The sequence below is a fragment of the Sporosarcina sp. P13 genome, assembly GCF_002743055.1.
Classification (GTDB): domain Bacteria; phylum Bacillota; class Bacilli; order Bacillales_A; family Planococcaceae; genus Sporosarcina.
Window position 1 is genome coordinate 1 of record NZ_PDYM01000028.1, and the last position, 42,659, is coordinate 42,659.

Genomic DNA, 42,659 nt, shown 5'->3' on the forward strand with positions numbered 1-42,659 from the left:
TGAGTTAGAACCGCGCCAACCCGTGTTGAGACCGCGCCAAACTGAGTTAGAACCGCGCCAACCCGTGTTGAGACCGCGCCAAACTGAGTTAGAACCGCGCCAACCCGTGTTGAGACCGCGCCAAACTGAGTTAGAACCGCGCGAACCCGTGTTGGAACCGCGCCAAACTGAGTTAGAACCGCGCCAACCCGTGTTGAGACCGCGCCAACCCGTGTTGAGACCGCGCCAAACTGAGTTAGAACCGCGCCAACCCGTGTTGGAACCGCGCCAAACTGAGTTAGAACCGCGCGAACCAGTGTTGAGACCGCGCCAAACTGAGTTAGAACCGCGCGAACCCGTGTTGGAACCGCGCCAAACTGAGTTAGAACCGCGCCAACCCGTGTTGAGACCGCGCCAACCCGAGTTAGAACCGCGCCAACCCGTGTTGAGACCGCGCCAAACTGAGTTAGAACCGCGCCAACCCGAGTTAGAACCGCGCCAACCCGAGTCGTGAACGCACCAAACCGCTTCACAACCGCGCCAATTGTCATCCAGTCATCCTGGTAATGCATCTCAGTCATCAGAATATTCACTACATGGTATATGTGTTAAGATATACGCAATACAATGGGTCTGACTCGAACAAAGGGGGGCATACAGATGAACGTCATTGAGATGAATCAAGTGACAAAAGTATTTGGTAAGCATCATGCACTGGACGGACTCGATCTTGCGGTGAAATCTGGTGAAGTGTTTGGTTTCATTGGACCGAATGGGGCGGGAAAATCGACTACAATTCGGGTGTTGCTTGGGATGCTGCGTGCAACGAACGGTTCGGCGACGATCTTCGGTAAAGATGTATGGCGGGATGCAGTGGAAATTCATCGCCGCATTGCGTATGTGCCGGGGGACGTGAATTTATGGCCGCAGTTGACAGGTGGCGAAGTGATTGATTTATTTGCGAGTCTTCAAGGACAGATGAATGAACGAAAGCGTGATGAATTGCTTGCACGTTTTCAGTTGGATCCGACGAAGAAGTGTCGGACGTATTCAAAGGGGAACCGTCAGAAAGTAGCGCTTGTGGCAGCATTTGCATCGGATGCGGAGCTGTTTTTGTTGGATGAACCGACTTCTGGACTGGATCCTTTGATGGAGAACATCTTCCAGCAATGCGTGGCGGAAGTGAAAGCCGAGGGCAAGACGGTGTTGCTGTCGAGCCATATTTTATCAGAAGTTGAGAAGCTTTGTGATCGTGTCGGCATCATTCGGCAAGGTCGTTTGATTGAATGCGGTACATTAAATGAGCTACGGCATTTGACTCGCATGCGTTTGACGGTGGAGACGCGAGTTCCGATTGAGTCACTTGCTTCGTGGAAAGGTGTTCACAGTGTAGAGCAGACAAATACAGGGTGGGCATTTCAAGCGGATGCGGATGAAATGGAAGCGATTATGCGTAAATTAAGTGAGCATGGCATACAGAAAATTGAAAGTGCATCACCTACACTTGAGGATTTATTCATGCGCCATTATGAAGAAACAGTCGAAAGCAGGAAAGCATGATGAAAGGGAATTTTGCTGGAACTTTACGTCTCTCTCGTTTCATCATGCGGCAAGATCGGTGGCGTTATGTGTGGTGGATCTTCGGAATTGTCGCTATGACGATAGTAGTACCGCCAGCTCTTGATCAATTATATCCAACCGAGCAAGATCGTGAAATGTTGGCGGAGACGATGAAAAATCCCGTCATGACGGCAATGGTCGGACCCGCTGATCTCACGCACTATACGCTTGGTGTGATGGTGTCGCATCAGATGCTTTTAATGACGGGGATTGCAGTCGCCATTATGAACATATTATTGATGGCTCGACATACGCGATCTCAGGAAGAGGAAGGACGAGCGGAATTACTGCATTCATTGCCAATTGCACGGAACTCACAATTGACGGCTTCGATGCTAGTGCTTGTCGGTGTCAATTTGTTGCTGGCGTTACTTATTAGTATCGGATTGTATAGCCTTTCATTCGACAGTATGAATTGGTGGGGGTCGTTTTTATACGGCATGGCACTTGGCGCAATTGGATTATTTTTTGCAGGGGTTACGGCCGTTTGTGCACAACTTGCGGAAAGTTCAAGGGGTGCAGTCGGTTTGTCATTCGCTGTGATGATTAGTACGTATTTACTGCGTGCGGGTGCTGAATCGGTACCTCCATTTGGTTGGCTTACAAAAGTTCAGCCGTATAGCGAGAACAATGGATTGGCAGTCATCGCGTTAGTTGTAGGAAGTCTAGTAATATACTTTCTGTCGATAATCTTGCATGCAAAACGTGATTTAGGCTCAGGTTTTCTACCGTCGAGAAGTGGTCGAGCACATGCTTCCGTTCTTTTGCGTAATCCACTCGGACTTGCGTGGCGTCTTGAGAGAACTGCGTTTATTTCCTGGACGATTGGTATGCTTGTGCTAGCCATGTCTTATGGTTCTGTTCTTGGTGACTTGGAAAATTTTTTCCGAAGTAATGAAATGTTCGCTTCTCTGATTGTGGCGGATGAAAATAGTTCATTAGCTTTGCAGTTTTTGCCTATGCTCATGTCAGTGTTGGCTCTCATCGGTACCATTCCCGCACTTCTAGCAATCCATAAACTTGCAGGAGAAGAGCGGAGGTTAAGGCTAGATATTATCCTAGGTCGGGCGGTTTCAAGAGTGAAATTGTTAGCGGCATTTGTAGCTTTGGCTTTGATCAGCGGGTTATTGATGTTAAGTTTTTCAGCTCTCGGTTTATGGTTAGCAGCTAAGGTTTCCATGGATGAACCATTCGCTTTCCAAACGGTGTTACAAGCAAGTTTGGTTCATTTCCCGGCAGTGGTTGTGATGATTGCGATTAGCACTTGTTTGATTGGTGTCGCTCCACGTGCAACGGGACTCGTCTGGCTCTATCTATTTTACGGTTTCCTAACAGCGTATTTAGGCGGTCTATTTCAATTTCCTGAATGGATGGAGAAACTTTCACCGTATGGTTATGTATCCAAATTGCCTATTGAACAAATGAACTGGCTGTATGTTGGCAGATTGCTAACGATGGCGGCTGTTTTGCTCGTTTCTGGTTTCAATCGCTACAACAATCGAGACATTCAAGGATAGGAATGTAACTCTTTGTTCATATTGACTAACCTTGTACAAACTAATGCGTTATATAGAAGTAATAGAAAATCCGTACGAAATTGATTGATGAAAATAGTTATGGCAGACCCATCCGCAAGCGCTGGAGTGGATTCGGTGAAGGATACATCGTGGGTTCGTATCAAATATGGTTATAACCAACTAGTAATTAAATGGTAGAATGGGAGTGACTAGTAGAAACTAGTCAAACTATTCTAGGAGGGAAATAATGAAGAAAATCATTCGAGTTGTGTTGTTCACTGCATTGTTGCTCGCATTATTTGTTAGCAATATAGGATCTGTCCAAGCGGCAACGAAGGAATTCATAGATGTGCCGAAGAAGCATTCGAACTACGAAGCGATTCAAGCGATCCAAGAAGCTGGCTATATTTCCGGCTATCCAGACGGTACATTTCGTCCGAGTCAAAGCATCAGCCGTAAACACGTAGCGAAGTTATTGGATAAAGCACTGAAACTACCGGCTTACACAGGTGGCAAAGTAATCTACAAAGATGTACCGAAGAATCATGCGTACTATTCATCGATTATGAACTTAACAGAAGCGGGAATTTTTAGTGGTGGACTTGATGGGAAATTCAATCCCGAAGCACCGATCACTCGTATTCAAATGGCGAAAGTATTGGATTTGGCATATGATTTTAATATGACAGTGTACGAGGCATTTGAAGACGTTAACCGCAATCATTGGGGCTATGTCTATGCCAATGCATTAGCTGCAAGTGGAGTAGCAAAAGGGGATCAAGGTCGTTTTTATCCGAATCGCCCCGTGACGCGCGCGCATTATGCGGAGTTTTTAAACCGTGCAATCGAAGCGAAAAAAGCAGATCCTACGATTGGCAAAGTGACGAAAAACAAAGCGATTGATCTATCAAATCGACTGACAAATTTGATTGAATATACGTTAATTGAAGGTAAAAGACAGAAGAAGACCTTTGCACAGATCCGTCCGGAGTTATTGAAGTATGCGACGTTAGAATTTGTGGAGGGTAATCTTCAAGAGTATTATCCATACGTCTGCACAGAATGCGATCAATTTTTATTCCCGTTCCAATTACGAACAGAATTTAAGCTGCGCTTTGATTTCACCCAGCCATCTCCAAATAGAATTAGCGTTCAAACAGTAGAGTTTGCGGATGGTTTGGCACATGGCGGGTTTGTAGGTTACCTATTTAAGCAAGATGCTGGGAAATGGAAAATGGAAGATTACACATATAATTTAGTTGGAAAAAAGAATTTTAAGCTGACGATAGAAGAAGCAGAACAGATTATTAGAAATGATTATTTACTCTATAACGATACGGTCCGGGTTACTTATAAATCCAAGAAGCAAGTGACTGGAAAAGATATTGTATCGAATGAAAAGTACACATACGACGTCTATACATTCATAGTTGTGACAGACTACGGAACCGAAACGGTAGAAGTGGATTCAGATTCAGGGATGTATTATTAACTAGAAGAAGTGATGGAAACGATTGCCGTTCCCATCATTTCTTTTTTATTCTTGCTCCACTTCACGCAACCCAACCGCATCAATAATCCGCTCCACTCCATGCTCGCAATAACCATACGAGCGCCACGAACACGTTTCACAAATCACTTCGATATCAGAAGGCACGACGCCTACCCGAATCCGTCGCTCGACCTCCCGCCACGGTAAAACATCCCCGAATTTCAACCCAAGTCGCTTTAAAATCTCCGAATCTCGCACGTAAATGCCTTGATCTTCACAATGATAGGGCTGATCATCAGGAAACTTCGCACATAAATAATCCGGGCCTTTCATGATTTGTATCAATGTATCGGGTCGTTGCCGTAAAGCGCTGTGGACCGCAGTCATGTTTTCCGCATATTCCTTCGAGTAGCCCATCCCACGATAACCAAGCAAGCAAAATAGATGATGACCACGTAACTTAATCATGTGTTGCCGCCTTTCTAAATTAAACGGATTAAATAATATTACTCGGATTTAGGGTTTTACTAGTTGATGCTTCTTTATATGATACTGCAAGCTCTGCCGTGTAATTCCCAGTTTGCGTGCGGTTGCAGAAATATTCCAATCTGTTTGCTCTAAAGTGGACTCTATAAACCGTCTTTTAGACTGATTTAATAAGTTTTTTATTGGCCTGCTTGATTTAGTTTCCTCTTTACTTTCAAATAAATGTTGCTCAGAAACAATTTTCCCCCGAATATAGGAAGGCAAATGCTGGATTTCAATTGCTTTTGCATCTTCTGTCACCCGAATAACAATGTTTTGGATTAAATGCTCCAACTCTCTAATATTACCTGGCCACGAGTAGCGTAACAAAGCATCCCGTAAAGTGGGGGAGAGAGGAGGTGTTCTTGTCCCCATTTTCTCTTTAAATGTTTCTAAAAAGTAATTAATGAAAAATAAAACGTCTTCTGGCCGATCGCGTAATGGAGGGATAAACAGGCTTGTATTGGCGACTCGATAAAACAAATCTAGCCGCATTCTTTCTTCTTCAATCAATTTCTCCGGGTCTTCATTTGATGCACTGATAACTGTACAGCGAACAGGGGTCACGTCGTTAGATCCTACTCGACGCACTAAACGCTCTTGTAATACACGCATAAGCTTTGACTGCAAGGTCATCGGCATGGAGTTTATTTCATCCATGAAGAGGGTGCCTTCTTTGGCATATTCAAATAACCCGATTTGGTCTGTAGCCCCAGTGAAAGCCCCTTTGACGGTACCGAATAATGTGCTTTCCAATAAGTTTTCCGGAATAGCCGCACAGTTGATCGCCACAAACGGCTTATCCCTGCGCGGGCTGTGATTGTGCATACTTTGCGCGAACAGTTCCTTGCCAGTACCTGTTTCACCGACAATCAGTGTATCGGTATTATGGATGGAAACCGCCTGGGCTTCTCTCAATAGTTCTTTTAATGCTGTACTTTGGCCTTTAATATCTTCAAACGTAAAGAGCGTTCCATTTGAAGAGAAGGATTTTTCCCTTGCTACTTGGTATTTGCTTCGCTTTAATTCAATCGTTTGATAGAGCTGATCTTTTAGTTTGGATTCATTCGTACTGATAGAGAAAACGCCAATAGTTTCCCCGTCTTTCTTAATAGGGAATGTACTATAGCTGACATATTGGGGGACACCGGCCACTTTAGAGTGTGCCCGGTACCGGGAAAAAATAGGTTTGCCCGTATTAAATACATGTCGGTGCTCAGAGAACTGCGGATTGTAATTATATGCATCCCATAAAGGTTTTCCGATAATTTCTTGGGCTCGTAAACCTTCCATCTTTTCTTGGGCTTCATTATAGAGAGTGATTTCTCCATCTGCGTTACTCATCATCACACCTTCATCTATGGTTTTGATGACTTCTTCCAAACAATAGAGACGCGCTTCGTTATTATCCAATTGAAAGGCGAATTCTTTTATACATAATATAATCAGTTGATCAGGTTCTTCCATATGCTTGACAGATACCTGAAGTTTTTTCCCTTGAAGCTCAACGTAAAAAACTTCATGATCGATAAATTGTAAATCGCCTCTTCTAAACAATTCTTTGATATCTGTAGTTGTGTCTACTGAAAGGTTTAAGTTTTCTTGTAATTCAAACCATAAAACTTTGTTTGATGAATCTAGGACGATGACTCCATCGACAAAATTTTTCGCGAATGAACCAAATAGTTTAGCAAACATCTAAAAAACCTCCTATACATAGTACGACTTTTATTATATCACGCAACAATCAGAAAAATCTGCATTTGCATGCAAAATATATCTGCACACTTGAAAACGCCTTCATTTAAAGGTGATTCATGAAAGAAGTAGAGAGAATGACATGTGCAGAGAGAAGATTTATCTGCGGGGGGCGGAGAAATAGTATTGTCATCTTTCATACTAGTAATAGTAGATTTGAATGAAATTTACCGTTGATACAATAAGCTTTTGGTGGAATAGATAAATAAATTACTACAACTTTTTAAAAGTTGGCACGGTACTTGCATTATATAAAGGCGAGAAACAAAAAAACTATTTTATCCAGGGGGAATTCAATATGACTACAAAACCAGAAATCTTATATTCCGTAAAAGCACAAAGAGGACCAGAGCTTCGTTGTAAAGGATGGAGACAAGAAGCAATCCTCCGTATGTTAGAAAACAACATGGAAAATGCAGAAAAGCCAGAAGAGCTTGTTATCTATGGCGGAATAGGTAAAGCTGCGCGTAACTGGGAATCTTACCATGCGATTGTACAATCTCTAAAAGATTTGGAAGATGATGAGACATTGGTTGTTCAATCAGGAATGCCAGTGGCGGTATTTAAAACTCATAAATATGCTCCGACAGTTGTCATGGCTACAACGAACATTATGAAAGCAGATTGGCCTACGTTCTACGACTTACAGGACAAGAACCTTACAATCTATGCAAACTATACAGCAGCACCTTGGGAGTACATCGGAACACAAGGTGTTATCCAAGGAACGTTTGAAACATTATCAGCGATTGCTCGCCTTCATTATAATGACTCCCTTGTGGGCAAGATCCTATTGACTGCAGGAGCAGGTGGTATGGGAGGAAACCAAACACGTGCGATGACGATGCATGGTGGCGTTTGTATCCTTGTTGACTCCAACGTAGAGATCATCAACCGCCGTATCGAAAAAGGTTTCATCGACGAATTGGCACCTTCTTTAGATGAAGCGATCAAAAAAGCGAAAGAATATGCTGCGGCAGGCAAGCCACTTGGAATCGCAGTAGTAGGAAATGCTGCTGACGTATTTGAAGAAATTCTGAAGAGCGACTTCCGTCCGGAAATTGCAACGTCTATGACACCAGGTCATGACCCAATTTCTTATCTTCCGTCTGGCTATACAGTAGAAGAAGCAGAGCATTTGCGTGATACAGATCGTGATTTGTACTTAGAAAAAGGCCGCGAAACAATGATTCGTGAATTGAAAGCGCTTATTCAGTTTATGGATGAAGGAGTTCATGCATTTGAATACGGAACGAGTCACCGTAAAGAGTGTATGGATGCAGGGATGGATAAAGATGAGGCGAAGCGTTTGCCAGGATTCGTAGCAGAATATATACGTCCATTGTTCTGTGAAGGCCGTGGACCTTTCCGTTGGGTATGCCTATCTGGAGATGCAGAAGATCTTCGTAAGATTGATGACATGATTCTTGAGAAGTTTGCGGATGACTACTTAGTCACACGTTGGATCAAATTGGCGAAAGAGCATATTCCAATCGAAGCATTACCTGCACGGATTTGTTATATGGGCTTTGGTCAGCGTAAAAAGTTTGCATTAGAAGTAAACGACATGATTCGCCGTGGCGAGCTATCTGGACCAGTAGCGTTTTCACGTGACAATTTAGATTCGGGATCTATCGTTAACCCAACATTTGAATCAGAAAATATGAAGGACGGCAGTGATTTGATTTCTGACTGGCCGATGCTGAATGGATTATTGAACGCAGTTGGTATGTGTGATCTAATTGCGATTCAGGCAAACTATTCTATGGGGGAAGCAGTACACACAGGTGTCACAATGGTGGCGGATGGTACAGCGGAATCAGATATGCGTCTTGAAGTTGCGATGACAGTTGACTCTGGAATTGGTGTTGTACGCCATGCTCAGGCTGGTTATGAAACTGCGCGTGATGTAGCAAATGGTAAAGGTGAACTGACTGAAGATAGCATTAAAATCCCATTGTGGTGGGAAAGTAAAGCTACATTTGGCCCGAAGGATTTAGAAAAAGCAGTAGCTAAATCATAAGTAATAGAATTAAAGAAAAGTGGGTGGGGAGATCAAACGCCTGTTTGAGCTCCTCACTTCTTGTTTAATGGACTTAAACAACTACCAGGGTAGGTGAAGAGAATGAACGATGTAAAAGAGACGATCGATCAGATTGATACAGCGTATACAGACATACAACCCAATATTTACTCGGCACGTAATATGTTTAGTTTTTTCTTCTTCAGTCTAATTGGTGTGTTCATGTTCTTTGTTCCAATGGAGCTTAATGGGAAAAACTCTATACCCTTAGACCATTTAGTCACTTGGTTGCGTAATGCTTTTCCGACTACTGTTTCATATTACATTTTGATTATCATGATACTTGGTGCTGCCTATCCGTTTTATTCTGGAGGTTGGCGAAGATCCAAAATTGATATGGCGTTGTCGGGCCTGAAGGTACTTGGGGCTCTTGCATCCGTTCTAGTTTTGTTTGAAATCGGCCCTAAGTGGCTGTTGGCAGATGATATGGGGCCTTATTATTATTCAATCGTATTGACGCCTATTGGTGTGTTAGTACCGATTGGTGCGATTTTCTTGGCTTTGTTAGTAGGTTATGGATTGCTAGAGTTCATCGGTATTCTTATGCAACCTATTATGAGACCGGTCTGGAGGACACCCGGAAAATCAGCGATAGATGCCGTTGCTTCTTTCGTTGGTAGTTATTCGATTGGGCTATTGATTACCAACCGCATCTATAAGGAAGGTAAATACTCCCGACGCGAAGCAACTATCATTGCTACAGGCTTTTCTACAGTATCCGCTACGTTTATGGTTGTCGTAGCCAAGACATTGGATTTAATGGAGATTTGGAATTTATACTTTTGGCTGACATTCCTAGTTACATTTTTAGTTACAGCAATTACAGTTAGATTGTGGCCGATTAACAAAATTCCTGACGATTACTACACGGGGGAAGGTGCACCCGAAGTCATCATTCGTGAAAAGAGATTCCAGCATGCCTGGCAAGCATCGATGAAAACTGCTGAAACTGCGCCCAGCCTTTTTAAAAATGTTCTATCGACGCTGAAGGATGGCATTCTCATGGCGATGAGTATACTTCCATCAGTTATGGCAATAGGACTAATCGGTTTAATTTTGGCTAATCATACACCGGTATTTGATTATTTAGCTTATCTTTTATTGCCGTTAACTTGGATTTTGCAAATACCTGAACCGTTCCTAGCTGCAAAAGCTGCGATGATCAACTTAGTGGATATGTTTTTGCCGTCATTGATGGTAATGGATGCCAGTCTGCACACAAGGTTTATTGTAGGTTCGATTTCAATCTCAACTATTCTATTCTTTTCAGCATTGATACCTTGTGTCCTATCTACGGATATCCCGATTAAAATGCGTGAGATTTTGGTACTTTGGTTCATTCGCACAGTTTTATCATTAATTATTGTAACACCGTTAGCATTTTTATTTTTGTGAGAGCGCTTACTATTGAGGGCTATTACATTATTTAACTGGAGGTTTCTATCGTGACTCAAATAAATGGTACTACAAAAGTTGATTTGGTCATTCGTCATGCAGCAGAAGTATTGACCTGCATGGGAGAAGGAATGGCGGGTCTTGGCGTTATTAAAGATGCTTGGATTGCTGTGAAAGACGGACGTATTGCAGGAGTTGGTACAGAAAAAGAAGGAAGTACCACTATTGATCTGGACGATGCACTGCAAGTCGATGCTACGGGGAAGGTGGTTGCGCCAGGGTTTGTAGATTCCCATACGCATCTTGTTTTCAACGGCACACGTGTAGAAGAGTACGCGGCTAAAATAGCTGGTGGAGATTTAAAGAAGCTTGAGGAAATGGGTATTACCGCAGGACCGAATCGAACGATTGAACTTACTCGGCATGCATCTGAGGAAGAACTGTTCCAACAATCGAAAAAACGAATGATGAACATGCTTCAGTACGGCATGACAACGATTGAAAGTAAAAGTGGTTATGGTCTGACAACAGAAAGTGAAATTAAAATCCTAGAAGTTGGACGACGACTCGATAAAGAAACACCGGTTGATGTATATAACACATTTCTAGGGGCTCATGGATTCCCTGAAGGAATGACGAAAGAGGAATATTTACGTGTCATTATTGAGGATATGATTCCGAAAGTCGGCGAGCGAAAACTGGCGGAGTTCTGCGATGCTTGGTGTGATGATGGATATTTCACAGCGGAAGAGTCCGAACAAATTCTTGCAGCTGGCTTGAAATACGGCATGAAACCGAAACTGCATGCAGATGCTTATTCGTATATCGGTGGGTCTGATCTTGCCGTCAAGATGAATATGGTTTCCGTTGATCATTTAAACTATACACCGGTCGAAGTAATGGAGAAACTCGCCAAATCGAATGTAACAGGTGTTTTGATGCCTGCACTAGATTTTGCTGTAGGTCATAAGAAACCGTTTGATGCGCGTAAAATGCTGGATTTGGGAATGAATATCGCCCTTGCAACGGATCTTTGCCCAGCATGCTATACAGAGTCGATGCAGTTTGTTATAAATTTGGCTTGCAGGCTGTATAAGTTCACGGTGGAAGAAGCAATCAAAGCAGCGACTTATGGTGGGGCATGCGCGTTGGATTTGGATGATAGAGGCGTGATTGCTGAAGGTAAAGTAGCTGACCTTCAGATTTGGGCAATTCCTTCATACGTCCATATCGCATATGAACTCGGAACCAATATTGTGGAGACTGTATTGAAAGACGGCAAAGTAGTTGTAGAGCCTATAATGGCACAATGAGAAAAGGAGCGAATTAGAATGACAAACAAACAAGTGAAGAATAACGCAGCACAATGTGTGGATGAGAAACGCTTACTCGACTTATTTCTAGAACTAGCTAAAATTGATGGACCAAGCGGAAAAGAACAAAAGGTAGCAGACTATTTGAAAAAAGCATTGCCTGAACTTGGGTTTACTATTGAATTTGATGAAGCGCATAAAGCATTTGGCGGAGAAGTAGGCAATCTAATTGCTTACAAAGAAGGTACAGATTCATCTGTAGCGCCAGTATTTTTCTCTACACATATGGATACTGTCTTGCCAACGAAAGACTTAAAGCCCGTAATCAAAGATGGCGTAATTTACTCTGACGGAACAACGATCTTAGGAGCAGATGACCGTGCAGCGTTGGCGGCGTACTTAGAAGGCGTTCGCGCAGTAATAGAGAGTGGAATCCCGCACGGTCCGATTGAATTGGTCTTAACAGTCAATGAACAACCAGGTCTTGTAGGTGCCCGTCATCTAGATTACAGCAAACCAAAAAGTAAGTTTGGATACATTTTCGATAGTAGCGGCGACGTGGGTCAAACGATTTTGAAGGGTCCATACAGCAGCAGGATCTGGATGAAGGTAAAAGGAAATGCGGCACATATTGCGCTTAATTCAGAAGAAGGCAATAATGCGTTCATTTTGGCAGCAGCGGGTTTATTGGAAATCAACTTAGGTGAAATTGATGAGGAGACTCTAGCGAATATCGGTATTATCGAAGGCGGAGAGCTAACTTCCATTATTCCGGGTGAAGTGACGGTTGCCGGTGAAGTGCGAAGCTTCTCCAAAGAAAAGTTGGATAAGCAGCTGAAGCATATGGAAGACGCTATGCGTAAAGCGGTGGAAGATCGCGGAGGTAAGGTAGACGTAACGATCGAGAAAAAGTACAGTGGTTTCGCGATTCCAGAAAATCATATCCTAACGAAAACCGTATTGGAGGCGTCGGACAATATTAGCGTCAAGCCGTACCTAACCGAAACGCTTGGCGGAGCTGATACAAATGTATTGAATGAAAATGGCTTGATTTGTCTAACGTTAGGCAATGGTTTTCAAAACATCCATTCATTTAGAGAGTGCATCAGTATAGAGAATCTAACAAATACAGGGAGATTGACTGCAGCATTAATTCAGAAGTGGTATGAAAGCCAGAAGAAATAAGACGTAAGGATTTAACTGGAAGACAATACTGAAAAAAGAAAAGATTCCGGGGGGATGAGAGTAGTGCTAATGAATCCAGTATTCATTTCCGTAGTAGTTCTAACAGTATTAAGTCTAGGTAGAGTACACGTCATATTTGCGATATTAATGGCGGCAATTACAGCAGGTCTTCTTTCCAGTTTGTCATTATCGGACACAACTTCCTTATTTCTAAGTGGAATGGGCGGCCAGTCAGAAACTGCATTGAGCTATATATTACTAGGTATCTTTGCGGCTATGATTGCACATTCGAATATAACCAAAATGCTAATTAATAAATTGTTATCAGTTAAAAAAATGAATAAATATATGATGCTGTTGATGATTGCGGGCTTGACATGTCTGTCAGGAAACCTGATTCCAGTACATATTGCATTCATACCGATTCTAATTCCACCATTGTTGATTTTCTTCAACTATTTGCGTTTAGACCGACGAGCTGCCGCTTGTGCTCTAACGTTTGGATTGAAGATGCCTTATATTTTAATTCCAGCAGGCTACGGGTTGATTTTCCACGGAATCATCGTGCAGGAGATCAGTGCCAATGGGATGCCTGTCACATTATCACAAGTACCGCTAGCAATGGCGTTACCGGCAGTTGGTATGTTTGTCGGTTTGTTTATAGCAATTTTCATCACGTATCGCAAACCACGCGATTATGATTCTGCTGAAGAACGTGCTAGCCAGGAAGAATTATTTTCGTCCGCTGTTCAACTGGCTGCTACTGAAGAACAGGTTAAACACAAATTTGATCTACGAGATATACTTACACTTGTTGCTATTGTCGCGGCACTGGCGGTTCAGATTCTTTTACACTCATTGGTGATCGGTGCGCTTGTCGGGATTATCGTGATGTTTGCTGCAAGAGTTGTCACATTGGGTGAAGGCGAAGTGGTCGTACAAGAGGGTGTCAAACTTATGGGGGCTATTGCATTTGTCATGCTTTTGGCTTCTGGTTATGCAACTGTTTTAAAAGATACAGGTGCTGTAACGGATTTGGTAACTGCTGTGGAAGGATATTTCAGCTATGGTAAAGTAGCTGGCGCTGCACTACTATTATTGATAGGTTTACTAGTGACGATGGGTATCGGGACATCCTTTGGTACAATTCCGATATTAGCCGCCGTATTTGTTCCAATTTGTATGGTTATGGGTTTTAGTCCGCTTGCAACAATTGCGTTGATTGGTACAGCGGGAGCATTGGGTGACGCAGGTTCACCAGCTTCAGATAGTACGCTTGGTCCCACATCAGGATTAAACGCGGATGGTAAGCATCATCATATTTGGGATACTTGTGTACCTACATTTTTGCATTATAATATTCCATTATTTGTATTCGGGATAGTAGCGGCCGTAATTTTATAAATACTACAGTATAAGAGGTGTTTGAATGAGTAAGGAAATGGTAATTTATTTGGATGGTGAATCGCTGGATCGTCAACAGATAGAGAGAATCGTCTACGATAGGGTAGAAGTTGGCATTTCGGAGCATTCGCTTAAGCGGGTTCAAGAGAGCCGTGAGCGTATTGAAAAGCAATTGCGCGACGGAAAGGTAATCTACGGTGTAAATACGGGCTTCGGAAAGCTAAGTGATATTCAGATTGAGGAAGAGGATATTACGAAATTGCAACTCAATTTACTTCGGGCAGATGCTGTTGGTGTTGGAGATCCTTTGCCACAACCCATTGTACGGGCCATGATGATTTTGCGTGCAAATGCATTAGCAAAAGGGTTCTCTGGAATTAAGGAAGATACGTTACAGTTATTGATTCAACTGATCAATAAAGGCGTGCATCCGGTCGTTCCTAGTAAAGGATCTGTAGGTGCAAGCGGTGACTTGGCCCCTTTATCACATGTGGCGATTGTGTTGATTGGAGAAGGGCGTGCAGAGTTTGAGGGAGAGATCTTGCCTGGCGGAGAGGCCCTAAAACGTGCTGGATTACAACCGGTCACATTGCAGGCTAAAGAGGGACTTGCCTTAATTAATGGCACGCAAGCTATGACAGCTGTTGGGGTTATTGGATTGAATGAAGCCGAACGCGTGGGTCTTGCTGCGGATATGGCAGCAAGTCTTACAATGGAAGCATTACAGGGGATCATTACTGCATTTGATAAAGAACTTCTTGCGGTGCGGCCGCATAAAGAAATGGAGGTAGTCGGTTCCCGTATAAGAAATTGGTTGGAAGGTAGTAAGCGCATAACAAGCCAGGGGCAAATTCGTATGCAAGATGCCTATTCTATTCGGTGTATCCCACAAGTACACGGTGCTTCTTGGCAATCGCTACAATATGTAGATGATCGGTTAAGTGTAGAAATGAACTCTGCCACGGATAACCCGATTATCCTTGAAAACGGTGAAATTATTTCAGGTGGTCACTTCCACGGACAGCCGATTGCGCTTGCTATGGACTTTATGAAAGTTGGAGCCGCGGAATGGGCTAATATTTCCGAAAGACGTATTGAGCGATTAGTAAACCCTCAGTTAAGCGGACTATCTCCGTTTCTTGCAACAGATCCAGGCTTGGAATGTGGTCTGATGGTAGCGCAATATGTTGCAGCGGCACTTGTTTCGGAGAATAAGGTGCTTGCTCATCCAGCGAGTGTAGATTCTATTCCGACTTCGGCCAACCAGGAGGACCATGTCAGTATGGGAACAATTGGCTCGCGACAAGCACGTGAAATCATTCATAACAGTTCCCGCGTCATCGCAATTGAACTAATTTGTGCTTCACAGGCTATTCACTTGGAACAGATAGAGAACAAACTGGCTCCTGCCACTAAAGCCTATTTAGAAAAAGTGCGTAAGATTTGTCCGCCATTAGAAGCTGATCGTGATATCTCTGAACAAATTGAAGAGTTATCGAAATTTATCTTGCGCGATGATACATTGACGCAAGATGTTAAGTAATTTAACGAAACATACTTTAAAATCATTTCCGTGTAACGATATGCAGAGTCGTTATGTAGAAGTCATGTTAGGTTTCCATATATATGCTAGGTTAAAGCGCATCACTATTGTGGTGCGCTTTTGAAGTTTGCTACGATTAACTGAATTTCTTCGCTTGGCTCACCTTCTTCAACTAACTCATTCACAATCTCACATCGAATAATATCGTTACGCTTAATAGATTGTAGATCTTTAAATGCCCCTACCCAAAGCCTCTGATTCCCGATAATCTCCAAAAATACTAACGTATGAAAAGGCTTCGTATTCGTCTGATGTCCCTTTAAATTTCTCATTATCACTTTACATAGGAATGAAAAGTTTTACCCATTGAAGTGTACACAACTATTTAATTCCCTTATATATTTAAAATTTTTTAAAAAGTCTTTCATTAGTATGTGGAGTGTGATATATTACTGAATAATAAATGAAGTTAGAAAGTTCGAGGAGGTACAAACGAGATGTCAGCGCTTACAAAAACAGAAATTCTTAATCTACTACAAGACTTGATCAGAATTCCATCCGTCAATCCTGTATTGGCTCCAACTGAAGGGCATAATGAGGTGAAAATTGCAGAGTTTGCGGTGGAGTGGTTACAGCGACACCATGTACATGCGGAAATTGAATATGTTAAACCCGGACGGCCGAATGTCTATGCCGAAGTGGGTGACGGTGACGGACCGACATTATGTTTATGTGCACATTTAGATACAGTAGGAACAGATGGTATGGAAATCGATCCATTTGAACCTACAGTAGAAGGGAATCGAGTGTACGGTCGAGGAAGTTGCGATATGAAAGCAGGAGCTGCTGCGATTATGAGCACTGCTGCAATCTTGGCTGCAGAAGGTACGGTCAAAGGAAAAGTAATTTTAGCATTAGTATGCGATGAGGAATATGCGAGTATCGGCGCTGATCATTTCGTTAAACAACATAAAGCGGATGCTTGTATCTTGACGGAACCAAGTGATTTGAAAATGGTAGTAGCCCATAGAGGGTTTTTATGGGGCAAGATTACAACGATTGGACGAAGCGCACATGGAGCAAGGTGGGATATTGGTGAAAGCGCTATCACGAAAATGGGCTCGGTCATTGTAGGGTTGGATCGATTGGATAAAGAGGTACTACGAGAAAGAACGCATCCATTAGTTGGTCCAGCCTCCATGCATGTAAGCTTGGTTACTGGCGGTATAGGAGTCTCGACATATGCACCAGAATGCCAGATTCAGATTGAACGAAGAACTTTACCGAATGAATCGATCGATGAAATTAAAAAAGAAATTGAACAAGTTGTACAGGCAGCTGCGGAAGGGTCAAAGATTGAGTGGTTTTTCAGAAGAGATCCTTTATTATGCGATGAAAATGAACTCATCATGCAACATGTTTCGAATGCTTATCAGTCTGTAGTAGGAACAGAAGTTGAAAAAGTTGGCTGGGAAGTTTGGACGGATGCCGCAGTTTTCCACGAGGCAGGGATCCCTACATTGAACATCGGTGCTACTGGTTTTGGACTTCATGAGCCAGTGGAGTGGGTAGATTTTGATTCTGTGATGAAGAATACAGACATATTAGTGCAGTCTGCTAGAACATTCTTAAAAGATCCTAGTTTTAACAAGTAACCTAGTAAAACACCATTATGAAAATCAGGGGGTATCCATTTGAAAAAGTCATCGGCAGGTTATTCTACACAGTTAGGGTTAGTTATTACGCTTATTGCAGGTTCAGTAGGGCTCGGAAACATTTGGAGATTTCCGAGAATCGCCGCCGAAAATGGTGGAGGAACATTTATAGTCGCTTGGGCTATTATGATGATACTTGTTTGTTTGCCAATTATGTTGGGGGAACATTCGATGGGACGAGCTACACGACACGGCCTTCCTGGCGCTTTTAAAGACTTTATCGGTAGCAAATATACGTGGATGGGCATCACTGTCACGATTATGATGTTTGCTTTAAATGCCTACTACACCGTATTAACAGGCTGGGTTGTTTACTATTTAGGATTATCTATTACAAATGGATATAAAGGTGAAGATAAAGCCGTACTTTTTGACACGGTATCTGGTGGTAACTATATAACTGTACTAATCTTTGTTGCGCTCATCTCATTAGCTTGTTACATAGCGTATAAAGGAATTAAAGGAATTGAGAAAGTATCGAAAGTATTTTTACCGATTCTATTTATCAGTCTAGCAATCGTCGCGATTTACTCAATTACATTACCAGGTTCGTCAAAAGGGTTGAATTATTTATTCTCTTTTGATCCTACTCTATTATTCAGTTCAAAGATTTGGCTTGAGGCCTTAACGCAAGCAGTTTGGTCGGCTGGAGCGGGCTGGGGATTAGTTATTACGCTTGCTGTTTTTACAAAGTCTAAATCTGATTTGTCATTAACGACTAGTATCCAAGTGGCGGGCGACGGTATGGTAGCGTTACTTGCTGGTATGGCCGTTGTACCTGCGGTGTTCGCAATGGCTCCGACAATTGAAGCTGCAGAAGGTATTTTGACACAAGGCAATTTTGGTTTAACGTTTATTTCATTGACCAATCTATTTGAACAAATGCCAGGGGGCTACTATATTGGAGTTTTGTTCTTCCTAAGCTTAGCATTGGCAGCGTTTTCATCTGTTATCGCAAGTGTGATGATTGTCATTTTGCCACTAGCAGATTCGGGGGTTTCTAAGAAGAAAGCAATTCTCTGGACATACTTAATCTTGATCGTTTGGGGTCTACCTTCTGCTTGGAATCCAACGTTCTTATCGAATCAAGACTGGATTGTTGGTCAAATGATGGTATTCGGTGCGTTTCTATCTTGCTTTGCACTCTATAAATTTGGTGTCTCAAAAGTACGTAAAGAGTTTATTAATAATCCCTATACAGGTATGCCGATTGGTAAGTGGTGGGAGTATTCCATCAAGTATATCGCGCCTGTCATTATCGTGATTATGTTTGTTTGGTGGTCTGTCCAATCGATTGGTTGGGATGATCAGTGGTGGAATCCATTTGCTGCATTAAGCTTAGGTACGTTGATTTTACAGGGAGGACTTATGCTGTTGATCAGTATTATTTTCAATAACCGAGTGAGCGATTCTATTCAGACAAAGCATTATATAGGCAACGGTTTTCCGGAAATTCCGAAAAACGACTACTCCGAGTAATAAAACTACTACGTATAGATGGGATGGGTTTCTATGACTATAAATGCAGTAATTATGATGATTATTATACTAGGTTCATTTTTTGGAGGGTTTGCAATTATGCTAGCTCGCCTTTTGGGAAATGCAAAGAATGTTGAGAATGAATAAGGAGTGACAAAGAATGTCATATATAACATTTACAGAAGAAGATTTCGTTCCAAGAATTGCTACATGTCAAAGGAAATTGGAGCAACAAGGCTTTGATGGCCTGCTTGTAACGGCTGAAAGTAACTTAACGTATTACTGTAACTTCCATACCCATGCACCTTGGTCCACCTTTACAAGATCTGCTTTTCTATTTATTCCGCTAAAGGGTAAGCCGTTGCTTTACGTACATGTCTTCCAAGTGCCAGATGCTGAGAAAATCACAAAAGGTTGCGATGTATTAGGCTTTGAAAGCTTGACAGGACCGACTGCCAAAGAGCTTCGTGACGTCATGGACGCGCGAGGAATGGCAAGTGGAACGATTGGGATGGAAATGGGCCATGAGCAATTAATCGGATTCCAATTAAATTTATATGAATCATTGAAGAAGGAACTCTCAGCAGTTCAATTTAAAGATGCTTCAAATCTCATTTGGAGTCAACGAGTGATTAAATCACCGAAAGAAGTGGCGTGTATTCGTAAAGCATGTGAAGCGACTAGCTTTGCACATGATAAAGTGTTCGCGAATATGAAAGAAGGCATGACGGAGTTGGACATGTCGAGGCTTGTTCAAAGGTACATGCTTGAAGGTGGCGCAGATGCTCCAGGGTTCGTTATCCTCACTTCAGGCGTAGAAAATTACGATCGAATTAGCAAAACAGCAACCGACAGAATGTTAGTAAATGGCGATTATATTTTCTTGGATTTAGGTGCCAGGTACAATGGCTATTGGTCTGACTTTTGCCGGACGGGCGTAATTGGAAAAGCGAGTGAAGAACGCAAGACGTATCAACAGAAAATACATGAAGTGACGATGCGGGCAGCGGAAATTATGCGTCCAGGTGTTCCGGTAGCCGATCTAGCGAGAGCGTGTTTTAAAGAAATGGAGCGCGTGGGTATTGATGCAAACTTCGAGTGTGGTAGATTGGGTCATAGTATGGGACTGATGAGCACAGAGCCGCCATCCATCACAATCTATGATGATGCGATACTAGAAGAAGGCATGATTATTAATCTAGAACCAGGCGTAGTCAATGAATTAGGGATTTTTAATTTAGAAGAAAACTTCGTCATCACAAAAGATGGTGCGGATCTTCTTTCAGGCGGCAGTCGAGAACTTCATTCAATTATGTAAACAAGCCAATATATGAAGAATATAAATAAAAGGGGACAAGAAAAAATGACGGTTCAAGTATTTAATGGATGTAAAGTGAGTAGTGGGAAGAAGCAAGCAATAGAAAAGAGTAATTTCCTGACAGTGAAGAAAGCAGAAGAGATTAAGGACTTTTTTAAAACTGTAGAAGAGTATAAAGAGACCCCTTTAGTATCACTAGATTCTCTAGCAGAAAAGCTTGGCGTTAAAAAAATCTACGTAAAAGACGAATCTACACGGATGGGCCTAAACGCATTTAAAGTCATCGGTGGATTATATGGTATTTCCAAAATACTATGCGAAAAATTGAATGTGGAGCTGCATGAGATTACATTTGATTACCTATTATCTGAAGAAGTCTATGAAGTGATTAAAGATTTTGTTTTCATCTCAGCTACTGACGGTAATCATGGGAAAGGCATTGCCTGGATGGCCAATAAATTGGGATGTAAATGCGTAATCTATATGCCTAAAAACACAGTATCTTCACGTGTCGAAGCGATTGAATCATTGGGCGGTACAGTGCATGTTACAGAGATGAATTATGACGATACGATGCGAGAAGTTGTGAAAATCGCTGAAGAAAATAATTGGTATCATGTGCAGGATCAAGCATGGGGTGAGTATACTACGATACCGAATTGGATTTCAGAAGGTTATATGCTGATTGCACATGAAGCAAACGAGCAAATGATTGCAGATGAAACGCCAGCACCGACGCATATTATGTTGCAAGCAGGAGCGGGTTCATTTGCATTCGGTATCGCGGGTTATTATGCAGATGCGTATGCGAATAATAAACCACATATGACTATTTTAGAGCCCGAAAATGCGGCATGTTACTTTGAATCTATCCAACAAGACCGGTATACTACAGTAAGTGGAGAACTTAAAACAATTATGGCAGGATTATCTGTAGGCGAGCCGAACACAGAAGCGTGGACTACATTAAAGGCTGTAACGGATGCTTTTGTGACGCTACCGGATTATGTGTCCGCACGAGGTATGCGCGTGCTTGCAAGCCCACTTGGTACCGATCAGCGTGTAGTATCTGGAGAATCGGGTTCATCCATCGGTATCGGTTTGCTATCTTTAGTAGATACGAAAGAGGCAGCAGGATTAAAAGAAACATTGCAACTCGACGAACACTCAGTTGTGTTATTATTTAATACAGAAGGCAATACAGATCCAGAAGGGTATGAGAATATTGTCTGGGGTGGCTGCTATCCTACACCGACTATGTCATAAAAGAAAAATTGTACGGGGGTTTCCTAAAGCGTAACCCAGCTGTTAGTAAAGGGAATGAATGGGGGGTGAATGGTTATGGAAGGTAGTGTGAAAATCAAACGCACATTCATGCGAGATGAAGCGTATGACATTCTACAAAACTGGATTATTGCAGGGAAACTAGAACCAGGTGCGCTATTGAGAGACCAGGACTTGTCTGACTTATTGGGGATAAGCCGGACGCCTATTCGAGAAGCGCTGTTACGATTGGAACGAGATGGACTTGTAGTAACGAAGCCAAATAGGTCAACCACAGTCACCCAAGTTCATTTTGAAGAAGCGGCTAATATTTATCTTCTGGTGGAAACACTAGAAAGCTTGGCGATGGATCAAGCATTTCCGAATATTACAGATGATGTGATTCGTGAGATGGAAGAATTAAATGAGCAATTTATCGATCAGTTACATACTGGGGATAAAGTGGCGGCTTTCCAAATAGATAGTGAGTTTCATCAAAAGATTATAGATCTATCCAATAATCCTGAACTAGTAAAGTTACTGGCGAATTTAAAGATAAAAGTACAGCGTATGGAAATCTATTACTTCAGCCTTGCGGATAACGGTGAGAAGTCCATTCATGAACACAAAGTAATTATAGATTCTCTTAAAAAGAAGTGTAAAAAGAGTGCGAAAGAAGCTATCCAATCGAACTGGAGAAATAGTTTGAGTCGGATGATGGATCGTAATCTAGAGTAAGAAAAATAAATTTTAAAATAGATGCATCTTTCATTGATAATAGGGTATAGAACCTTATTAGATCAATGCAAAGATGCTTTTTTGTTATTCTAGCAAACTTATAATAGCGGTAGTCTGAATATTTCTTTAATTGGTAGATGCGAATATAGTGCTAGCAAGTAAAATAGAATGAACAAGTACGTTACATACGACAAATATAATGTGTGGGGAGGAACAGATTATGAAGAAGTTCAGTCGAAGCTTTGTATGCACTCTATTGTTCGTAATGCTTTCATTTACTATTTTTCCAGGAACGAGTCAAGCGGCAGTAAAAGATTTCGAGGATGTGCCAACGACCCATTCGAATTATAAAGCAATCCAGTATATGCAGGAGCAAGGGCTTATTGGAGGATATCCGGATGGAACGTTCCGACCGCAAGATCCTATCAGCCGTAAGCATGTCGCTGCATTATTGGACAAAGCGCTAAAGTTGCCTCAGCCAACGAACAATCAAGTGAAGTTTTCGGATGTACCGAAGACGCATCCGTACTACACTTCCATCATGAAATTATCAGAAGCGGGTATTGTCAGCGGAGGCGTGGATGGAAGATTTAATCCGGAGGCACCGATTACGCGTATCCAGATGGCGAAAGTATTAGATCTAGCATTCGATCTTCATATGACAACACAAAATGCATTTTATGATGTCTATTTGGATCATTGGGGTTATGTTCATGCCAATGCGCTATTTGCTAGCGGTGTAGCGAAAGGGTATCAAGGTGAGTTTTCACCAAATGAGTCCGTCACACGCGCACATTATGCGGAGTTTTTGTACCGCGCGATTCTTGTACGGGATGCTCGTCCGGTTACGGATAAAGTGACCAAAGGAAAAGCATGGGATCTAACGAATCGCCTGACTTATTTTCTTGAACACACGATGAGAAAAGGACAAATGAATGGTCAACCGTTTGACGATATAAAAACAGATTTGTATCCGTATGCTACGAAAGATTTTGTGGACAACAGCTTGAAAACTTATTATCCGAAAGCGTGTGTAGAATGTTATTCAAATGCTCTTCCACAATTGCGTATGGAGCCATATGTCCGTTTCGAATTCACTCAACCAGACACAAACACGCTTCAAGTCCAGACAGTAGAATTCCAAAATGGCATTTCCACTGGTGGCTTTTTGGACTACACATTCAAGAAGCAAGAGGGGAAATGGAAAGTGGCGAACTTCAAGTTTGTCCCAGCTGGAACAAAGAACTTCGAACTGACAGTGGACGAAGCAAAGAAGGTCATCCAAGAAGAATATAAATCGTATAACTATAAGGAAGTCGCAATCAAATACGTAACAAAAACTCAACAAGTTGAACTGGATCCTGTAACAGATGAGCCGTATACATTCGACCAATACGTATTTAATGCAGTGACGGAATATGGTCGATACAAAGTACACTTCAATTCAGCGGATGGTCTGATGCAATAATGTGAAATAAATAGTGAAGCCACATTCCAAGAGCGTTCATGGAGTGTGGTTTGTTTTTTTGGGGGCGCGCTCGTAGAAAGCGTCCTCGCGCTCATAGAAAGTGCTCCCGCGCTCATAGATTGTGGTCACGCGCTCATAGAAAGCGTCTTCACGCTCATAGAAAGTGCTCCCGCGCTCATAGAAAGCGTCCCCGCGCTCATAGACGCCAGTTATCTTGTCCAGCCATATCAGCTATGGTAATCTAAAGCTACCGAAAAAACTCTATGTGCGTGAGGAAGGATGTAACTAAATGAACTTCGAAGAAATTTTGCCACGACTAAAAGCAGGCGAAAAAGTGATCCGCGGGAATTGGGGCGGTGCTGAACTATATGTGAAACTGGTCCCAGCGGAAACACTAGACGGTGAAACGATGAATCCGTATTTCGTGATCAATGTGCGCGGGGAAGGCTACACGATGTTTACGCCGACCGTATGCGATTTGCTGGCGGAAGATTGGAAAATTGTTGAGTAATTAAACGACAACGAGCGCATGGGTAACCATGGGCTTTTTTGATTGGAGGAAATCAAGGTGCAACATGAATTTTCAGGTAAGAACGTATTTATTACAGGGGCGGCTTCAGGAATTGGGCGTGCCCAGGCTGTTGAGTTTCTTAAAAATGGTGCGAATGTTTATGGTTTTGATGTCGATCAAGCGGGTTTAACTTCATTGGCGGAATGTTACGATGGTTTCCGTTTTACAGCGGGTAGTGTGCGCAATCATGCCGATGTTTTGGAGGCAGTGACGCAGGCGGGGGATATTGATATTTTGTGTAATACAGCGGGTGTACTTGACGGTTTCGCGAAAACATTGGAAACGGATGAAGCGTTATGGGATCGCATTATGGATACGAATTGTAAGGGAATGTTTCTTGTGACGAATGCTGTTCTGCCGAAAATGCTTGAGCGGAAATCTGGAGTGGTTGTCAATATGGCATCGATTGCAGGCTTAGTGGCAGGTGGTGGAGGTGCTGCATATACCGCATCAAAGCACGCGGTTATCGGCTATACGAAACAACTATCGATGGACTATTGCAGAGAAGGAATTCGTGCAAATGCGATTGCACCGGGCGCAATTCAGACACCGATGAATGCGGCAGATTTTGCGGGGGATGGTGATATGGCGAAGTGGGTGGCGGATGAAACGCCGGCCGGTCGCTGGGCGCAGCCTGAAGAAGTAGCTAAACTGACACTGTACTTGGCGTCGAACGCAGCTAGCTATATTCACGGTAGCGTGATTCCGATTGATGGAGGGTGGACCGCAAAGTAATAGTTTCCAGTACCCATCATTTCTGCTATACTAGGCAAGCAGTCTTTACGTCTGCACTACGGAACTTCTTGATAGAGCGATAGGCTCTCTCTTCCTTTGTCCGTAGTTATTACTAAAACGGCTTTGATGCTGTTTTATAAAGGAGGAATATATATGACGTTACTCTCAAAAGAGCGACCGGGCATAGCAGTCGGAGAGATTGCGAAGATGGCCATAGTAGCTAGCCTATATGTGGCTGTTACGGTCATGCTTGCTGTCGTCAGCTTCGGTGCCATTCAACTACGTCTATCGGAAATGTTCAACTACTTAGCTTTGTTTAATAAGCGCTATGTGATCGCTGTAACAGCAGGTGTCGTACTAGCAAACTTCTTTTCCCCGACATGGTTCTTGGACGTTCCCGTTGGCGGACTTGCGACGTTTCTTGTGCTGATCATTAGTCGAGCAGCTACGAAAAATATGAAGTCGATGAAGATGAAATTTGTCTGCATGGCTCTCATTGCGGTCTTCTCGATGTTTAGTATTGCTGGTCAGTTGACGTTGCTGTATGGTTTACCATTCTGGTTTACCTGGTTCACAGTCGGCGTTGGCGAGTTATTGTCGATGACTGTTGGCGGCATGATTATGCTAGCTCTTTCGAAAAAAATAGATTTTAGTAAGTGAGTGATGAAAAGCACATCCCTTTTGGGGGATGTGCTTTTTTGTTTTGAAGAAATTGTACCCGCGCTCATAGAAAGCGTCCTCGCGCTCATAGAAGTTGTTCTCGCGCTCATAGAAGTTGTTCGCGCGCTCATAGAAAGCGTCCTCGCGCTCATAGAAGTTGTACCCGCGCTCATAGAAAGCGTCCTCGCGCTCATAGAAGTTGTACCCGCGCTCATAGCAAGTGTACTCGAGCTCATAGAAGCTGCTCCCGCGCTCATAGAAGTTGCTCCCGCGCTCATAGAAGTTGCTCCCGCGCTCATAGAAGTTGTTCTCGCGCTCATAGAAGCTGCTCCCGCGCTCATAGAAAGCGTACTCGCGCTCATAGAAGCTGCTCCCGCGCTCATAGAAGCTGCTCCCGCGCTCATAGAAGCTGCTCCCGCGCTCATAGAAGTTGCTCCCGCGCTCATAGCAAGTGTACTCGCGCTCATAGAAAGCGTCCTCGCGCTCATAGAAGGTGCTCCCACGCTCATAGAATACAATCCACGCCCATAGAAAATCGATCACAAGATAAACTACTAGGTCTATCTGAAACATCACGAATAATAATGCTAGTATATTTTAATTCCCGACAACTTTATATATCCCGAAAACCTATTGACTCTTTATTATCTTTTGTTTATACTAGCTTTTAACTGGTACGGACGTCATGATGTATTGTGCTAGGTTAATGTGATGAGAATTAAGCAACGCGGTTAGTTTGATGACCGCAAGAATGATAAACACAAAGGGAGCAATCATTATTATATGAGGTAAGGATGTGGGGAGTATGCAGCTAGGGGTTGTATTTAATTCAATAACTTTAATTGGTATGATGATAGCAATTGGTGTAGTACTTGCCCGGGTTACACCCATTACGGAAAGTACTAAAAAAACATATACTTTGCTTATTGTGAATGTGGCTATGCCTTGTATTATTCTTTCTAGTATTTTTAAAGTAACAATTGATCAATCAATGTTAAGGAATATGGGAATCGTTTTAGTTCTATCCTTGGTCATTAATACGGTAGGAATTATTATTGGTTGGATATTTGCCTCTTCATTTTCCAAAAGTCGGGGACATCGTCAAGAGATTGCTCTTTTATCTGGATTAGGTAATACGGGTTTTATTGGAATCCCTTTATGCGCTGCGATATTAGGACCAGAAGGCGCGCTGTATGCGGCTATTTTTGATGCAGGAGTAGATATCGTTATTTGGACAGTTGGGGTTATGATATTAAAAAATTCATACGCTTTCTCACTGCAAAATTTAAAATCACTTATTAATATCCCTATAATCGCTATTGTTGTAGGGTTACTATGTGCATTTATCAATTATCGCCCACCTGAGATCTTCATTGATTTATCTAACCAGTTGGCTGCGCTAGCTTCGCCTCTTGCAATGTTCTACATTGGGCTACTGATTATGTATAGGGGTGACAAGGAAGATACAATAAAATCTGCTAATGGAAATATTCTCTGGCCTATTTTTTCCAAGCTGGTTGTATTACCGATGGCCGCACTTTTGATTATTAGTATTTTACCAATACAGATGGATGTTATGACGAATAAAGTGATACTTATCCAAGCGATGATGCCATCACTTACATTAGCCTCCATTTTATTTACAAAGTACTCTAAAGATGATGTCTTTGGAGCATTCGCAACCATTATGTCAACGTTAATTTCGCTAGTGACAATTCCGTCGCTTATCTTGTTATTCATAAAGTTTAAATATATGTGATGGAGAACGAAAAGAAACAAGCTGAAATAAAATTATAATTGAAAAAGAAGACTTCGCATTTACATATGCCAAGTCTTTTTTCATTTTCCAGCTCTTGATGATTTAAAATGAAATGAATACAATTCGGGATTATAATCAGCTATACAGTATTCGACTAAATCACCACTCACATCGTAAACAAAACGTTCGAGGTGAAGTGTATAACAATCTACAGGAAGATTAAGTAATTCTGCATCCTCAGAACCAATCTTTTGGGAAGTAATCCTTTCATCAGCTTCATTGAGCTGAATAGATAATTCATTTTCCATTAGGTCATACAAGGTGCCGTGATTAATATCAAGATTCGCCAGTTGTAGACCGATCGTCACAGGATAGTATTGGGTTTCAATTGCTAGTGGTACCTCATTGGCATAACGAACTCGCTTAATCAAATACGCATTATCCATCTCAATTGCTTCCTTTAATTCGTCAGGAATTGTCTCGATTCCATGCCGAATGAGTTTTGTACCCGGTGTCATTTGCATCCGTTCAATCATTTCAGTTGTACTAATAAAGTTACCTGACCAATAGTGAATAGGATGCTTTGAAATGAACGTTCCCTTACCATGCTTTTTTTCAAGAATACCATCGATGACTAATTGTGAAATGGCTTCTCGAACCGTACTTCTACTAACATCATAAGTTTCCATTAATTCACGTTCACTTGGTATTTTCTCCTTAAATAACCCTAGTTTAATCTTTTTTTCAATGCTTTTTCTAAGTTGTATATGAAGTGGAACAGGGTTGTTAGGATTAAACACACAATTACCTCCTTAGAATTCATAAGGGATATCTATCTAGATAAATGATACCTGTTTTAGAGGTGTGTGTCTAATGTCGTGTGAAGATTGTTTTGTTGGGGGGAGTGGTTGGTCCACTTAAGGTTTTAAAAATGAAATAACTAGGGAGTTCGCATAATTGACTGAGGATAGGAGGAAGAAAAGTGAAACTATTACTAGACGAAACACCTTACTAATCGCTACCCTCATTAGTAATGAAAATCGGAATGAATGAAGCGTTATTTTTGCAACAATTGCATTACCATTCGCTTATGTCCAAAAATATTCAGGGTGGCTATAAGTGGGTGTATTATCTCTGCTGTATACAACCGAATGAAAATTGATAACACCAAATGGTATCGAGTGAATAATGCGCATGAAGAATTGAGAGCACTGCAACTTGCAGTGGTGGAGCGGAAGTCTTGCCTAGGTGATGAGGGGAAAAATACACTGATGGACCTGGCGAATCTGCATAAGCCAATAACCAAAGAATTTAAGATTACTACAAAGAATAAAGAATATGTCGAGAAGAATCTCGACGTCATCGATTCTGTCATTGATTATCTCAATCAAAAAATTAATAAAAAGTTTTGAAGGGTAGCTGTGTGCCAAGTTTTCATGTTTGTTTGAACGTTCAACTTTGTTTCTCACACAGATACCTTTCGTGCGAATGGTAGCCAAGGGGTTAGCTATATTTTTTTCAGAAATATCTCGAGCAGAACCATGAATCGGCTTGAACATAGAAGGATAATATTTTCTGGATTAATATTTGCATCCTCATTGGAAATAAGTGAATTCGAATGAAAGTCGATCATCTTGTGTGGCTACTTTTTTCATTACTTTGATACCTTAATTAACTACATCTAGGCCGATTCCATCCCAGACGACAAACGCCATTAAAAAAGATTGCATATTTCCACTTATTTTCTTTAATAATTGAATTCATTTAATAACCTAACGTCTTCAAATGTGGACATACACTTAGTCTATATCTAAACTTTTTATAATTTCTTTCGTAACTTGAATAAAATGTTCTGTTGCCGCTTTTTTCACACTGTTTTTCGATGTCACCAAGTTTAACTTTGAATGGATAACGGGGTCAGATAACTCCAAAAGCGGGGGAAGACAAAATCCTTCTAATTTTGAGAATGCAACTGGACAAAAGGCTACACCCATTCCTTTCTTTACCATACTGAGCATAGGCAATGTTTCTGTTCCCCAATAAATGACTTCTGGATTAAATCCACGGATATGGCATTCCTCCAAAATATTATCTGAGATTCCGTGACCGAATGTTGTATGTTGCAAAAAGAACTTTTCGTGTTTTAATTCTTCCAGTGTAATGGACTTATTGTTTACTAAAGGATGGGATGGCGGTAGGGCTACCAATAATCGCTCCGATAATAAAGTGGTTGTATGTAAATCTTCCTTGTTAAATACATTTCGCAAAATCCCAATATCCATTTTATGATGACGTATTTGTTCTAGAATATAAGCGGCATTCCCTTCCTTGACATGAATACTAATGGGAATATCATTTTCATTAAAATACTGAACTACTTCAGGGATTATAGTGAGGTTTGCTATGGTTGAACAGCCAATCGTAACATGACCTCGGTTGCCTTTATGGTGTTCGTGAATTTCTTGAATAATTATTTCAGCAGATGCCAATAATTCTTTCCCACGTTTATATAGTAATTTGCCTGTATCGTTGAGATGTATTCTTTTGCCGACTCTGTTGAATAAATCAACATCTAATTCCTCTTCGAAACTTCGGATCGCAGCGCTTAATGGGGGTTGAGACATATTAAGTGCAATAGCGGCTTTTGAAATTGTTCCATGTTCAACGACTGCTATGAAGTACTTTAGTTTTTGAATGTTCAAAGTGGCTAACCTCCTAATATTCTATATACGAAAAAGATTTATAGAATACTCTTAATATATATTTTACATTTATAAGAACTCGATATATTATAACACTACGTTTAATTCTTCTGAAACTTGAATAAATTCAGTTTGAAATAGAAGGGAGTAAACTCAAAATGAAAACAGGGGGAAATAAAATGATTAAAAACAGTAAAAGGTTTACGGTGCTATTCCTAGCGTTAGTACTTGTTATTCTAACTGCTTGTAATAATGATGCAAGCGATGAAAGCGCTTCATCAGGCGGTGCGGATTATCCAAAACGTCCAATTAGCTTGATGATACCATACGGTCCAGGAGGTAGTGCTGACGTACAGGCGCGCTTAATTGGCCAATCTCTTCAAACTCAACTAGGTCAAACAGTTAATGTTATTTCTAAACCAGGCGGTGCGGGTGCAACAGGTATGAACGCTCTAAAGGCGTCAAAACCAGATGGCTATACAATTATTTTGACGGCTGTAGGACCTTCTACATTGACGCCAAATGCAAATAACGTTGGTTTTAATGTAGTGGAAGACTTTTATCCGATTGCACAAATTTCTGAAGCACCATATGGTATAGCCGTCAATTCGGATTCGGGTATTGAATCATTAGATGAATTATTGAACTTTGCTAAAGAAAATCCCGGAAAAGCAACTTTTGGAACTACAGGAGCGGGACTACATCAACATGTCGTCACTACTGATTTCTTAAATCAACTTCCAGATGTGGATATGGAGCATGTTCCATTCGATGGTGGGGCAGAAGCTGTCAGTGCGTTGCTTGGTAATCATATTACTGCTGCCGTAAACACTATTTCTGAGATTATTCCTCATGCGGAAAATAACGCACTCAAAATTCTTGCTGTTACTACAGACGAGCGATTGGAAAGTTTACCAGACGTTCCTACGTTCAAGGAATTAGGATACGAATTGATTGGACAAGGTGCATGGTTTGGTTTCATGGCACCGAAAGATACACCTAAAGAAATTGTAGATACTTTAGATGGCGCAATTAAAAATGCATTGGATGATGACAAAGTGAAAGAACAATTCGAAAATGCGGGTCTTCCAATCAAATATTTAAATGCTGCAGAATTTAAAGAAAAAGTACAAGTTGAAAATGAGAAAAATGGAAAAGTAATTCAGTCGTTGAATTAAAATAACACGACATAGGTGGTATGGGATTTATGAAGAAAGAAATTAGTGATATTTCTACAGGTACAGTTCTATTAATTTTTTCCTTAATAGGATACTTTTACTCAACAAAATTAGCAGTAGATTCAACGATTAAATATGGACCAGACTTCTTCCCAAAATTAGTGTTTTCACTACTGGCTTTTACTTCTGTAATTCTGCTATTGACTGCGATTCTGCGATTTAAGCGCAGTAAAGAATTTGTATCTATGAGCCAAAAGGTGATTTTCGGAGTTGTCTTGTTCATTGTTGTGCTAATTGGATATATAGGTTTGTTCTTTTTAACAGGGTTCATTATATCGACGATTATTTTCCTTCTTATTGGGCAGTGGTTATTTGGAATTCGGAAGATTCCTATCTTGATCGCAACATCGATACTATTACCTTTTGTTTTATACTTTGTGTTTACTTTCCTTTTCAAAATACCATTACCTTAAACATTAAAAAGGAGGCGATTATGTGTCCCCAGAAATTCTTGCAGGTTTATTATTCGCTTTGGCCCCGGCTGCACTTCTTGCTAACTTAGCAGGAGTTGCACTGGGCATTGTATTTGGAGCATTACCTGGACTCACGGCGACAATGGGTCTTGCGTTATTAATACCGCTCACATTCGGCATTCCGCCTATCGTTGCGTTCAGTGCTTTATTAGGAGTGTATGTTGGAGCTGTCTATGCTGGATCGATAACTGCAATCCTTGTTGGAACGCCTGGTACGGCAGCAGCAGCTGCGGCTTTATTGGAAGGACCGGAACTTACAAAAAAAGGTGAAGCGAAAAAAGCACTTACTATGACAACAGTAGCATCTGTTATTGGCGGGATATTCAGTTGTGTTGTACTAATTCTTGTTTCACCGCAATTAGCCAAATTCGCTTTGACATTTGGCCCACCTGAATATTTTGCTTTAGCGATATTTGGTCTTTCCATTGTGGCAGGCGTTTCTGGTAAGTCCTTATTAAAAGGGGTCATTGCCGGTTTAATAGGTCTAATCATTGCTACGATCGGAGTGGATCCGGTGAAGGGAACGGAAAGATTTACGTTTGGAATTGTTGATTTATTAAATGGAATCAATGTTGTTCCTGCGCTAGTCGGATTATTTGCAATTTCGGAAGTTCTAACAAGAATGGAAGGCAAGGGCGAACAATTAAGAAGTAAAATAGGTTCTACTTCTATTGGTCTGAAAGCTTCAGAACTTAAAAGAAACTGGTTTAATATACTTCGATCCTCTGTAATTGGAACGTTTATAGGAATTATTCCCGCAACAGGATCAGGCGTGGCTTCATTTGTTGCTTATAATGAAGCAAAACGTGCTTCGAAAGATAAATCAAAATTTGGTAAAGGAAACGTAGATGGTCTAGCCGCAACTGAATCTGCCAATAGCGCGGTAACAGGCGGAGCGTTAGTACCTTTATTGACATTGGGTATCCCTGGAGATGTTATCACTGCCGTTATGCTCGGTGCATTGATGATTCAAGGGCTAACGCCAGGTCCCATGTTGTTTACGACAAATGCTGATGTAGTCTATGGAATTTTTATGGCGCTAATTGTGGCGAATGTCTTCATGCTTGCACTGGGACTAGGAGCTACCAAAATATTTCCGAAGTTGTTGCGTATACCTGAAGGAATTCTGATGCCAATTATAGTAGTCCTTTGTGTACTAGGCTCATACTCGATCTCAAATTCAATGTTTGATGTGATGATCATGTTGATATTTGGACTGCTAGGATATCTAATGTTGAAAGTCGAATTACCATTAGCACCATTATTATTAGCTATGATTTTAGCACCGATTGCAGAGACGAATTTTAGGAGATCTATGCTTCTCTCCCAAGAAAGCTTGAGTATTTTCTTCACTAGACCAGTGAGCATGGTCATTTTAACTATTACTTTCCTAGTGCTTGGTAAAATTATCCTAAACGAATTAAACAAATACGTACTGGCACGAAAACTAGAAAAGGAAAGTGATTAATTTATGACAAGTCAAGAGAACACTAGAATAAGTGAATATTTAGCGAAAAATGAAGAAGAGGCTTTAGAATTTCTTAAGTCGATTGTGAATACTGATAGCTTTTCTTATGATAAAAAAGGGGTTAATAACGTAGCCGCTAAGATAATGGAGTTGCTTGAGAGCAAAGGGATTTCTTATGTAATAAGAGAAAATGAGGAATTCGGAAATCATATTATCGCAACTATTAAAGGGCCAAAGGATGGAAAGATTTTATTGATGGGTCATATGGATACCGTACATCCAGAAGGAACAACCAAGGAACGCCCATTTACTGTAGAAGGAAATCTTCTTCGTGGGCCTGGAGTATCCGATATGAAAGCAGGGCTTGTTACGATGATCTATGCGGTAACAGCACTTGAGAAATTTGCAAATGAAGACTTATGCGATATAGAAATATTATTTACTCCTGAAGAAGAAATCGGTTCCCCAATCTCAAGAGCAGTCATTGAAGAACGCGCAAAAGATGCATTGGCGGTATTCAATCTTGAGGCAGGACGTCCCGATGGTTCAGTTGTTACCGCAAGGAAAGGGTCAGCCCATCTTAAAATTGAAATAGAGGGAAAAGCCTCGCATTCGGGTGCGTTTATAGAAAACGGGATTAGTGCGAATGATGAACTTGCTTTGAAAATGACTAAGATTAAAGAACTAATGAATAATGATAAGGGCGTAACTGTTAATATCGGAACCATCAAAGGTGGCGTCAGCAATAATATGGTATCGCCACATGCAATGGCAACAGTCCATTCGGGGTTTTGGAAAACGGAAGACTTTGATGAATTGTATAAGGGTATTGAAAAAATCGTAAATACCTCCTATGTTAAAGGAACGAAAAGTAGTTTATCGGGTGGAGTTAGTATTTTACCGATGGAATACAACGATGGTACAGCCCAGCTCTATAAAATCGTACAACAGGCGGCGCAAGATATGTCACTACCAATCACAGAACAGCATACAAAAGGAGCTGCGGATGCAGGATTTGCCTCCTCAATGGGTGTGCCTACCATTTGTGCAATGGGTCCTGTAGGCGGTAACTGGCATGCGCTTGATGAGTATATGGAGTTGGATACATTCCTTCCAAGAATGGAACTGTTGGCACGATCCATCCTATTATTTTCCAAAGATATTAAAAATTAAGTATTCAATAATCACAGCACCAAAAAAAGAGTGTAATCCACAATGGATCATACTCTTTTTTGCCGTTCAAAAAAATAAAAAATAAAAAGTGTATCCTTTTTTTCATCCGTGTCTATATAGAGGGCGAAAGCCAGAACAGGGAGTCCGCACAACAGACTGATGATAGGAGGAAGACAAATGAAATTATTACTAGACGAAACACCTTACCAATCGCTACCCTCATTAGTAATGAAAATCGGAATGAATGAAGCGTTATTTCTGCAGCAATTGCATTACCGTTCGCTTATGTCCAAAAATGTACGGGATGGCTATAAGTGGGTGTATAACAGCTATGAAGGTTGGAGAACGGAATTCCCTTATTGGTCGGCGGATACAATCCGACGAATCATTCGCAAACTGGAGAAAGGTGGGTGGATCATCTCTGCTGTATATAACCGAATGAAAATTGATAACACCAAATGGTATCGAGTGAATTATGCACATGAAGAATTGAGAGCACTGCAACTTGCAGTGGTGGAGCGGAAGTCTTGCATAGGTGATGAGGGGAAAAATACACAGATGGACCTGGCGAATCTGCATAAGCCAATAACCAAAGAATTTAAGATTACTACAAAGAATAAAGAATATGTCGAGAAGAATCTCGACATCATCGCTTCTGTCATTGATTATCTCAACCAAAAAATCAATAAAAAGTACAAAGTCCATTCAAAAACTACAAATAGGTTGCTTAATGAACGGATCAGTGAAGGCTATACAGTGGATGATTTCAAAGCAGTTATTAACATTAAAACTGCACAATGGCTGAATGATCCAACGTTCTGTATGTATTTACGACCTTCCACGTTATTCAGTTCAACGAAATTTGAAAGCTATTTGAATGAAGTAACGCTGGAAGTGCCAGTAAATGAGATAAGGAAAGTCGGCGGCTATCGTGCACCAAAACTTGACTATGGGGAAGGGGGACCAGTAAATGGGCTATGAATATGCGGAAAGAAGTTTACTTGGAACGATGATGCAGGAGAATTATTTAATACTCGACAGCGGTTTACAATCTGATCATTTCACCACAACTGTTCATAAACAAATCTACAACGTAATGCGTGAATTAGTCCTACGAGAAAAATCGGTGGATTATATAACGATGCTGCTAGTCGGTGAAGCGAAAGAGCTTGGAGGTGCGAACTATTTAGCGGAACTTCGTCGATTCGCCAATCCTGCACGTTTTGATGAATATAAAGAATTTCTCATCGAACAATGGAAAGAGCAGGAAAAGCATGTTTTGCTCCAACAAGCGAGTCAAAATAACTGGAGCATCGAAGAAATACAGCAATCGTTCGATAAACTGCAAGCATGTGAAACAACGAGCCAGACTTTGTCTATAACGGATCATTTGATTAGACAACACGAAAGACCCTTTCAACCATTGACCAAAAAGAAAGGGACTCCGACTGGATTGATTGATTTAGATGACGTATTAGACGGTTTTCAAGATAGTGAATACATCGTCATCGCGGGTCGTCCGTCCATGGGTAAAACAGACGTGCTCAATCATTTTGCCTTACATGCAGGGAATAGTGGGCATTTACCGATCATCTTTTCACTGGAAATGAGTAGAGATACGATGATTGACCGGTTGCTTGCGGCAACGGGGGAATATAATCGTTTGCGAATGCGCAATCCTTATCAATATTTTAGCGAACAGCAAAAAAACTCTTGGCTTACAGCGATTGGTCAGCTGGACAATGCCAAAATTCATATTGATGACCGAAGTGGGTTGAAAGTAAGAGAAATCAAAGCAACGGCTAGAAAGTTAATTAAAGAAAATCCAACGAAGCGGCCAATCATTTTCATCGACTATTTACAAATCATTTGTCCCGAAGGCTCCATGGAGAATCAAACACAAGCGATTGGCAAAATCAGCAGCGAGTTAAAAACGATGGCAAAAGAATTCAACTGTCCCGTCCTCGTACTGTCGCAGTTATCGAGAGCAGTTGAAATGCGATTGGACAAGCATCCGATCATGAGTGATTTACGCGATTCAGGAAATATTGAACAAGATGCCGACGTCGTGATGTTCCTGTACCGTGAAGATTATTACAACACAAAAGATGAACCTACACATATTTTAGAAATTCAAATTGCCAAAAATCGTAATGGCCCAACCGAAACATTAACAGCACACTATGATAAAAGAACCGGCAAATTACATGATTTAGGTAAGAGAAAATGACAAGGGGGAATAGGAAATGGTTACTGTCCAAGATTTATTCAACTATGCTGTAGAATTCGACTTATCTCATTTAGCCCACAGCATCTTCTGGGCTCTCAGTCATAAAAAAGTGCGTGTAGAAGAGGACCATGAACAATTAAAAAAAGTGAATTTCGATGAAGTAGCGATTAAGCAACTCATGGAAGATAATTTGCTAGGGATCGGAAAGGTGAAACTATTTGTGATGGAAACGCAGGAAAAAGATTGGTTCGCATTTTATTTGGCAGAACATTCATTGGATGCATATCGATTACATGAAGACTTATTTCGGGGACCGCAACGAAAAATCACGCGAGCGGATCGTTTGATGGTTCGTTTCATGGCCTTTGCGAAGACGGGTGAGGAAATGACTGTCTATGCGTATAAGAAGGAAGTCGTGGCATTTCCTGCGTATGTCGGGCATGTGAGGGCGGGGGAGCGGGTGGTGTATCGGATGGAGGGAGTTGGCTAATCAATAGACGCGACAAAATAAAGTACGCATCCTTTATGGAAGGGGCTACTTATCTGGTTACGAAAAATAGAAGGATTTACTAGATTGGTGTAGAAAGGAGTTAATGTAGGAGGAGATAGAATTGTTTAGAAAAATACTTTTAAGCATAATGACAATTGTAGTAGTTTTTACTTTACTGCCACAAGTGGAAGCACAAGCGGCTGGGTTTTCGGATGTTAAAAACTATAAAGAAGAAATTAACTTCTTATCAGGAAAAGGTATTATTACTGGGTATGAAGATGGTAGTTTTAAACCCGCTTCAAACGTAACACGTCTTCAAGCAGTGACAATGATACTTCGAGAAAAAGGTATCACAGATTTTACTGCTGCTGATCCTGGATTTACAGATTTGAAAATAGGAAACCATGGATATGACAAAGTTGCGAAAGCAGTAGAGCTAGGAATTATTTCAGGTAAAACAAATAAAAATGGTACTAAATATTTTGATGCTAGTGCTCCATTAACGAGAGGACAAATGGCTAAGATTTTAGTTGAAGGATACAATCTACAGAAAACTGTAAGTGTTAGATTTAAAGATGTCCCAGAGAGCAGTGGATTTAAAAGATACATTAGTATACTAGCAACTGAAAATATAACTACGGGCTATTTGGACGATACATTCAGACCAAATAACAAACTTACACGTGAGCACTTTGCTGTGTTTATGGCTAGACTGTTGAATGATGATTTTAAAATAGAAAAGATCCCAAATCCGCAACCGAAACCAGAACCAACACCGGAACCAACGCCGGAAGAACCATATAATGACAATGTCTCAGTAACGGAGCAAGCCGTTTTGGACTTTACGAATGCCGAGCGTGTGAAAGCGGGATTGAAGCCGCTACAATTCGACGCAGCATTACAGAACTCTGCGAAACAAAAATCAGCAGATATGGCGACGAATAATTATTTCTCCCATACGAGCCCTACATATGGTTCCCCTTTTGATCAAATGAGAGCACATGGTGTTACATACCGAAGCGCAGGAGAGAACATCGCAAAAGGTTATCGAAACGCAGAAGCAGTCGTCACGGCATGGATGAATTCTCCAGGTCATAGACGAAATATTTTAAATGATAGCTTTACACATATTGGGATTGGTTATGACGGGAATGGGCATTATTGGACGCAGCAGTTTATTGGGAAGTGAAGAAAACGGACGATGGCTTATGGGCTGTCGTTTGTTTAAAAAGCCGGATATAGTGAAGGGTAACTGTGCACCAAACCTTCGTGTTCGTTTGAACATTCACGTTTGTTTTTTTACACATAATAGGTACCTTTTGTATTGCTAAGGGAGTTTGGAAGTGAGGGTGGGGTGTAGGGTTAGGGTTTTTGAGGTTGTAAGTGAGTAACCAAATTCTTAATTGTCTTTATTCTTACTTGTAATCATTAAAAGCATTGGACTGTCCTAAATCATTTTCCACATGTTTAATGGATAAAATTATTTCAAGTAACAAACGCCATCAATAATTGAATGAAGTACTTTTAGCGGATGGACAGATAATGTCTATACGATTATTCCACTAATAATTCAGAATGAGTACAATCGTTATTTCTTGATTATACTCATTCTGCTAAATAACTAGGAAGTAATGATAAATTATACGAAAGTTTAAGGAACAGAAATTTCTTATTGGGGCAAGTAGAATATAGTACTATTAAATAAGGCCGTGAAAGTAATTCATCTTTTTTAATAGAAATACCGTATTGTTCATATTTATTTGTTATGACATTAGAGGATTGACTTAACCATGAAAGAGTATTAATCAGATGCTTCCATTTTTGGAAGGGGTCTTTTCTGTTATGTATAGAATTGGTTGTAAACGTTAAACTAGATTAAAGAGTTTTCAACAAATAAGTTTGATGATTTTTACTCAAAAAAACCACTCTCCTGTAAACTAAAATAGTAGCCAGAGGAGAGCGAGGAAGATGGAGTGAAAAGACGAATGCCTTATTATCAAATTCATCAATTGAAAGAGCAAGGTTTTAAAAAAGCTGCGATTGCGAGAAAGTTATCGCTGTCTTGGAACACGGTGAAAGCCATGTATGACAAAACGCCGGAAGAATTGGAAGAGTTCTTAAGATCGCTTGAATCGCGGCAAAAGAAACTGGCTCCCTATCGGGATCATATTCTTGGTTGGCTGAAAGAACATCCGGATCTTTCAGGGGCGCAAATTCTGGATTGGTTGGAGGAGCGTTGCAATTATAAAGAAGCAAGTGAAGGTACAGTCAGGAATTATGTCAATGAACTACGGGAAGTTCACCATATTCCAAAACAGGTTAATCAACGGATTTACGAAACGGTATCCGAATTGGCGATGGGTGTACAAGGACAAGTCGATTTTGGTCAGGATACGCCGATGACAACTACCGGGGAAAGAAAACGCGTTTACTGCATCGGATTCGTTCTTTCTCATTCACGGTTCAAGTATGTGGAGTGGTTGGATCGTCCGTTCCGTACAGAAGATGTGGTTCGAAGCCATGAGAATGCTTTTCAATTTTTCGGTGGGATGCCTCAAGAGATGGTTTACGACCAAGATGCGCTTATTTCTGTAAGTGAAAATGCAGGCGATCTTCTGTTCACTGCAGAATTCGAGAAGTACCGAAAGCTCCGGAAATTCCAAGTTTACCTTTGCCGAAAAAGTGATCCTGAATCTAAAGGAAAAATTGAACAGGTCATCAAATATGTCAAAGGGAATTTCAGTAAGAACCGTACATACGATAATTTGTTACTGTGGAACGAGCTGACTATAAAATGGCTGGCGCGCACTGGAAATTACAAAGTGCATCACAATACAAAAAAGAGACCCGTTGAAGTGCACGCCCTCGAAAAGCAACACTTGAAACCAGTCTCTACCTTATTCTCTTTTGAGAATTCGCTTACTGAAAGTATAACAAGAACCATCCATAAGGACAATGTAATTCGCTATGGAGGTAATCGATATACGGTACCGGCCGGTACCTATCATCCAAACTCAGCGAACAAAGCATATGTAAGCCGAAATGAAAAAGGACAGTTACTTATTCGTTTGAAATCAGATGGAATCATTTTAGCGCAACACCTGATTTCTAAGGAAAAAGGAAAAGTGATTCGAGATCCTGCTCATAAGAAAGAGAAGGGATCGAAATCAACCCTCCTGACGCATCAAATCAAAGAATTCTTCCAAGACCAAGAGCTTATCAATTGGTATATTGATGAATTAAAACAAAAATATCCACGTCACTTAGTTGATCAGCTCAAAGTGATGAAAAGGACAATCGAAACCCATCCAGAACAGATAGAAAGCGGGTTAGAGCAAGCAAAGTTGTTGAATTTGATCAGCGCTAACGATTTCCGGGACATCGTCTATTCTCTTGCGGAACAAGCAGCAAAAACGATTGTTGAAACGGTACAAGAGAATACAAAGTTCAGTCATCTAAAGGCAGTGGAAAGACCCGTTGATTTTTATGTCAACATGATGGGAGGACAGCACTCATGACAGCACCCGTCACAGCCTTGCAAGAGAAATTCCGCGCCCTTCGTCTAGCTGAAACCGCAAAAGAGCTTCCAGCCCTTCTGCGGAATGCGGAGAGTGAGAATTGGACTTATCACGAATTTGTACATTAATTAGTCAGTTACGAATTGACATGTCGGGAAGAGAAAACGAGGGAGCGTTTCATGAAATGGGCTGAATTCCCATTTCTTAAGACCTTGGACGAATATCATCTGGATGAACAGGATGCATTGGGAGAACGGAGTTTTAAACAACTGAGGGAACTAAATTGGGTCGAGGAGTGTTATACGCTTATTTTGATGGGCCCTCCTGGCGTCGGAAAAAACCACCTATCGGTGGGTCTCGGGATTGAAGCTGTTCAGCGTGGCTATCAGGTAGCGTTCATTTTCATGGCCGAACTGATTTATGTATTGAAAACTCGCGAATATACCAATAAGTCGAAAACCCGTTATAAACGGATGATGTCTTCTGATTTGATCATCATTGATGATGTCATGTATTTGACGATTGATTCAGCGGAGGCGAACTTGTTTTTCCAATTCATCTATCAGCTTTATGATCATGCAGCATTCATCCTAACCTCCAATAAAGGACCAAACGAATGGGGAAAATTCTTGGGCGATGCGACACTTACGACAGCTATTTTAGATAGGCTGTTGCATCGCAGTCAGATCATATCTTACACCGATACAGACAGCCTCCGAATGAAACATCGGAAAACGTTATTTCCAGAAATAAATCATCAAACTTAATTGTCGGAACTTCATCATTTCCACTTGACGGTTACAATTGTTGTTTTTTGATGCAAAACCGAAACAAATATAAAATCCCATGGTAAAATAATAAATGCGTAGGTGGGCAAGCACGCCTATGACTCCTCAAAGCCGGCATCGGCTGAAGGGAGGTGCCGTAGATGCAGCAAGAAAACAACGGGCAATACAAGACGCGGAAAGAGTTCCGAGAAGAAAAAGCGAGACAAAGTCAAAAAGGACTGATCATCCTTAAGACTGTGTACTACTCAGGTAGAACACTTATCGCTGTAGTATTCGAATGGCTCCGGTTACTTAAAACCTAACGCACAACCATCCCTTTAGGGGGTGGTTTTTATTTTTGGGTAAAAAAATAGACGGCCGATGATCAGTCAGCCGTCTTGCCGTATTTGCAACATAGAAAAATACACAACGGGCGTATTTAATATGTGTTACTACCTCCAATTTAATACATGAAAAGTTGGTTGTCAAGACCAACCTATCGCCCCAAAGTGTCTCAGCACCTAATTTTTTAGTGTTCAAGCACTTTAAGAGATCACTATACTTTATTCGGAAAACTACATAAGTAACTGTGTTTTGCATCAGGAATAAATAATAAAGCCTAATTTCTCTTTTAAATGCTAGGGAAATCAGGCTTTTGATGTTAAACAATCGCGCCCTTTTGTTGAATAAACCACTCTTCCTATTTATGATACCGTTCACCTTAACATATCTAAGTGAGGTTTTTGATAATATCACGGTACAGGAAAGATGATTTGCCAGTCTAAATCGGGATTATAATTATCTTCATTATTATTATCTTCACACCATGCGCCAAAATAATCCTCTACCATTCCCTCAGTCATAGTATAATAAATACTAACAGGAAGGGGTTGCTTTCTACGCAAATAATTAATTCTATAAAAATCTTCCGAGTCAATGATACCGTGTAACTGCTAAACTAAACTGGACAGTTTCTGCTCGATAAAAATGAACACTTTTCGCTCACACATCCTCCTATCAGTTAAACTTAGAGTGTATTTGATAACTGATGAAACGGAGGATAAGAAAGGTGCTGAAGTT

General features: G+C 41.1%; 37 protein-coding genes and 2 pseudogenes. 33 read left to right on the forward strand and 6 right to left on the reverse strand.

The window, feature by feature from the left end:
• Nucleotides 1-639: 639 nt before the first annotated feature.
• The 3 genes from CSV79_RS12030 (at nucleotide 640) to CSV79_RS12040 (ending at nucleotide 4,608) form a co-directional block, all read left to right on the forward strand.
• Nucleotides 640-1,539: an ABC transporter ATP-binding protein gene (locus CSV79_RS12030; RefSeq protein ID WP_099689305.1), complete on the forward strand. Its 900-nt coding sequence runs from the start codon at nucleotides 640-642 to the stop codon at nucleotides 1,537-1,539.
• Nucleotides 1,536-3,116 (forward strand): ABC transporter permease, encoded by a 1,581-nt coding sequence (locus CSV79_RS12035; RefSeq protein WP_143560572.1) that lies wholly within the window; start codon nucleotides 1,536-1,538, stop codon nucleotides 3,114-3,116. Before CSV79_RS12030 ends, CSV79_RS12035 begins: the two co-directional genes overlap by 4 nt.
• A gap of 247 nt (nucleotides 3,117-3,363) precedes the next feature.
• The gene (locus CSV79_RS12040) at nucleotides 3,364-4,608 is read left to right on the forward strand and encodes an S-layer homology domain-containing protein (RefSeq protein ID WP_099689307.1); all 1,245 of its coding nucleotides are present in this window, start codon (nucleotides 3,364-3,366) and stop codon (nucleotides 4,606-4,608) included.
• A gap of 45 nt (nucleotides 4,609-4,653) precedes the next feature.
• On the opposite strand, the gene CSV79_RS12045 is transcribed toward CSV79_RS12040, so the two are convergent.
• The gene (locus tag CSV79_RS12045; RefSeq protein WP_099689308.1) at nucleotides 4,654-5,076 is read right to left on the reverse strand and encodes a DUF1284 domain-containing protein; all 423 of its coding nucleotides are present in this window, start codon (nucleotides 5,074-5,076) and stop codon (nucleotides 4,654-4,656) included.
• Between the two features lie 48 nt (nucleotides 5,077-5,124).
• Nucleotides 5,125-6,831 (reverse strand): sigma-54 interaction domain-containing protein, encoded by a 1,707-nt coding sequence (locus tag CSV79_RS12050; RefSeq protein ID WP_099689309.1) that lies wholly within the window; start codon nucleotides 6,829-6,831, stop codon nucleotides 5,125-5,127.
• A 358-nt stretch (nucleotides 6,832-7,189) separates the two neighbouring features.
• On the opposite strand from CSV79_RS12050, the gene hutU reads away from it, so the two are divergent.
• The 6 genes from hutU (at nucleotide 7,190) to hutH (ending at nucleotide 15,814) form a co-directional block, all read left to right on the forward strand.
• Entirely contained in the window at nucleotides 7,190-8,914 is a 1,725-nt protein-coding gene (gene hutU, locus CSV79_RS12055) for a urocanate hydratase (RefSeq protein WP_099689310.1), read from the forward strand.
• Between the two features lie 102 nt (nucleotides 8,915-9,016).
• Entirely contained in the window at nucleotides 9,017-10,369 is a 1,353-nt protein-coding gene (locus tag CSV79_RS12060) for a YjiH family protein (RefSeq protein WP_099689311.1), read from the forward strand.
• A 50-nt stretch (nucleotides 10,370-10,419) separates the two neighbouring features.
• On the forward strand, nucleotides 10,420-11,682 hold the full coding sequence (hutI, locus tag CSV79_RS12065; RefSeq protein WP_233201432.1) for an imidazolonepropionase: 1,263 nt from the start codon (nucleotides 10,420-10,422) through the stop codon (nucleotides 11,680-11,682).
• 18 nt (nucleotides 11,683-11,700) lie between these two features.
• Nucleotides 11,701-12,867, forward strand: coding sequence for a M20/M25/M40 family metallo-hydrolase (locus CSV79_RS12070; RefSeq protein ID WP_099689313.1), 1,167 nt, complete (start codon nucleotides 11,701-11,703; stop codon nucleotides 12,865-12,867).
• A 54-nt stretch (nucleotides 12,868-12,921) separates the two neighbouring features.
• Nucleotides 12,922-14,271: a Na+/H+ antiporter family protein gene (locus CSV79_RS12075; protein WP_099689314.1), complete on the forward strand. Its 1,350-nt coding sequence runs from the start codon at nucleotides 12,922-12,924 to the stop codon at nucleotides 14,269-14,271.
• A 25-nt stretch (nucleotides 14,272-14,296) separates the two neighbouring features.
• A complete protein-coding gene (gene hutH, locus CSV79_RS12080) occupies nucleotides 14,297-15,814 on the forward strand; it encodes a histidine ammonia-lyase (protein WP_099689315.1) in 1,518 nt (505 codons plus the stop codon).
• Between the two features lie 104 nt (nucleotides 15,815-15,918).
• On the opposite strand, the gene CSV79_RS12085 is transcribed toward hutH, so the two are convergent.
• Complete coding sequence (locus CSV79_RS12085; RefSeq protein ID WP_099689316.1) at nucleotides 15,919-16,146, reverse strand: hypothetical protein; 228 nt, start codon at nucleotides 16,144-16,146, stop codon at nucleotides 15,919-15,921.
• Nucleotides 16,147-16,311: 165 nt separating this feature from the next.
• On the opposite strand from CSV79_RS12085, the gene CSV79_RS12090 reads away from it, so the two are divergent.
• From CSV79_RS12090 to CSV79_RS12145, 12 genes are all read left to right on the forward strand, one after another.
• On the forward strand, nucleotides 16,312-17,469 hold the full coding sequence (locus tag CSV79_RS12090) for an ArgE/DapE family deacylase (RefSeq protein ID WP_099689317.1): 1,158 nt from the start codon (nucleotides 16,312-16,314) through the stop codon (nucleotides 17,467-17,469).
• A 39-nt stretch (nucleotides 17,470-17,508) separates the two neighbouring features.
• On the forward strand, nucleotides 17,509-19,008 hold the full coding sequence (locus CSV79_RS12095; protein WP_099689318.1) for a sodium-dependent transporter: 1,500 nt from the start codon (nucleotides 17,509-17,511) through the stop codon (nucleotides 19,006-19,008).
• Between the two features lie 160 nt (nucleotides 19,009-19,168).
• Nucleotides 19,169-20,326 carry a M24 family metallopeptidase gene (locus tag CSV79_RS12100; protein ID WP_099689319.1) on the forward strand — a complete coding sequence of 386 codons (1,158 nt, stop codon included), beginning with the start codon at nucleotides 19,169-19,171 and terminating at the stop codon, nucleotides 20,324-20,326.
• A 45-nt stretch (nucleotides 20,327-20,371) separates the two neighbouring features.
• Nucleotides 20,372-21,592 carry a diaminopropionate ammonia-lyase gene (locus tag CSV79_RS12105; protein WP_158232533.1) on the forward strand — a complete coding sequence of 407 codons (1,221 nt, stop codon included), beginning with the start codon at nucleotides 20,372-20,374 and terminating at the stop codon, nucleotides 21,590-21,592.
• A gap of 75 nt (nucleotides 21,593-21,667) precedes the next feature.
• A complete protein-coding gene (locus CSV79_RS12110; RefSeq protein ID WP_233201433.1) occupies nucleotides 21,668-22,327 on the forward strand; it encodes a GntR family transcriptional regulator in 660 nt (219 codons plus the stop codon).
• 220 nt (nucleotides 22,328-22,547) lie between these two features.
• Nucleotides 22,548-23,795: an S-layer homology domain-containing protein gene (locus CSV79_RS12115; RefSeq protein ID WP_158232534.1), complete on the forward strand. Its 1,248-nt coding sequence runs from the start codon at nucleotides 22,548-22,550 to the stop codon at nucleotides 23,793-23,795.
• Nucleotides 23,796-23,840: 45 nt separating this feature from the next.
• Entirely contained in the window at nucleotides 23,841-24,035 is a 195-nt protein-coding gene (locus tag CSV79_RS12120; protein ID WP_099689322.1) for a hypothetical protein, read from the forward strand.
• 49 nt (nucleotides 24,036-24,084) lie between these two features.
• Nucleotides 24,085-24,306 carry a DUF2829 domain-containing protein gene (locus CSV79_RS12125; RefSeq protein WP_099689323.1) on the forward strand — a complete coding sequence of 74 codons (222 nt, stop codon included), beginning with the start codon at nucleotides 24,085-24,087 and terminating at the stop codon, nucleotides 24,304-24,306.
• A 57-nt stretch (nucleotides 24,307-24,363) separates the two neighbouring features.
• Nucleotides 24,364-25,101: a 3-oxoacyl-ACP reductase gene (locus CSV79_RS12130; RefSeq protein ID WP_233201434.1), complete on the forward strand. Its 738-nt coding sequence runs from the start codon at nucleotides 24,364-24,366 to the stop codon at nucleotides 25,099-25,101.
• Between the two features lie 153 nt (nucleotides 25,102-25,254).
• Nucleotides 25,255-25,761 (forward strand): QueT transporter family protein, encoded by a 507-nt coding sequence (locus CSV79_RS12135; RefSeq protein WP_233201435.1) that lies wholly within the window; start codon nucleotides 25,255-25,257, stop codon nucleotides 25,759-25,761.
• Nucleotides 25,762-25,791: 30 nt separating this feature from the next.
• Nucleotides 25,792-26,292 carry a ribosomal eL19 family protein gene (locus tag CSV79_RS12140; protein WP_143560573.1) on the forward strand — a complete coding sequence of 167 codons (501 nt, stop codon included), beginning with the start codon at nucleotides 25,792-25,794 and terminating at the stop codon, nucleotides 26,290-26,292.
• A 274-nt stretch (nucleotides 26,293-26,566) separates the two neighbouring features.
• The gene (locus tag CSV79_RS12145) at nucleotides 26,567-27,520 is read left to right on the forward strand and encodes an AEC family transporter (RefSeq protein ID WP_099689325.1); all 954 of its coding nucleotides are present in this window, start codon (nucleotides 26,567-26,569) and stop codon (nucleotides 27,518-27,520) included.
• Between the two features lie 80 nt (nucleotides 27,521-27,600).
• On the opposite strand, the gene CSV79_RS12150 is transcribed toward CSV79_RS12145, so the two are convergent.
• Complete coding sequence (locus CSV79_RS12150) at nucleotides 27,601-28,320, reverse strand: GntR family transcriptional regulator (protein ID WP_099689326.1); 720 nt, start codon at nucleotides 28,318-28,320, stop codon at nucleotides 27,601-27,603.
• Nucleotides 28,321-28,671: 351 nt separating this feature from the next.
• Here CSV79_RS12150 and CSV79_RS17125 point away from each other — a divergent pair, with 351 nt between their 5' ends.
• Nucleotides 28,672-28,932 (forward strand): hypothetical protein, encoded by a 261-nt coding sequence (locus CSV79_RS17125; protein WP_233201436.1) that lies wholly within the window; start codon nucleotides 28,672-28,674, stop codon nucleotides 28,930-28,932.
• Between the two features lie 75 nt (nucleotides 28,933-29,007).
• Here the strand turns inward: CSV79_RS17125 and CSV79_RS17130 are convergent.
• A pseudogene (locus CSV79_RS17130) lies at nucleotides 29,008-29,111 on the reverse strand (isocitrate/isopropylmalate family dehydrogenase); the annotation flags it as partial.
• 208 nt (nucleotides 29,112-29,319) lie between these two features.
• The gene (locus CSV79_RS12155) at nucleotides 29,320-30,222 is read right to left on the reverse strand and encodes a LysR family transcriptional regulator (protein WP_099689327.1); all 903 of its coding nucleotides are present in this window, start codon (nucleotides 30,220-30,222) and stop codon (nucleotides 29,320-29,322) included.
• A 179-nt stretch (nucleotides 30,223-30,401) separates the two neighbouring features.
• On the opposite strand from CSV79_RS12155, the gene CSV79_RS12160 reads away from it, so the two are divergent.
• The 11 genes and pseudogenes from CSV79_RS12160 (at nucleotide 30,402) to CSV79_RS16855 (ending at nucleotide 41,902) form a co-directional block, all read left to right on the forward strand.
• Nucleotides 30,402-31,400, forward strand: coding sequence for a Bug family tripartite tricarboxylate transporter substrate binding protein (locus CSV79_RS12160; protein ID WP_158232535.1), 999 nt, complete (start codon nucleotides 30,402-30,404; stop codon nucleotides 31,398-31,400).
• A gap of 29 nt (nucleotides 31,401-31,429) precedes the next feature.
• Nucleotides 31,430-31,873, forward strand: coding sequence for a tripartite tricarboxylate transporter TctB family protein (locus tag CSV79_RS12165; protein ID WP_158232536.1), 444 nt, complete (start codon nucleotides 31,430-31,432; stop codon nucleotides 31,871-31,873).
• Between the two features lie 22 nt (nucleotides 31,874-31,895).
• A complete protein-coding gene (locus CSV79_RS12170) occupies nucleotides 31,896-33,401 on the forward strand; it encodes a tripartite tricarboxylate transporter permease (protein ID WP_099689330.1) in 1,506 nt (501 codons plus the stop codon).
• Nucleotides 33,402-33,404: 3 nt separating this feature from the next.
• Entirely contained in the window at nucleotides 33,405-34,574 is a 1,170-nt protein-coding gene (locus CSV79_RS12175) for a M20 family metallopeptidase (protein ID WP_099689331.1), read from the forward strand.
• A gap of 177 nt (nucleotides 34,575-34,751) precedes the next feature.
• Entirely contained in the window at nucleotides 34,752-35,555 is an 804-nt protein-coding gene (locus CSV79_RS12180) for a conserved phage C-terminal domain-containing protein (protein WP_158232537.1), read from the forward strand.
• Complete coding sequence (locus CSV79_RS12185) at nucleotides 35,545-36,804, forward strand: replicative DNA helicase (RefSeq protein WP_099689333.1); 1,260 nt, start codon at nucleotides 35,545-35,547, stop codon at nucleotides 36,802-36,804. Before CSV79_RS12180 ends, CSV79_RS12185 begins: the two co-directional genes overlap by 11 nt.
• Nucleotides 36,805-36,820: 16 nt before the next feature.
• The gene (locus tag CSV79_RS12190; protein WP_099689334.1) at nucleotides 36,821-37,294 is read left to right on the forward strand and encodes a hypothetical protein; all 474 of its coding nucleotides are present in this window, start codon (nucleotides 36,821-36,823) and stop codon (nucleotides 37,292-37,294) included.
• Between the two features lie 121 nt (nucleotides 37,295-37,415).
• On the forward strand, nucleotides 37,416-38,483 hold the full coding sequence (locus CSV79_RS17430; RefSeq protein ID WP_099689335.1) for an S-layer homology domain-containing protein: 1,068 nt from the start codon (nucleotides 37,416-37,418) through the stop codon (nucleotides 38,481-38,483).
• Between the two features lie 796 nt (nucleotides 38,484-39,279).
• Nucleotides 39,280-40,812 (forward strand): IS21 family transposase, encoded by a 1,533-nt coding sequence (gene istA, locus CSV79_RS12200; RefSeq protein WP_099689336.1) that lies wholly within the window; start codon nucleotides 39,280-39,282, stop codon nucleotides 40,810-40,812.
• A pseudogene (gene istB / locus CSV79_RS12205) lies at nucleotides 40,809-41,579 on the forward strand (IS21-like element helper ATPase IstB). Before istA ends, istB begins: the two are co-directional and overlap by 4 nt.
• Nucleotides 41,580-41,740: 161 nt before the next feature.
• Nucleotides 41,741-41,902, forward strand: a complete 162-nt coding sequence (locus CSV79_RS16855; protein WP_158232538.1) for a hypothetical protein — start codon at nucleotides 41,741-41,743, stop codon at nucleotides 41,900-41,902.
• Nucleotides 41,903-42,659: the final 757 nt, after the last annotated feature.

What these genes read in the sequence shown, in the direction of transcription:
- CSV79_RS16855 (WP_158232538.1), top strand. Translation starts at nt 41,741, where the DNA reads ATGCAGCAAGAAAACAACGGGCAATACAAGACGCGGAAAGAGTTCCGA.
- CSV79_RS12190 (WP_099689334.1), top strand. Translation starts at nt 36,821, where the DNA reads ATGGTTACTGTCCAAGATTTATTCAACTATGCTGTAGAATTCGACTTA.
- CSV79_RS12105 (WP_158232533.1), top strand. Translation starts at nt 20,372, where the DNA reads ATGACGGTTCAAGTATTTAATGGATGTAAAGTGAGTAGTGGGAAGAAG.
- hutU (WP_099689310.1), top strand. Translation starts at nt 7,190, where the DNA reads ATGACTACAAAACCAGAAATCTTATATTCCGTAAAAGCACAAAGAGGA.
- CSV79_RS12030 (WP_099689305.1), top strand. Translation starts at nt 640, where the DNA reads ATGAACGTCATTGAGATGAATCAAGTGACAAAAGTATTTGGTAAGCAT.
- CSV79_RS12135 (WP_233201435.1), top strand. Translation starts at nt 25,255, where the DNA reads ATGACGTTACTCTCAAAAGAGCGACCGGGCATAGCAGTCGGAGAGATT.
- CSV79_RS12180 (WP_158232537.1), top strand. Translation starts at nt 34,752, where the DNA reads ATGAAATTATTACTAGACGAAACACCTTACCAATCGCTACCCTCATTA.
- CSV79_RS12040 (WP_099689307.1), top strand. Translation starts at nt 3,364, where the DNA reads ATGAAGAAAATCATTCGAGTTGTGTTGTTCACTGCATTGTTGCTCGCA.
- CSV79_RS12110 (WP_233201433.1), top strand. Translation starts at nt 21,668, where the DNA reads ATGGAAGGTAGTGTGAAAATCAAACGCACATTCATGCGAGATGAAGCG.
- CSV79_RS12115 (WP_158232534.1), top strand. Translation starts at nt 22,548, where the DNA reads ATGAAGAAGTTCAGTCGAAGCTTTGTATGCACTCTATTGTTCGTAATG.
- CSV79_RS12035 (WP_143560572.1), top strand. Translation starts at nt 1,536, where the DNA reads ATGATGAAAGGGAATTTTGCTGGAACTTTACGTCTCTCTCGTTTCATC.
- CSV79_RS12085 (WP_099689316.1), bottom strand. Translation starts at nt 16,146, where the DNA reads ATGAGAAATTTAAAGGGACATCAGACGAATACGAAGCCTTTTCATACG.
- CSV79_RS12175 (WP_099689331.1), top strand. Translation starts at nt 33,405, where the DNA reads ATGACAAGTCAAGAGAACACTAGAATAAGTGAATATTTAGCGAAAAAT.
- CSV79_RS12090 (WP_099689317.1), top strand. Translation starts at nt 16,312, where the DNA reads ATGTCAGCGCTTACAAAAACAGAAATTCTTAATCTACTACAAGACTTG.
- CSV79_RS12100 (WP_099689319.1), top strand. Translation starts at nt 19,169, where the DNA reads ATGTCATATATAACATTTACAGAAGAAGATTTCGTTCCAAGAATTGCT.
- CSV79_RS12125 (WP_099689323.1), top strand. Translation starts at nt 24,085, where the DNA reads ATGAACTTCGAAGAAATTTTGCCACGACTAAAAGCAGGCGAAAAAGTG.
- CSV79_RS12165 (WP_158232536.1), top strand. Translation starts at nt 31,430, where the DNA reads ATGAAGAAAGAAATTAGTGATATTTCTACAGGTACAGTTCTATTAATT.
- CSV79_RS12045 (WP_099689308.1), bottom strand. Translation starts at nt 5,076, where the DNA reads ATGATTAAGTTACGTGGTCATCATCTATTTTGCTTGCTTGGTTATCGT.
- hutH (WP_099689315.1), top strand. Translation starts at nt 14,297, where the DNA reads ATGAGTAAGGAAATGGTAATTTATTTGGATGGTGAATCGCTGGATCGT.
- CSV79_RS12060 (WP_099689311.1), top strand. Translation starts at nt 9,017, where the DNA reads ATGAACGATGTAAAAGAGACGATCGATCAGATTGATACAGCGTATACA.
- CSV79_RS12050 (WP_099689309.1), bottom strand. Translation starts at nt 6,831, where the DNA reads ATGTTTGCTAAACTATTTGGTTCATTCGCGAAAAATTTTGTCGATGGA.
- CSV79_RS12160 (WP_158232535.1), top strand. Translation starts at nt 30,402, where the DNA reads ATGATTAAAAACAGTAAAAGGTTTACGGTGCTATTCCTAGCGTTAGTA.
- CSV79_RS12185 (WP_099689333.1), top strand. Translation starts at nt 35,545, where the DNA reads ATGGGCTATGAATATGCGGAAAGAAGTTTACTTGGAACGATGATGCAG.
- CSV79_RS17125 (WP_233201436.1), top strand. Translation starts at nt 28,672, where the DNA reads ATGAAAATTGATAACACCAAATGGTATCGAGTGAATAATGCGCATGAA.
- CSV79_RS12145 (WP_099689325.1), top strand. Translation starts at nt 26,567, where the DNA reads ATGCAGCTAGGGGTTGTATTTAATTCAATAACTTTAATTGGTATGATG.
- istA (WP_099689336.1), top strand. Translation starts at nt 39,280, where the DNA reads ATGCCTTATTATCAAATTCATCAATTGAAAGAGCAAGGTTTTAAAAAA.
- CSV79_RS12070 (WP_099689313.1), top strand. Translation starts at nt 11,701, where the DNA reads ATGACAAACAAACAAGTGAAGAATAACGCAGCACAATGTGTGGATGAG.
- CSV79_RS12075 (WP_099689314.1), top strand. Translation starts at nt 12,922, where the DNA reads ATGAGAGTAGTGCTAATGAATCCAGTATTCATTTCCGTAGTAGTTCTA.